This window comes from Pseudomonas azerbaijanoccidentalis (genome assembly GCF_019145495.1).
Lineage (GTDB): Bacteria > Pseudomonadota > Gammaproteobacteria > Pseudomonadales > Pseudomonadaceae > Aquipseudomonas > Aquipseudomonas azerbaijanoccidentalis.
This window is the reverse complement of the sequence record NZ_JAHSTU010000009.1, coordinates 114,099-169,667: the sequence shown is the minus strand read 5'-3', so window position 1 is coordinate 169,667 and position 55,569 is coordinate 114,099. Positions and strand designations below refer to the sequence as shown.

Annotated in this window: 60 protein-coding genes (2 of these 60 running past the window's edge); 38 read left to right on the top strand and 22 right to left on the bottom strand. The window is 60.0% G+C overall.

Features of this window, described 5'->3' with window-relative positions; all coding sequences use genetic code 11:
- From KVG88_RS25285 to KVG88_RS25260, 6 genes are all read left to right on the top strand, one after another.
- Positions 1-111, top strand: partial view of a hypothetical protein gene (locus KVG88_RS25285; RefSeq protein ID WP_217873076.1) — the end only. 420 nt of this gene lie to the left of the window's left edge; 111 of the gene's 531 nt are visible here — the last part of the coding sequence; its start codon lies beyond the left edge, outside the window; its stop codon occupies positions 109-111.
- Positions 112-243: 132 nt separating this feature from the next.
- The gene (locus tag KVG88_RS25280) at positions 244-618 is read left to right on the top strand and encodes a response regulator transcription factor (RefSeq protein WP_150701359.1); all 375 of its coding nucleotides are present in this window, start codon (positions 244-246) and stop codon (positions 616-618) included.
- Positions 619-808: 190 nt separating this feature from the next.
- Positions 809-2,251 carry a catalase gene (locus KVG88_RS25275; protein WP_150701358.1) on the top strand — a complete coding sequence of 481 codons (1,443 nt, stop codon included), beginning with the start codon at positions 809-811 and terminating at the stop codon, positions 2,249-2,251.
- Positions 2,252-2,600: 349 nt separating this feature from the next.
- A complete protein-coding gene (locus KVG88_RS25270) occupies positions 2,601-3,584 on the top strand; it encodes a FecCD family ABC transporter permease (protein ID WP_217873156.1) in 984 nt (327 codons plus the stop codon).
- Entirely contained in the window at positions 3,584-4,351 is a 768-nt protein-coding gene (locus tag KVG88_RS25265) for a heme ABC transporter ATP-binding protein (RefSeq protein ID WP_217873075.1), read from the top strand. Before KVG88_RS25270 ends, KVG88_RS25265 begins: the two co-directional genes overlap by 1 nt.
- 57 nt (positions 4,352-4,408) lie before the next feature.
- Entirely contained in the window at positions 4,409-5,293 is an 885-nt protein-coding gene (locus tag KVG88_RS25260; RefSeq protein WP_217873074.1) for a ChaN family lipoprotein, read from the top strand.
- A gap of 78 nt (positions 5,294-5,371) precedes the next feature.
- Here KVG88_RS25260 and KVG88_RS25255 read toward each other — a convergent pair whose 3' ends face one another.
- Positions 5,372-5,761 carry a c-type cytochrome gene (locus tag KVG88_RS25255; protein WP_150701353.1) on the bottom strand — a complete coding sequence of 130 codons (390 nt, stop codon included), beginning with the start codon at positions 5,759-5,761 and terminating at the stop codon, positions 5,372-5,374.
- Between the two features lie 225 nt (positions 5,762-5,986).
- On the opposite strand from KVG88_RS25255, the gene KVG88_RS25250 reads away from it, so the two are divergent.
- Entirely contained in the window at positions 5,987-6,439 is a 453-nt protein-coding gene (locus KVG88_RS25250; protein ID WP_225934149.1) for a hypothetical protein, read from the top strand.
- A 210-nt stretch (positions 6,440-6,649) separates the two neighbouring features.
- On the opposite strand, the gene KVG88_RS25245 is transcribed toward KVG88_RS25250, so the two are convergent.
- The gene (locus KVG88_RS25245) at positions 6,650-7,480 is read right to left on the bottom strand and encodes an oxidoreductase (protein WP_150701352.1); all 831 of its coding nucleotides are present in this window, start codon (positions 7,478-7,480) and stop codon (positions 6,650-6,652) included.
- 130 nt (positions 7,481-7,610) lie between these two features.
- Between KVG88_RS25245 and KVG88_RS25240 the strand changes: the two genes are divergently transcribed.
- Positions 7,611-8,504, top strand: a complete 894-nt coding sequence (locus KVG88_RS25240) for a LysR family transcriptional regulator (RefSeq protein WP_217873073.1) — start codon at positions 7,611-7,613, stop codon at positions 8,502-8,504.
- A 139-nt stretch (positions 8,505-8,643) separates the two neighbouring features.
- Here the strand turns inward: KVG88_RS25240 and KVG88_RS25235 are convergent, their stop codons facing one another.
- Positions 8,644-9,363, bottom strand: a complete 720-nt coding sequence (locus tag KVG88_RS25235) for a cysteine hydrolase family protein (protein ID WP_150701350.1) — start codon at positions 9,361-9,363, stop codon at positions 8,644-8,646.
- 153 nt (positions 9,364-9,516) lie between these two features.
- Here KVG88_RS25235 and KVG88_RS25230 point away from each other — a divergent pair, with 153 nt between their 5' ends.
- The 3 genes from KVG88_RS25230 to KVG88_RS25220 all read left to right on the top strand — a co-directional run bounded on the left by KVG88_RS25230 (position 9,517) and on the right by KVG88_RS25220 (position 11,724).
- Positions 9,517-10,401, top strand: a complete 885-nt coding sequence (locus KVG88_RS25230; RefSeq protein ID WP_150701349.1) for an AraC family transcriptional regulator — start codon at positions 9,517-9,519, stop codon at positions 10,399-10,401.
- A 15-nt stretch (positions 10,402-10,416) separates the two neighbouring features.
- Positions 10,417-10,731, top strand: coding sequence for an NIPSNAP family protein (locus tag KVG88_RS25225; RefSeq protein WP_217873072.1), 315 nt, complete (start codon positions 10,417-10,419; stop codon positions 10,729-10,731).
- A gap of 132 nt (positions 10,732-10,863) precedes the next feature.
- On the top strand, positions 10,864-11,724 hold the full coding sequence (locus KVG88_RS25220; protein WP_217873071.1) for a phosphotransferase family protein: 861 nt from the start codon (positions 10,864-10,866) through the stop codon (positions 11,722-11,724).
- Positions 11,725-11,732: 8 nt separating this feature from the next.
- Here the strand turns inward: KVG88_RS25220 and KVG88_RS25215 are convergent, their stop codons facing one another.
- The 5 genes from KVG88_RS25215 to speB all read right to left on the bottom strand — a co-directional run bounded on the left by KVG88_RS25215 (position 11,733) and on the right by speB (position 18,353).
- Positions 11,733-12,191: a GNAT family N-acetyltransferase gene (locus KVG88_RS25215; RefSeq protein ID WP_217873070.1), complete on the bottom strand. Its 459-nt coding sequence runs from the start codon at positions 12,189-12,191 to the stop codon at positions 11,733-11,735.
- A gap of 125 nt (positions 12,192-12,316) precedes the next feature.
- Complete coding sequence (gene betA, locus KVG88_RS25210) at positions 12,317-14,005, bottom strand: choline dehydrogenase (protein WP_217873069.1); 1,689 nt, start codon at positions 14,003-14,005, stop codon at positions 12,317-12,319.
- The gene (locus KVG88_RS25205) at positions 14,002-15,582 is read right to left on the bottom strand and encodes a purine-cytosine permease family protein (RefSeq protein WP_217873068.1); all 1,581 of its coding nucleotides are present in this window, start codon (positions 15,580-15,582) and stop codon (positions 14,002-14,004) included. Before KVG88_RS25205 ends, betA begins: the two co-directional genes overlap by 4 nt.
- A 204-nt stretch (positions 15,583-15,786) precedes the next feature.
- Entirely contained in the window at positions 15,787-17,298 is a 1,512-nt protein-coding gene (locus tag KVG88_RS25200; protein ID WP_217873067.1) for an aldehyde dehydrogenase family protein, read from the bottom strand.
- A 53-nt stretch (positions 17,299-17,351) separates the two neighbouring features.
- Positions 17,352-18,353, bottom strand: a complete 1,002-nt coding sequence (speB, locus tag KVG88_RS25195) for an agmatinase (protein ID WP_150701342.1) — start codon at positions 18,351-18,353, stop codon at positions 17,352-17,354.
- 152 nt (positions 18,354-18,505) lie between these two features.
- On the opposite strand from speB, the gene KVG88_RS25190 reads away from it, so the two are divergent.
- The 7 genes from KVG88_RS25190 to KVG88_RS25160 all read left to right on the top strand — a co-directional run bounded on the left by KVG88_RS25190 (position 18,506) and on the right by KVG88_RS25160 (position 25,626).
- Positions 18,506-19,420 (top strand): LysR family transcriptional regulator, encoded by a 915-nt coding sequence (locus KVG88_RS25190; RefSeq protein ID WP_150701341.1) that lies wholly within the window; start codon positions 18,506-18,508, stop codon positions 19,418-19,420.
- Positions 19,421-19,489: 69 nt separating this feature from the next.
- Positions 19,490-20,998: a transcriptional regulator GcsR gene (gene gcsR / locus KVG88_RS25185; protein WP_150701340.1), complete on the top strand. Its 1,509-nt coding sequence runs from the start codon at positions 19,490-19,492 to the stop codon at positions 20,996-20,998.
- Between the two features lie 386 nt (positions 20,999-21,384).
- Positions 21,385-21,768: a glycine cleavage system protein GcvH gene (gene gcvH, locus KVG88_RS25180; RefSeq protein ID WP_150701339.1), complete on the top strand. Its 384-nt coding sequence runs from the start codon at positions 21,385-21,387 to the stop codon at positions 21,766-21,768.
- Positions 21,769-21,799: 31 nt separating this feature from the next.
- Positions 21,800-23,056, top strand: coding sequence for a serine hydroxymethyltransferase (gene glyA, locus KVG88_RS25175; protein WP_217873066.1), 1,257 nt, complete (start codon positions 21,800-21,802; stop codon positions 23,054-23,056).
- 75 nt (positions 23,057-23,131) lie between these two features.
- Complete coding sequence (gene lipA / locus KVG88_RS25170) at positions 23,132-24,121, top strand: lipoyl synthase (protein WP_217873065.1); 990 nt, start codon at positions 23,132-23,134, stop codon at positions 24,119-24,121.
- 33 nt (positions 24,122-24,154) lie between these two features.
- On the top strand, positions 24,155-24,913 hold the full coding sequence (locus KVG88_RS25165) for a M15 family metallopeptidase (protein ID WP_217873064.1): 759 nt from the start codon (positions 24,155-24,157) through the stop codon (positions 24,911-24,913).
- Entirely contained in the window at positions 24,910-25,626 is a 717-nt protein-coding gene (locus KVG88_RS25160) for a L,D-transpeptidase family protein (protein WP_217873063.1), read from the top strand. The genes KVG88_RS25165 and KVG88_RS25160 overlap by 4 nt, the downstream gene beginning before the upstream one ends.
- On the opposite strand, the gene KVG88_RS25155 is transcribed toward KVG88_RS25160, so the two are convergent.
- From KVG88_RS25155 to ggt, 3 genes are all read right to left on the bottom strand, one after another.
- Positions 25,529-26,632 (bottom strand): sterol desaturase family protein, encoded by a 1,104-nt coding sequence (locus KVG88_RS25155; RefSeq protein WP_217873062.1) that lies wholly within the window; start codon positions 26,630-26,632, stop codon positions 25,529-25,531. The genes KVG88_RS25160 and KVG88_RS25155 overlap by 98 nt on opposite strands.
- A gap of 253 nt (positions 26,633-26,885) precedes the next feature.
- Positions 26,886-27,419 (bottom strand): cysteine hydrolase family protein, encoded by a 534-nt coding sequence (locus KVG88_RS25150; protein WP_217873061.1) that lies wholly within the window; start codon positions 27,417-27,419, stop codon positions 26,886-26,888.
- Positions 27,420-27,487: 68 nt separating this feature from the next.
- The gene (ggt, locus tag KVG88_RS25145) at positions 27,488-29,215 is read right to left on the bottom strand and encodes a gamma-glutamyltransferase (RefSeq protein ID WP_217873060.1); all 1,728 of its coding nucleotides are present in this window, start codon (positions 29,213-29,215) and stop codon (positions 27,488-27,490) included.
- Between the two features lie 136 nt (positions 29,216-29,351).
- On the opposite strand from ggt, the gene KVG88_RS25140 reads away from it, so the two are divergent.
- The gene (locus KVG88_RS25140; protein ID WP_217873059.1) at positions 29,352-29,864 is read left to right on the top strand and encodes a methylated-DNA--[protein]-cysteine S-methyltransferase; all 513 of its coding nucleotides are present in this window, start codon (positions 29,352-29,354) and stop codon (positions 29,862-29,864) included.
- Between the two features lie 91 nt (positions 29,865-29,955).
- On the opposite strand, the gene KVG88_RS25135 is transcribed toward KVG88_RS25140, so the two are convergent.
- A complete protein-coding gene (locus KVG88_RS25135; protein WP_217873058.1) occupies positions 29,956-30,393 on the bottom strand; it encodes a hemerythrin domain-containing protein in 438 nt (145 codons plus the stop codon).
- Between the two features lie 144 nt (positions 30,394-30,537).
- On the opposite strand from KVG88_RS25135, the gene KVG88_RS25130 reads away from it, so the two are divergent.
- A complete protein-coding gene (locus tag KVG88_RS25130) occupies positions 30,538-30,960 on the top strand; it encodes a GNAT family N-acetyltransferase (protein ID WP_217873057.1) in 423 nt (140 codons plus the stop codon).
- A gap of 84 nt (positions 30,961-31,044) precedes the next feature.
- Here the strand turns inward: KVG88_RS25130 and KVG88_RS25125 are convergent, their stop codons facing one another.
- Positions 31,045-31,395, bottom strand: coding sequence for a hypothetical protein (locus tag KVG88_RS25125; RefSeq protein WP_217873056.1), 351 nt, complete (start codon positions 31,393-31,395; stop codon positions 31,045-31,047).
- 147 nt (positions 31,396-31,542) lie between these two features.
- Between KVG88_RS25125 and KVG88_RS25120 the strand changes: the two genes are divergently transcribed.
- The 9 genes from KVG88_RS25120 (at position 31,543) to KVG88_RS25080 (ending at position 36,506) form a co-directional block, all read left to right on the top strand.
- Positions 31,543-31,791, top strand: a complete 249-nt coding sequence (locus tag KVG88_RS25120; RefSeq protein ID WP_150701326.1) for a hypothetical protein — start codon at positions 31,543-31,545, stop codon at positions 31,789-31,791.
- Between the two features lie 20 nt (positions 31,792-31,811).
- Positions 31,812-32,141, top strand: coding sequence for a DUF6388 family protein (locus KVG88_RS25115; RefSeq protein ID WP_217873055.1), 330 nt, complete (start codon positions 31,812-31,814; stop codon positions 32,139-32,141).
- A 21-nt stretch (positions 32,142-32,162) separates the two neighbouring features.
- Positions 32,163-32,867 carry a YoaK family protein gene (locus KVG88_RS25110; protein WP_217873054.1) on the top strand — a complete coding sequence of 235 codons (705 nt, stop codon included), beginning with the start codon at positions 32,163-32,165 and terminating at the stop codon, positions 32,865-32,867.
- Positions 32,868-33,033: 166 nt separating this feature from the next.
- Positions 33,034-33,426 (top strand): sulfurtransferase complex subunit TusD, encoded by a 393-nt coding sequence (tusD, locus tag KVG88_RS25105; RefSeq protein ID WP_150701461.1) that lies wholly within the window; start codon positions 33,034-33,036, stop codon positions 33,424-33,426.
- 1 nt (position 33,427) lies between these two features.
- Positions 33,428-33,790 (top strand): sulfurtransferase complex subunit TusC, encoded by a 363-nt coding sequence (tusC, locus tag KVG88_RS25100; RefSeq protein ID WP_150701323.1) that lies wholly within the window; start codon positions 33,428-33,430, stop codon positions 33,788-33,790.
- Positions 33,790-34,083, top strand: a complete 294-nt coding sequence (tusB, locus tag KVG88_RS25095; protein ID WP_217873053.1) for a sulfurtransferase complex subunit TusB — start codon at positions 33,790-33,792, stop codon at positions 34,081-34,083. The genes tusC and tusB overlap by 1 nt, the downstream gene beginning before the upstream one ends.
- Positions 34,080-34,415 (top strand): TusE/DsrC/DsvC family sulfur relay protein, encoded by a 336-nt coding sequence (locus KVG88_RS25090; protein ID WP_217873052.1) that lies wholly within the window; start codon positions 34,080-34,082, stop codon positions 34,413-34,415. The genes tusB and KVG88_RS25090 overlap by 4 nt, the downstream gene beginning before the upstream one ends.
- Complete coding sequence (locus KVG88_RS25085) at positions 34,412-35,413, top strand: glycosyl transferase family protein (RefSeq protein WP_217873051.1); 1,002 nt, start codon at positions 34,412-34,414, stop codon at positions 35,411-35,413. Before KVG88_RS25090 ends, KVG88_RS25085 begins: the two co-directional genes overlap by 4 nt.
- A 91-nt stretch (positions 35,414-35,504) precedes the next feature.
- Positions 35,505-36,506: a glutathione S-transferase family protein gene (locus KVG88_RS25080; protein ID WP_217873050.1), complete on the top strand. Its 1,002-nt coding sequence runs from the start codon at positions 35,505-35,507 to the stop codon at positions 36,504-36,506.
- Between the two features lie 100 nt (positions 36,507-36,606).
- Here KVG88_RS25080 and cysG read toward each other — a convergent pair whose 3' ends face one another.
- The 6 genes from cysG to KVG88_RS25050 form a co-directional block, all read right to left on the bottom strand.
- Entirely contained in the window at positions 36,607-38,001 is a 1,395-nt protein-coding gene (gene cysG, locus KVG88_RS25075) for a siroheme synthase CysG (protein WP_217873049.1), read from the bottom strand.
- Positions 38,002-39,282, bottom strand: a complete 1,281-nt coding sequence (gene serS, locus KVG88_RS25070; protein ID WP_150701317.1) for a serine--tRNA ligase — start codon at positions 39,280-39,282, stop codon at positions 38,002-38,004.
- Positions 39,283-39,297: 15 nt separating this feature from the next.
- Complete coding sequence (gene crcB, locus KVG88_RS25065; RefSeq protein ID WP_077047840.1) at positions 39,298-39,672, bottom strand: fluoride efflux transporter CrcB; 375 nt, start codon at positions 39,670-39,672, stop codon at positions 39,298-39,300.
- Complete coding sequence (locus tag KVG88_RS25060; protein ID WP_217873048.1) at positions 39,672-40,994, bottom strand: replication-associated recombination protein A; 1,323 nt, start codon at positions 40,992-40,994, stop codon at positions 39,672-39,674. Before KVG88_RS25060 ends, crcB begins: the two co-directional genes overlap by 1 nt.
- A gap of 150 nt (positions 40,995-41,144) precedes the next feature.
- Positions 41,145-41,768, bottom strand: coding sequence for an outer membrane lipoprotein periplasmic chaperone LolA (gene lolA, locus KVG88_RS25055; protein ID WP_053161433.1), 624 nt, complete (start codon positions 41,766-41,768; stop codon positions 41,145-41,147).
- Positions 41,769-41,835: 67 nt separating this feature from the next.
- Positions 41,836-44,244, bottom strand: coding sequence for a DNA translocase FtsK (locus KVG88_RS25050; RefSeq protein ID WP_150701315.1), 2,409 nt, complete (start codon positions 44,242-44,244; stop codon positions 41,836-41,838).
- 308 nt (positions 44,245-44,552) lie between these two features.
- On the opposite strand from KVG88_RS25050, the gene trxB reads away from it, so the two are divergent.
- The 4 genes from trxB to infA all read left to right on the top strand — a co-directional run bounded on the left by trxB (position 44,553) and on the right by infA (position 47,351).
- On the top strand, positions 44,553-45,512 hold the full coding sequence (gene trxB / locus KVG88_RS25045) for a thioredoxin-disulfide reductase (RefSeq protein ID WP_150701314.1): 960 nt from the start codon (positions 44,553-44,555) through the stop codon (positions 45,510-45,512).
- Positions 45,513-45,575: 63 nt separating this feature from the next.
- Complete coding sequence (gene aat / locus KVG88_RS25040; protein WP_150701313.1) at positions 45,576-46,256, top strand: leucyl/phenylalanyl-tRNA--protein transferase; 681 nt, start codon at positions 45,576-45,578, stop codon at positions 46,254-46,256.
- Positions 46,257-46,313: 57 nt separating this feature from the next.
- Positions 46,314-47,021: an arginyltransferase gene (locus KVG88_RS25035; protein ID WP_217873047.1), complete on the top strand. Its 708-nt coding sequence runs from the start codon at positions 46,314-46,316 to the stop codon at positions 47,019-47,021.
- Positions 47,022-47,132: 111 nt separating this feature from the next.
- A complete protein-coding gene (gene infA, locus KVG88_RS25030) occupies positions 47,133-47,351 on the top strand; it encodes a translation initiation factor IF-1 (protein WP_002553999.1) in 219 nt (72 codons plus the stop codon).
- Positions 47,352-47,569: 218 nt separating this feature from the next.
- Here the strand turns inward: infA and clpA are convergent, their stop codons facing one another.
- Complete coding sequence (gene clpA / locus KVG88_RS25025) at positions 47,570-49,840, bottom strand: ATP-dependent Clp protease ATP-binding subunit ClpA (protein ID WP_150701311.1); 2,271 nt, start codon at positions 49,838-49,840, stop codon at positions 47,570-47,572.
- A 30-nt stretch (positions 49,841-49,870) separates the two neighbouring features.
- Positions 49,871-50,233: an ATP-dependent Clp protease adapter ClpS gene (gene clpS, locus KVG88_RS25020; protein ID WP_015094394.1), complete on the bottom strand. Its 363-nt coding sequence runs from the start codon at positions 50,231-50,233 to the stop codon at positions 49,871-49,873.
- Between the two features lie 224 nt (positions 50,234-50,457).
- On the opposite strand from clpS, the gene cspD reads away from it, so the two are divergent.
- Positions 50,458-50,724 (top strand): cold shock domain-containing protein CspD, encoded by a 267-nt coding sequence (gene cspD / locus KVG88_RS25015; protein WP_217873046.1) that lies wholly within the window; start codon positions 50,458-50,460, stop codon positions 50,722-50,724.
- Between the two features lie 82 nt (positions 50,725-50,806).
- On the opposite strand, the gene icd is transcribed toward cspD, so the two are convergent.
- Positions 50,807-52,063, bottom strand: coding sequence for an NADP-dependent isocitrate dehydrogenase (icd, locus tag KVG88_RS25010; protein ID WP_075947937.1), 1,257 nt, complete (start codon positions 52,061-52,063; stop codon positions 50,807-50,809).
- Here icd and KVG88_RS25005 point away from each other — a divergent pair.
- The 4 genes from KVG88_RS25005 to mnmA all read left to right on the top strand — a co-directional run.
- Positions 52,062-52,229: a hypothetical protein gene (locus tag KVG88_RS25005; protein ID WP_191630447.1), complete on the top strand. Its 168-nt coding sequence runs from the start codon at positions 52,062-52,064 to the stop codon at positions 52,227-52,229. The two genes, icd and KVG88_RS25005, sit on opposite strands and share 2 nt — an antisense overlap.
- A 327-nt stretch (positions 52,230-52,556) precedes the next feature.
- Complete coding sequence (locus tag KVG88_RS25000) at positions 52,557-54,782, top strand: NADP-dependent isocitrate dehydrogenase (protein ID WP_217873045.1); 2,226 nt, start codon at positions 52,557-52,559, stop codon at positions 54,780-54,782.
- Between the two features lie 197 nt (positions 54,783-54,979).
- Positions 54,980-55,426, top strand: a complete 447-nt coding sequence (locus tag KVG88_RS24995) for an NUDIX hydrolase (RefSeq protein ID WP_217873044.1) — start codon at positions 54,980-54,982, stop codon at positions 55,424-55,426.
- Positions 55,427-55,485: 59 nt separating this feature from the next.
- A protein-coding gene (gene mnmA, locus KVG88_RS24990; RefSeq protein ID WP_217873043.1) for a tRNA 2-thiouridine(34) synthase MnmA crosses the window boundary here: on the top strand, positions 55,486-55,569 show its 5' end (the start). The gene runs 1,062 nt beyond the window's last position; only the first 84 of its 1,146 coding nucleotides appear in the window; the start codon lies at positions 55,486-55,488; its stop codon lies beyond the right edge, outside the window.

The following is a 55,569-nucleotide window of genomic DNA, read 5'->3' as shown; positions in this document are numbered from 1 at the left end:
ATCGCCAACAAGGACAACGCCAGCAAACGGTTTTTTGAAGAATGCACGCGGCACAACGCGCGTTTCCTGTCGCTGATCGAAGCCAACCTGGCCGATGGGCAGCCTTGGTGACAGCGCTTCTTTAATTATCGAAAATCAACCAGCAAACATACCCAAGTATACTATTCCGCTTTCTTGGAGCGCGTATCTTGCAAGTATGGCGGGCGCCACTTAGCGCCACTCGCAATGACGCAAGGTTTCTAAATGTTCAACTCAGCTATTATTTCAGTTGTTGACGATGACGAATTAATTCTTATCTCGCTGGACAGTTTATTGCGTTCTTATGGTTACACGGTAAACACTTACAACAGTGCCTATGCCTTTCTTGAATCCAGTGGCCCGGAGCAGACCGACTGCCTGATCTCGGATATTCAGATGCCCGGCATGTGCGGGGTGCAAATGTACGAAGCGCTGGCGGCCCGAAACGCCCATATCCCCACGCTGTTCATCACCGGCATGCCAGGCCTGCCGCCACAGTTCAGCCCGCGCGTGCGAAAACCCGAAGGTTATTTTTCCAAGCCGTTCAATACCGATGCGCTGCTGGCCTGCATAGAACGCGCCCTTAAGCGCCGGGCTTGATGTTGACTATTTGGCCAGTAAATTTTTAATACCTTGGTATGACCGTTTCAAACTCAGGTAGGCACTTACTGACCGTTTGCAGCACTGTGCTGTGGCGCCAAAACAAATAACATTTTCTTTATCAGTTTTCGATTAGTTAAGACTTCCACTCCACCACTCAACTAAAACCTCAACTTAAAGAAACCGTGCCATGTCAAAAAACAAACTGACTTCGATCAACGGCGCACCCGTCGTCGACAACTTCAATATCCAGACCGCTGGCCCTCGCGGCCCCGCGCTGCTGCAGGATGTCTGGCTGCTGGAAAAACTCGCCCACTTCGACCGCGAAGTCATCCCCGAGCGGCGCATGCACGCCAAAGGTTCCGGCGCCTACGGCACCTTCACCGTGACCCACGATGTGACGCGCTACACCAAGGCCCGACTGTTTTCGGAAGTGGGCAAGCAGACGCCGATTTTCACCCGATTCTCCACCGTTGCCGGTGAGCGCGGTGCCGCCGATGCCGAGCGCGACATTCGTGGCTTTGCCTTGAAGTTCTACACTGAGCAAGGCAACTGGGATTTGGTCGGCAACAACACGCCGGTGTTTTTTTTCCGCGATCCGCTGCGTTTCCCGGACCTCAACCACGCGGTCAAGCGCGACCCGCGTACCGGTATGCGCAACGCGCAAAGCAACTGGGATTTCTGGACGTCACTGCCCGAAGCCTTGCATCAGGTGACCATCGTCATGAGCCAGCGCGGCATCCCGCGCAGCTACCGGCACATGCACGGTTTCGGCAGCCACACCTTCAGCCTGATCAATTCGAACAACGAGCGCCACTGGGTCAAGTTCACCTTCAAGTGCCAGCAAGGCGTTCAGAACCTCAGTGATGACGAGGCGCAAAACCTGATCGGCCGTGATCGGGAAAGCCACCATCGGGACTTGTATGACAGCATCGAAGCGGGCGACTTTCCGCGCTGGACGTTCTACATCCAGGTCATGACCGAAGACCAGGCCCAGGACCACCCGGTCAACCCGTTCGACCTGACCAAGGTCTGGCCACACAAAGACTACCCGTTGATCGAAGTGGGCTACTTCGAGCTCAACCGCAACCCGGAAAACGTCTTCGCCGAAGTCGAACAAGCCGCGTTCTCGCCGTCGAACGTCGTGCCGGGCATTGGCTTTTCGCCGGACCGGATGCTGCAGGCGCGCTTGTTTGCCTACGGTGACGCGGCGCGTTATCGCCTGGGGGTCAACCATCACCAGATCCCGGTCAACGCCGCCCGCTGCCCGGTACACAGCTTTCATCGCGACGGCGCCATGCGCGTGGATGGCAACTACGGCGGTCAGTTGGCGTATGTGCCCAACAGCGATGACCAATGGGCCGACCAGCCGGACTGGCGCGAACCGCCGCTGAAAATCTCCGGCGCTGCCGGGCATTGGGATCATCGCGTGGACGAGGATCACTTCGAACAACCGGGTAACCTGTTCCGCCTGATGTCGGAACTGGAGAAGCAAGCCTTGTTCGAAAACACCGCGCGTTCGCTCAGCGGCGTGTCGCAACAAGTGCAGCAGCGGCACATCGCGCACTGCACCCAGGCTGATCCGTTCTATGGGGCGGGGGTTGCGAGAGCGCTGGCCGAGATCAGTCAGTAACGCGCAAAACCCTGTAGGAGCGAGCCTGCTCGCGATAGCGGAGTGTCAGTTGCCGGTTTTCTTGGCTGATACACCGCTATCGCGAGCAGGCGCGCTCCTACAGTCGATCGATTTTGTACGCAGGATGAGTGCTCGTTACCACTGTAGCGTGTGCGCAAGCCGAGCGTCGGTGGCATCATCACCCGCTCGAAGGTTTGATCGTCCAAGGAAAAATCCTGATGCGTACCGAAACATGGCTGGTGTTCTATCCAGGCGCTCAGATGCAGACGGCTGCCAAAACAACAGAGAGCAACCGATGACAGCCATCGTTCGGCCACGGCCGATGCTGATTACCCTCGGTCTGTTGTTGATGCTGGTGTTCTGGCTGTCGTTGGCCCTCGGGCCGGTCAGCTTGCCGCTGGGCGATACCTTGCTCGCGGGGCTGCGCTTGCTCGGCTTGCCGGTTGACGGTGGCGACACGCAGCAGGCGGAACTGATCCTCGGACAGATCCGTCTGCCGCGCAGCTTGCTCGGTATCGCGGTCGGTTCGGTACTGGCGCTGTCGGGCGTGGCGATGCAGGGATTGTTTCGCAACCCGTTAGCGGACCCGGGCCTGGTCGGCGTGTCCGGCGGTGCAGCGCTCGGCGCGGCGTTCGCCATCGTCGGTGGCAGCATGCTCGGCGATCTGTCGCCGGCCATCGAGCCGTATCTGCTATCGGTGTGCGCCTTCATCGGCGGCCTGGTCGTTACGGCGGTGGTGTATCGCTTCGGCCGCAGCAATGGCCAGACCAACGTCGCGACCATGTTGTTGGCCGGTGTGGCGATGACAGCGATGGCCGGGGCGGGTGTCGGGCTGTTCACTTATCTGGCGGACGATGCCACTTTGCGCACCCTGACGTTCTGGAACCTGGGCAGCCTCAACGGCGCCAGTTACCCGCGTCTGTGGCCGCTGCTGATCGTGGCGGTGGGCGTGGCGTGGTGGTTGCCGCGTCGCGCCGCAGCATTGAATGCACTGCTGTTGGGCGAGTCCGAAGCCCGGCATCTGGGTTTCAATGTCGAGCGGATCAAGCTTGAATTGGTGTTGTGTACGGCACTGGGCGTCGGTGCTGCGGTGGCGGCGGCAGGCCTGATCGGTTTCATCGGTCTGGTGGTGCCGCACCTGATGCGCCTGCTGGTCGGTCCCGATCACCGGGTGTTGTTGCCGGCGTCGTTGCTGGCCGGTGCCAGCCTGTTGTTGCTGGCCGATCTGGTCGCCCGCCTGTTGCTGGCACCCGCCGAATTGCCGATCGGTATTGTCACCGCACTCATCGGCGCACCGTTCTTCCTTTATTTGCTGGTGCGGGGGCGTTCCTGATGTTGCGCGCAAACAACTTGCTGGTTCGGCGTGGCAGTCGCACCGTGTTGGAAGACATCGATATCGAGCTGCGTCCGGGTGAAGTCCTCGGCGTGCTGGGGCCTAACGGCGCGGGCAAAAGCACCCTGCTCGCCGCCCTGTGCGATGAGCTTCCCATCAGTGAAGGAACGGTCAGCCTCGACGAGCGCAAACTCGCCGACTGGCCCGGTCAGGAACGGGCCAAACGCCTGGCGGTTTTGCCGCAGAGCTCGAGCCTGAACTTCGCTTTCTCGGTCAATGAAGTGGTGGGCATGGGTCGTCTGCCCCACGCCAGCGGTCGCGTGCGCGATGCCGAAATCGTCGCCGAAGCGCTGAGTGCCGCCGACGCTTTGCACCTGGCCGGGCGCAGTTATCTGGCCTTGTCGGGTGGCGAGCGTCAGCGCGTGCATCTGGCGCGGGTACTTGCGCAGTTATGGCCGGGTGCCGAGGGGCAAATCCTGCTGCTCGACGAGCCGACCTCGATGCTCGACCCGCTGCACCAGCACACCATTCTGCAAGCGGTGCGCGACTTCGCCGGGCGCGGTGCGGCGGTGCTCGTGATCCTGCACGACCTCAACCTGGCCGCGCGTTATTGCGATCAATTGTTGCTGTTGCAGGACGGCCGCCCGCACGCCTACGGCCCGCCGGACGACGTGCTGACCGCCGAAGCACTGCAAGCGGTGTATGGACTGCAAGTGCTGATTCACCAGCACCCGGAGCGCGGCCATCCGTTGATTATTGCGCGGTGATATCTGCCCCCTTCTGCCGCCGAATGCGCGGGGGGCAATCTCTGACAAGGAAAACCGATGCGCCTTCTACTGTTCTGCCTGGTCAGCCTGCTGGCTGCCTGCCAATCCCATTTCATCGCACCGCCACCGGCGCCGATCGCCCCGCAAGGTCGCGATCATGCTGACCTCGGGGTGATCCGCGAGCTCGCTACCGGGCGCTCCCTCACGCCTCAAGAGCTGGTGCAACGCCTGGCGGTTGCACCACGGGTACTGGTCGGTGAACAACACGACAATCCCGATCACCACGCCGTGCAACTGTGGCTGCTGCGCCAACTGGCGGCGCAACGTCCGCAAGGCAGCTTGCTGATGGAAATGCTCAACCCCGACCAACAGGCGAAAGTCGACGCGGCGCAGGCCTCCACCCGCGCTGGTCAGCCACCGGCCGACGCTTATCAGGCGCTGTCCTGGCAAGCCAATTGGGATTGGGGTGTTTACGGCGCACTGGTCACTTATGCCCTGCACCAGCCTTATCCGCTGCTATCGGCCAACCTCGACCGGGCGCAGATCATGCAGATCTACAAACAACGGCCGACGCTCAGTGGCGAAGCGTCCACCACGCCACAGGTGCAAGCGACATTGCTGGAGGACATTCGCGAATCCCATTGTGGCTTGCTGCCCGACACGCAGATGCCGGCGATGCTCGCCGTGCAACAGCAGCGTGATCGACGCATGGCCGAACGCCTGATGGCGGCTCCGACCCCAGCCGTGTTGTTGGCCGGGGCGTTCCATGTGCGCAAGGACCTGGGCGTGCCGCTGCACTTGAAAGACCTCGGCGCTGGCGAGGGCAACGCGGTGCTGGTGCTGGCCGAAGTGGGCAAGACCGTCACCGCCCAAAACGCGGATTACGTGTGGTACACCGCCGCGCAACCGGAGCAGGATCACTGCGAGCAATTGCGTCATTAAAAAGCAAAAGATCGCAGCCTGCGGCAGCTCCTACATGAGACCTGTGCAGGAGCTGCCGCAGGCTGCGATCTTTGGATTTTACGGTGCCTGAAAGGTCTGCAAATACGCCAGCAGATCATCGATTTTTTCCTGATCGCTGATCCCCCAGAAAATCATTCGCGTCCCCGACACCACAGACTTCGGATCTTCGATATACGCCGCGAGTTTTTCCCGGGTCCAGACGACGCCCGAGGATTTCATGGCATCCGAATACTGGTAGTCAGAGGTGCTGCCAGCGACCCGTCCGATCACATTGTTCAGTTGCGGGCCAAAAAAAGGCCGTGCCCCTTCTCCGACCTGATGGCAGCCACCACAGACCCGCTTGAACAATTTTCCGCCCGCCTCGGCGTCACCGGCAGCATTCGCGGGTGCGCCCAACAGACTTGCCCCGAGGCTCAAGACGAGCGTCATCACGGCCGCTTTGTTCATTTCTACCGCTCCAGATCAGCCATCGCCTACCGCAAAAAATGGCGACCATTTGATCATGTCTGACCCGCAAACCGAAGACTTTGAATTGTGCAATGCCGGCCATACCGAGGTATGAATGCCTGACACCTAGATGTTCTCCGGGACAACCTACGCATAAGTGACGGGCTTTTTCAGCCCATTAAGATGGTTGACTGAACACGCCCATCATTCACCAGGTGACCCATGATGAACACCTCCAAGCTTGCTTTAGGCATTGCCCTGTTTTCGGCCCTCGGTTTTATCGCAGCAAATTCTCACGCTGCCGAAGCGGATTCCAACACCGACGCCCACAACGTGGCCGAAGGTGCGGCCGACCGTATCAAGGAAAGACAACTGGCCGAAGGCGGCGCTGACCGCCTGCAAGAACGACGAGTCGCCGAAGGTGGTGCCGATCGCCTGCAAGAACGACAACTCGCTGAAGGCGGTGCCGATCGTCTAAAAGAACGGCAACTGGCATCGGACGGTTCCGAGCGACTGAAGCAAAACAGCGTGGCAGCCAACGGGTACAACGCGACGCGCGGCACCCGCGTAGCAGAAGGCGGCTCCGACCGACTGCGCGAGAACCACTACGCCGACGGCAGCAACGGCTACGATGCCAGCTCCGATGTGATGCCCTACTTCTGCCTGGAATGTCGCTGAACCCAGCCGCCACCCCCCTGTAGCAGCTGGCGAAGCCTGCGTTCGGCTGCGAAGCAGTCGCAAAATCGGCCAACGCGGTACATCAGATGATCCGCGAATGCAGGGTTTACGACAGCTGCGCCGCCGAACGCAGGCTTCGCCAGCTGCTACACATTTCCAGCGCATAAAAATCCGGAATCAAAGATTCCGGATTTTTGCTTTCGCCGGACGTCAATCCTTGAAGTCAGTGGACAATGCCAGTTCATTCCACTCAGCCAGCTCCTGCGCAACGAAGCGGTTTTTCGCTTCGATGCGGGCGACGGTATCGCTGCCCAGCGCCAGGCGTTGTGGTGGTTTCGGTGCGTTGACCAGGGCGAACATCGCCTCGGCAAACTTCACCGGATCGCCCGGTTGAGCGTGGTTGGCCGCCTCGGCATGCTTGCGCATCACACCGACCGTTTCGTCATAGTCCGGCAGCTCCAACGCGGTCTTTACCAGCGACTGCTCGTCGAGGAAATCGGTGCGGAAGAAGCCCGGTTCCACCACCGTGGCATGGATGCCCAGCGGCGCCAGTTCCTGATGCAGCGCTTCGGTAATGCCTTCCACCGCAAACTTGGTGGACCCATAGACGCCCCAACCCATGTAGGCCTGATAGCCGCCAATCGAAGAAATGTTGATCACATGCCCCGAACGCTGACGGCGCATGTGGGGCAGTACCGCGCGGGTCACGTTGAGCAAGCCGAACACGTTAGTGGCGAACAGGCGCTCAGTCTCGTTGGCGCTGGTTTCTTCGACCGCCCCCAACACGCCAAAACCGGCATTGTTGATCAGCACATCGATGCGGCCAAAACGCTTGATGCCCTCGGCGACCGCCTGATGCGCTTCTGCTTCGCGGGTCACGTCCAGGCGCACGGCCAGCAGGTTGGGATGGTCGCCCAGTTTGGCGATGATTTCTTCAGGTTTACGGGCGGTGGCAATCACCGCGTCGCCGGCACGCAGAGCACGTTCTGCGATGAGGGTACCAAAACCACGGGAAGCTCCAGTAATCAACCAAGTACGCATTTCAACTCCTCCTGTCAGCGACCCGAGCGTTATTGCCGGGCCTTCTTGATGAGTTGACGCAACTTTAAAACTCCACTACTGATGTGATAATCCCAGCAATTTTGCATGGCTTTGTGAAAGGCACTCACAAATGAAAGCACCATCGGCAGCAGACCTTTCGACCTTCCTCGGCGTGGCAGCCCACTTGAATTTCAGTCGTGCGGCGGTGGAGCTTGGGCTGACCCCTTCGGCGCTGAGCCACTCCGTGCGCACCCTGGAAAACCGCCTTGGCGTACGGTTGTTCAACCGCACCACCCGCAGCGTCGGCCTGACCGAGGCCGGGGAACGTCTTTTCGCCCGATTGAAGCCGGCGTTTCGCGACATCGACGATGCGCTCGAAGACCTCAACAGCTTCCGCGACAAACCCTCCGGCAACCTCAGAATCACCGCTGGGCGCCAGGCCGCAGAACTGGTGGTGCTGCCGCTTGCAGCGAAATTCCTGGAGGCGTATCCGGATGTCAGGCTGGAAATCGTCGCCGATGACGGCCTGGTCGACGTGGTATCCGAGGGTTTTCATGCCGGGGTACGTTTCGGGGAACGCCTGGAAGCCGACATGGTGTCGCTGCCCATCGGCGCCTACATGCGCTCGGTGGTGGTGGCCTCGCCGGCGTTCTTCGAACAGCACGCCGTACCGCAAAAACCCGAGGATTTGCATGGCCTGCCGTGCATTCGCCACCGTTTCCCCAGCGGTTCGCTGTATCGCTGGGAGTTCGAACGGGGCGGCATCGCTCAGGAAATCGAAATCGACGGCCCGCTGACCCTGGGTGACGTGAGCCTGATGGTCGGCCCGGCGATACAGGGCGTCGGTCTCGCCTACATTTTCGAAGACATGGTCAAGGAGCACATTGCTGACGGCAGGCTGATCCAGGTGCTAGGGGACTGGTGCCCCTACTACCCCGGCCTGCATCTGTACTACCCGAGCCGACGGCATGTCCCGGCGACGCTCAAAGCCTTCATCGAGTTTGCCCGCGCCGCCCGAGGCTAGGGTCTGGCGACTGCTGCGCAGCCGAACGCAGCCTCGCTCTGCTCGACAGCTGCTACAGGGGCACATTACGTAGCAGCTGCCGAGCCTGCGAGGCTGCGTTCGAGGACGCAGTCCTCGCCGGCCCCGCCGAGGCGGTTGATCAGGCCTTGAGATACGCCAGGGTTTGCGCCGTGGTCCACAAGGCGTTGGCGATATAGCGGTAGTTGATCAGCGCCGCCAGATAGCCATCGCCCTCCGGGGTGGTCGGGCCGGCGGTGGCGTCGCGGACTACGGCCACTTCAAAACCCTGCTCCAGCAGTTCACGCAAGTGCGACTCCACACACAAGTTCGCCGCCATGCCCGCCAGAATGATCTGCGACACGCCATGCTTGCGCAGTTGCAGTGCCAGGTCGTTGGTTTCCGGGCCGTAGACTTTGTGCGGCGAAGCGATGATGGTTTTGCCGTCGAGGATGTACGGCTTGTACTCCGGCATGAAATCGGCGCCGGAGTTTTCGAAGCCGTCGAGCGTCAACGGCCCCTTGCGATCAAACATGCAGATGCTGTGCATGACCTTTTCCAGCGGCCCGCCGAACTGCCATTTGTGGTCGCACGGATAGTAATAGTGCGGCGACACCGCGACGGTGATGCCCGCGTCCTTGGCACCAGCAAACAACTGGCCCAGGTGCTTGACCACATCGTGTTCGACGACGCTTTTACCGAAGACGCCCCAGCTCACGCCTTCAGGGCTGAGAAAGTCGATTTGCGGGTCGATGACCACCAGCGCCGCGCGGGACAGGTCAAGCTGCATGCCCGGGTTCGGCAGCGCGGGCTCTGACGGGTCGGCGTACGGTGGGGCGGTGCGAATCGGGTCGTTGCTCATGACGGGGCACTCCGGTGAGGGTCGAGAAATATCGCTCTGCGCCATGGCACCCGGGAGGGGTGTTGTTTACCATCGGCGAGAACTTCATCCTACGGCCGCGCCCTGCCCTGCTTTTGCCAGGACGTACCACGTCTTTACCCGGGCGTCTCTAACATGGACATTCTTTCCGAGTTCTTTGAACGCACGCACCTGCAGGGCCGGCTGTTCTTCACCGGTACCGTCGACGGCACACTGGTGCTCGACAAGCCGCCGGGCATGGCGTTTATCCATGTGATCAGCCGTGGCGGCATGGACATGGTGCAACCGGGCCTGCCGAAAATCTCCATCAGCGAACCGAGCGTGCTGTTCTGCCCCAGCAGTTGCCGTTACCAGTTGCGCTCAAGTTCGCCCGACGGCGCCGAGCTGATCTGTGCCTCGTTCCAGTTCGGCCGCAACTCGCTGCAACCCTTCCCGCTGGGGCTCAAGGAAACCCTGGTGTTCCCGTTCAGCGCCCTGGAAAACCTCGCGCCGATGATCGACAGCCTGATCGGCGAATTCAACGACCAGGCCCCCGGCCGAACCAAGGCGCTGAGCCTGCTGCTCGAATACCTGTTCGTCTTGCTGGTACGCCGCTCGGTTGTGGAAGGAAAGATCTCCAGCGGCCTGCTGTATGCCCTGCAGGACGGGCGCCTTGGAGCGGTGTTCAACCACATTCACCAGCAGCCCGAAGCGCTGTGGACGGTGGAGAAACTGGCCAGCCTGGCGAACATGTCGCGCTCGAAATTCTCGGCGTGCTTCACCCGGATCATGGACATTTCACCGATGGGCTACGTCACGGCGTGGCGCATGAAACGCGCCCAGGACCTGCTGCGCGAAGGCGTGCAAATCAAAGTCATCGCTTCAACCGTCGGCTACAGTTCGCAAGCCTCGTTCTCCCGAACCTTCCTCAACGTGGTGGGCGTGCCTCCGGCCGAATGGCTCAAGCGCGACACTTGCGGCGCCGATCAACCGCCGATCACCGCGCGGGTGATCCGCGCGACTGAAAACCTTCAACCCTGACAGAGAGAAAAACCGATGGTCACCTGCTACCTCAAATATGTGCTGGACCCTTACCAGCTCGAAGCATTCGAGCACTACGGCAAGTTGTGGATACCGCTGGTGGAGAAATTCGGCGGCCAGCATCACGGCTACTTCCTGCCGTCCGAGGGCGCCAGCAACATCGCCATGGCCATGTTCACCTTCCCGAGCCTGGCGGCCTATGAAAGCTATCGGCAACGCTCGATGAGCGACCCGGAGTGCATCGCCGCGTTCAAGTACGCCGAAGAAACCCGCTGCATCCTCAGCTATGAGCGCAGCTTCTTCCGGCCGGTGTTCGGTACGCAGGCCTGACGCTGGCGAGACGTGCCCCTCGACGATAAATCGCCATTCGCATTAACGGTATGACGGGCCCTGCCGATAACGTCGGGCGTCGTGCCGTTTGCCGACGCTTCATGGACCGGTTTGTCTTGTCAGGGGCTGCACATGCGTCATCTCAAATACCTCACCTCGCGCCTCAGCCAGCAGAAAATCGCTGGCGTCACGTTCCACCTCGACCCGGGTCATCAACGCGAACTGACGGTATTGCTTGAGCGCTTTTTCGCCCAACCCGCCCAGTACGCGCTACTGGACACTCCCGAAGCGACCCGCAGCGTGTTCCTGCTCGAAGGCGAGCGCAAATGGGTGTTGAAACACAATCGCCTGACACACTGGAAAAAGCAGCTGCAAAACTTCCTCGGCCTCAAGCGCGTGTTCGGCCTGCATGACCTGACCAATGAATTCATCAACCTGTCGGCGGTATCGAGCAAGTCGCAATCATCGCCAAGAGTGGCGGCGTTCGGTCACGTCGGGCGCTTTCCGTTTTTGAAGGAAGAGTATTTGCTGGTCAATTTTTTCGACGACCATTGCAGCGTCGATGACCGCGTGATTGCCCAGCCCGAGCAGGCTGCCGCGTTGTTGATGGATATTCTGCAGTTGTTCGGGCAGACGCTCGTCGAAGGGTTTGTGCACATGGACCCTCACCCCAAGAACATCCTGATCGGCCCCGGGGGCGAACTGCGGCTGATCGATTTCGAATGCTGCGCACACTCGGTACTGGATCACGATTTCAGCCTGGGTTTTCTGCTGGGCTATTTCTACCGTTACTGGTTCCGCAAATTCATTTCGGTAGAAGACTACGACGCCTGCTGTGAACGCTACCTGGTGCAGCAACACCCGGCGTTGAACCGCCAGGTATTCCAAGGGGTGTACGAACGGTTTCGCGACCGCGATGTGTCGCGCAGTACGCGTTACCGCATCCTCACCAGTGCCGACGCCCAGGCCGAGTTTCTACGCGGGCTTCAGTAAACCCGGGCTCAACCTTGCTTGAGGTCGAGGCAATAGGTGTAGTAACCGGGATCGCGCACATAGCCCAGCGACTCATACAAACGCTGGGCACTGACGTTATCGGTGGCGGTTTCCAGGGTCATGCCTTTGGCGCCATTCAATCGCGCAAAATCGCGGGCGGTGTTCATCAGCAGCGTACCGACGCCTTTACCGCGGGCGGCGGGCGTAGTGAACAGGTCACCGAGCAGCCAGGTGCGGTGTGCGTCGATGGAGGAAAACGTCGGGAACATCTGCACGAAACCCAATGCTTCGCCGCTGGCGTCCTCGGCAAAGAAGATCGCCGACTCGTCGCGGGCGATGCGCTCGGCGATGAACGCGCGGGACTGCAGCAAGTTGGAGGGCTGCTGGTAAAAGCCCCGGTAGGCGTCGAACAACGGGGCAATGATATCGATGTGGGATGCGTCTGCGCGCAGGGCTTGAATAGCCATGAGGGTGCTCCATTGCGGTCTCAAGGCTTTACAGCCTAGAACAAAAGATCGCAGCCTGCGGCAGCGCCTACATTGGAATGCATGTTCCCTGTAGGAGCTGCCGCAGGCTGCGATCTTTTTTGCTGTCAGACCCGCACGTTACGCCCCGGCAATCCATTGCGCTGGCTGTTCTCCCAGTTCTCCACCAGGCCGACCGGCACGTCCGATGCCGGCAGCATTTTCACCCCGCGCACCAGGTCCGAGGCCCGTTCGGCGAGCATGATGGTCGGTGCATTGAGGTTGCCGTTGGGTTCGGTCGGGAACACCGAGGAATCGATCACCCGCAACCCGGCGATGCCATGCACCCGCAACTCGGAATCCACCACGGCCATGTCGTCCTCGCCCATGCGGCATGAACCGCAAGGGTGGTAAGTGCTTTCCAGGTTGTCACGCACGAACGCATCGAGGTCTTCATCACTGGTCACCAACGCGCCCGGAGCGATTTCGCCGTCGCGGAAGCGGTCCATGGCTTTCTGGCCGATGATTTCGCGGGTCAGGCGAATGCAGCGACGGAAACCTTCGCGGTCCTCTTCGCGCTCCAGGTAGTTGAAGCGGATTTCCGGATGCTCGTACGGGTCGGCCGAACGCACGCGCACATAACCGCGGCTTTTCGGTTTATTGGGACCGGTGAGCACCATGAAACCGTGGCCCTTGATCGGCTTGTTGCCGTCGTAGCGCATCGCTGCCGGCAAGAAGTGGAACTGAATGTCCGGCCAGCGCAGGCCCTTGTCGGAACGGATGAAACCGCCCGCCTCGAAGTGATTGGTGGCGCCCAGACCGTCCTTGAACAACAGCCAGCGCAGACCAATCATCAGTTTGCTCAGCGGGTCCATTTTGTTGTTCAGGGTCACCGGTTCCTTGCAGCCGAACTGGATGTACACCTCGGCGTGGTCCTGCAGGTTCTCCCCTACTCCCGGCAGGTCATGGCGCACGCCAATTCCTGCCTTGCGCAGCACCGCAGCCGGGCCGATACCGGAGCGTTGCAGCAGGTGCGGCGAACCGATCGGCCCGGACGAAATCAGCACTTCGCGGTTGCAATACACCTGGTGAGTCTGGCCATCGTGGTCATACATGACCCCTACTGCGCGCTTGCCTTCGAGGATGATTTGCCGGGTCATGGCGTGGGTAACCACCGTCAGGTTCGGGCGACCCATCGCCGGGCGCAGATAGGCATTGGCGGTGGAGCAACGCACGCCGTTTTTCACGGTCATGTGCATCGCGCCGAAACCTTCCTGCATGTAGCCGTTGCAGTCGTCAGTCTTGATGTAGCCCGCCTCGGCACCGGCCTCGACCCACGCGCCGTAGAGCGGGTTTTTCATGTGGTTGCCGTTGGTGGTGTGCAGCGGCCCGGTTTGCCCGCGATAGCTGTCGCCACCCGACTCATAGCTTTCGGCACGTTTGAAATACGGCAGGCAATTTTTGTAGCCCCAGCCCTGGGCGCCGAGGGATTCCCACTCGTCGAAGTCATAGGCGTGGCCACGGATGTAGACCAGGCCATTGATCGACGACGAACCGCCCAGCACCTTGCCCCGTGGGCAGTGAATGCGGCGACCGTTGAGGTAAGTCTCGGGCTCGGTTTCGTAGCGCCAGTTGTACTTCTTGGTGTTCATCGGGATCGAGAAAGCGCTCGGCATCTGGATCACCACACTCTTGTCGCTGCCGCCGAATTCCAGGACCAGCACCGAGGTGGTCGGGTCTTCGCTCAGGCGGTTGGCCAACACACACCCTGCCGAGCCTGCGCCAATGATGATGTAGTCGTATTTTTGCGTGGTCATGATGATCTCCCGACCGTCGATTCAGTGAATACCGGCTGCGGTTGCTGTTTGTGGGTCAGCGTGTCGCCGGTGGTGTATTGCGGGGAGTTTTTCTCGATCTGCTGGATCACCGTTTCTTCGCGCTTCAGATCAATCGAACGGCTAAGCCAGTAGTACGCCAGGCCCGAGACGATCAGCCCGACCAGCCAGGCGATGTCGATGCTGCCCAGTGCCTTGGCGAGCGGGCCGACATACACCTCGCGCTGCTCGACGCCGTCGTAGATGTAGAAGAACGGGATCATCGAAATGAAGCCGATGGCATACGCGGCGATGCCACGCAGGCCCCAGCTGCCGTAGAGGTTGCCGTGGGGCATGAAGAAGTGCGGAATGGCGTAACGACCCTTGCGCACGAAGAAGTAGTCGGTGAGGTTGACCGAGGTCCACGGCACCAGGAAGTACAGCATCACCACCAGGTAGATCCCCAGCACCGACAAACCTTTGCCCGTACTCTGAATGCTCAGGGCCACGCCCAGTTGCAGCAGGATCACAAAGACGATGGCAAGGATCCGCGCCTTGCGGGTGGGTTCGATGTGCTTGATCGAGTCGACGCAGGTCAGCGTGGTCAGTTTGGCGCTGTAGATGTTCATCGCGATCACCGGCAGGAACGCCAGAATCGTGATGACCACCACCGCCGTGCCCATCAGCGGCGAGACGGTGTTGCCGACTTGTCCGAGGGCCACCAGCACGTCAGTCGAATGCAAGTGATCGGCCAGCCAGCCGCCGACGGAAATCATCCACGCGCCGGACAGCGAAGCGCCGAGGAACACCACCGCAATCAGCTTGCCGCTGGAGGTATTTTTCGGCAGGTAGCGCGAGTAGTCCGACACATACGGCGCGTAAGCGATGTTGTAGCTGGCCGCCGCCGCGAACTGCGCAATGAACCCGGTCCAGTTGAAACCCAGCGGTTCCCGGGCCACTTCACCTTCGGCGAGCGCCGGCAACACGGCATCCGGCACCCAGCCCATCACCACTGCCAGGGTCACCAGCCCGTAAAGCGGCAGCGACAAGTACAACGCCCATTTGAAACTGCGGTGCATCCAGTCGTGACCGAGAATCGCCAGCACCGCCGCCGGAATAGTCACCGCCACCGCGATCACCGCGGGGTTGAAGCCGAACAGCGTGTGCAGCCCCTGCATCATCAACACCAGGTTGACGATGTTGAAGCCGGCAAACACGAACAGCGTTGCCAGCAGCACCAGAATAACGCCGCGATAACCGAACTGCGCCCGGGACTGGATCATCTGTGGCAGGCCAAGGTGCGGGCCTTGGGAGCCGTGGAATGCCATGAACAGCGTGCCGAACATGATGCCCAGCGTGCCGGCGAGCGTGGTCCACAACGCGGTGAGGCCGACGCTTGGGCCGACGAAGCCGATGGTCATGGTGAAGAAGGTGAAATTGCCGAGGAACCAGAACGGGCCTTGGCTCGACAGTTTGTCGGTGCGCTCGTTCTCGGGGATGAAGTCAATGGAATGCCCCTCGACGACGGACTTGTCATCGAGGGCGGACACGCTCGTGGCTGACTTGGCGTTAGTGTTCATGATGGACTCTTATTGTTGGAAGATCATGACGAGAAAACCGCGTTCTTTCGGGTGAACGAGTCCCTTGGCGCGTCCCTGCCGTTCTCAATTGGCGAATATTCCTCGATCCCCGTAGGAGCTGCCGCAGGCTGCGATCTTTTGATCTTGATCTTGAAACAAATCAAAAGATCGCAGCCTGCGGCAGCTCCTACGGGAGCGGTGGAGTCAGGCTGGCAGCGTGATCCACACCGCCTTGGTTTCGAGCAGGTAGTCGAGCTGCTCGGCACCCAGGTCCTTGCCGAAACCGGACTGTTTGTAGCCACCGAACGGCATCGACGGGTCGAGGGTGCCGTGGGCGTTGACGTAGACTGAACCGGCCTTGAGGCGTGGAATCAGGCTGTGCACCTTGCCCAGGTCGTTGGAGTACAGGGCCGCCGCCAGGCCATAAGGCGAGTCATTGGCCAAGGCCAGCGCCTCTTCCTCATCGTCGAACGGTGCGGTGACCAGCACCGGGCCGAAGATCTCTTCCTGGACGATGCGCATGTCGTTGCGGCAATGGGCGAAGATGGTCGGTTCGACGAAGAAGCCAGGGCCATCAACCGGTTGGCCGCCGTAGACCAGTTCGGCGCCTTCGGCCTTGCCGGTTTCGATGTACTCGGTCACGCGCTGCTTTTGCAGGGCCGAAACCAGTGGGCCGATGAAGCAATCCGGGTCCAGGCCCGGGGCCATTTTCAGGGTGCGCGTGTAGGCGATCAGTTCACGCAGGAATTCGTCGTAGACGCTGCTATGAATATAGGCCCGCGTACCGGCGTCGCATACCTGCCCGGAGTTGAAAAACACGCCGTTGGCGACTGCTTGGGCGGCGGCCGGAATATCGGCATCGGCGCAGACGATGACCGGTGATTTACCACCGAGTTCGAGGGTCAGGCGCTTCATGTCATCCAGCGCGGCACGGCCGACAGTCTGGCCGACCGGGGTCGAGCCGGTGAAGGTCAGTTTGTCGATGCCGGGGTGGGTGGCCATGGCCGCACCGACCACGCTGCCGCGCCCGGTGACGATGTTGATCACGCCGTCGGGGATGCCCGCTTCCTGCACCAGTTCAGCAAAACGCAGGGCCGACAACGACGTCAGCTCAGCCGGTTTGACCACCACGGTGCAACCGGTCGCCAGCGCCGCGCCGAGCTTCCAGGCCATGGTTTGCAGGGGGAAGTTCCACGGCACGATGGCGCCGACCACACCCACCGCTTCCTTGCGGGTGTAGGCCAGGTAATTGCCCGGCAGCGAAGGCTCGACGGTGCGGCCGTGAATTTTGGTGGCCCAACCGGCGAAGTAACGCAGGGTATCGACGGTGCCCTGGATATCGACGTCCTTGGCGAAAGCGACGGATTTGCCCATGTCGATGGATTCGATTTCCGCGAGCTCCGCGGCGTTCTGTTCGATCAGGTCGGCCAGGCGCTGCATCATGCGCTCGCGTTCGGCCGGTTTGGCCTGACGCCAGGCGCCGCCGTCGAACTGGGCGCGGGCGGCTTGCACGGCGCGGTCCAGGTCATCGGTAGTGCCCATGGGTATGCGGGTGATCAGGCCTTCAGTCGACGGCTCGATCACATCGGAGGTCTGGCCGTCGCTGGCTTCGACCCAGGCGCCACCAATGAACATTTTCTGGACCTTGCTGAGGAAGGTCTGGGTGGCTTCGCTGACGCCGAATTTTTGCAGGTAACTTTTGACGATCGTGTCCATTTTTATTCTCTCTGCCCGGCAGTCTGGCACTGCCGGGTCACTGGTTTCGATGATCAGGCTAATGCGGCTTCGCTCTCGGCGGCTGCCCGCACCTTGCCACGCTCGTGGAAGATGAAACCGATGCTGTTGAGCAACAGTTGCGCGGCGAGGATCGAGGTCATGCCGGTCGGGTCGTAGACCGGCGCCACTTCCACCAGGTCCATGCCGACGATGTTGCCTTTGCTGCGCTTGGCCAAGGCCTGGATGATTTCCAACACTTCGTAGTAGAGGAAGCCGCCGTGGCTCGGGGTGCCGGTGCCGGGGGCGATGGACGGGTCGAAACCGTCGATGTCGATGGTGATGTAGTAGTTGATGTTCTCCGGGATCAGCGCCAGCACGCCCTCGACGCCGAGGCGCCGCACGTCACGCACCGAGAGGATTTTCGAGCCGGCCTCGTGGGCTGCTTCGTAGTCGTCGCGGTTGGACGATGAGACGTTGCGGATGCCCATCTGGGTCATGCCGACAATGTGGTTCATTTCCGAAGCGCGGCGCAGCGGGTTGCCGTGGCCGTAGCGTACGCCGTGGCGTTCATCGACGAAGTCCAGGTGCGCATCGAAGTGGATGATGTGGATCGGGCCGCGGCCTTCGAAGGCCTTGATCACTGGCGCGTGCACCGAGTGGTCACCGCCGAGAACCACCGGCATCACACCGGCGTCGAGGATCTTGCGCACAGCGTATTCGGTGTTCTTGTTGCTGGTCGCCATGTCGGTGTGGACGATATCAGCATCACCGACGTCGACCATGCGCACGTCCGATGCGGTGAGGTACATCACATCATCTTCGTGATCGTAGGCACCAGCGTGGCCGAAGGAAAACAGCGTCGATGCTTCACGAATCCCGCGTGGTCCGAATCGTGCGCCGGAGCGCCACTGGGTGCCCATGTCGTTGGGCACGCCAAGCACCGCGACATCGGCATCCAGTGCATCCCAATCGGTACACACCGGGGATTTGCCAAAGGTGCAATGACCCACGAATGGCAGGTTCAGGCGACCGGATTCATAACCGTTGTTCGACATTTCTAGCCTCTCCACTTCTTGTTATCGGCTTGGCGGAACTGCAAGGCGACCGCCGTTGGAAAGACTATGGGCGTAGCTTTCCGTGGAAAAAATGCTAAACATCAGATACTCATATCGGCATTACCGATGCATCCACCGGCGGGAGGTTCCAGGTGATTCAACTGCACGATGTCGATCTGAAGTTGCTCAGGGTGTTTGCGACGATTGTTCGCTGCGGCGGGTTTTCCGCAGCGCAGGCGGCGTTGAACGCCGGGCAGTCCACCATCAGCGAACAGATGACCCATCTGGAAACCCGGCTCGGGGTCAAGCTTTGCCAGCGCGGGCGCAGCGGTTTTCGCCTGACCGAGCAAGGCGTGGCGATTCACGAGGCCACCCAGCGCCTACTGTCGGCGGTGGAAAATTTCTGCATGGACGCCGACGTGCTCAAGCAGCACATCAGCGGCAAGCTCAATCTGGGGATCATCGACACCACCATCACCGACCCCGATTCGCCGATTCCGCGCACCACCCAGCGCTTTGTTTCGCGCGGGCATGACGTGCACCTCAACGTCTACGTCGGCACCCCGGCGGAACTCGAAGAACGCGTGCTCGACGGTCGCTTGCACCTGGCCATCGGGCACTTCCCGATCCATGTGCCGGGCCTGCTGCAATCACCGCTGTATCAGGAAGCCCTGGGCTTGTATTGCGGGCGGCGTCACCCGTTGCATGGCAGCCAGGCCGAAGGCCAGGAACTGCTCGAAGAAGTCGCCGCCAGCCGCATCGTCGTGCGCGGCTACATGCAGCAATACGACCTCGAACATTTGGGCGTGAGCAAAGCGGCGGCCACCGTGGACAACATCGAAGCCACTGCGATCCTGATCATCTCCGGCGCGTACCTGGGCTTTCTGCCGGAGCACTTCGCCGCGCAATGGGTCAAGAGCGGCGAGATGCATCAACTCGCGCCGAACAGCCTGCGCCTGAAATCGCCGTTCGACGTGATCACCCGGCGCGGTGTTGCGCCGCCGCCGATCCTCCAGGCGTTCCTCGAAGACCTGGCCGCCAGCGCCGCTAAATCCGCCAAGCCGTGACGTGACGCTCGCCAAATCCAAAATTCGCCCGGCATACTGATTTGAGTTCGCCCACCTTGCAGGCCCGCCATGCGCATCCACGTCACCTTCATCGACCGCGTCGGAATTACCCAGGAAGTGCTGGCCCTGCTGGGTGGGCGCAGTTTCAATCTGGATGCCGTGGAGATGGTGCCGCCCAACGTCTACATCGATGCGCCAACCCTGGGTGTCGAGGTGCTGGAGGAACTGCGCGAGGCTCTGCTCGGCGTACAAGGCGTGCAGGCGGTGACAGTGGTCGACATCCTGCCCGGCCAGCGTCGGCACTTGCAGCTCGATGCGTTGCTGGCAGCCAGTTCCGACCCGGTGCTGGCGGTGGATGATCGCGGCCACGTGCTGTTGGCCAATCCGGCGTTGATCGCCTTGTGCGGCCGGGAACCGGCGGGCGAGTCGCTGGCGACATTGTTCGATGATCCCGACCTGCTGCGCACCCTGATCGAACACGATTTTCGCTTGCCGATGCGCGAGGTTAGCCTGGGTGGCCAGACGTTGCTGCTGGACGCGATGCCGATCACCGAGGCCGGCGCTCTGCTCACGCTGTATCAACCGAGCCGCATCGGCGAACGCCTTTCGGCACTGCATCATGACCACGCTGAAGGTTTCGATGCGCTGCTTGGCGAATCGCCGCCAATCCGCTCGCTCAAGGCCCGCGCCCAACGGGTGGCTGCCCTCGATGCACCGCTGCTGATCCAGGGCGAAACCGGTACCGGCAAAGAACTGGTGGCCCGCGCCTGTCACGCCATCAGCGGCCGCCGGGATGCGCCGTTCCTGGCCCTGAACTGCGCGGCGCTCCCCGAAAGCCTGGCCGAGAGCGAGCTGTTCGGCTACGCCCCCGGCGCCTTCACCGGCGCACAACGCGGCGGCAAACTGGGGCTGCTGGAACTGGCCGATCAGGGCACGGTGTTTCTCGATGAAGTGGGAGAAATGTCGCCGTATTTGCAGGCCAAGTTGCTGCGGTTTTTGAGCGATGGTTGCTTCCGTCGCGTGGGCGGTGATCGTGAGGTCAAGGTCAACGTGCGCATTCTCAGTGCCACCCACCGCGACCTGGAAAAAATGGTCAGCGAAGGGCATTTTCGCGAAGACCTGTTCTACCGCCTCAACGTGCTCAACCTGCAAGTGCCGCCGTTGCGCGAACGCGGCCACGACATCCTGTTGATGGCCAATCACTTCATGCAGCAGGCCTGCGCGCAGATCCAGCGCCCGGTCTGCCGCCTGGCGCCAAGCACCTTCCCCGCCCTGCTCGGCAACCGCTGGCCGGGCAACGTGCGGCAACTGCAAAACGTGATTTTCCGTGCAGCGGCGATTTGCGAAAACCCGCTGGTGGACATCGACGACCTCGACATCGCGCGCACGGCGGTGGAGCGCAAGAACGACGGCGAAGTCGGCAGCCTGGAAGAGGCGGTTGGCGACTTTGAAAAGAACCTGCTGGAACAGCTGTATCGCAGCTATCCGTCCAGCCGGTTGCTGGCAGCTCGGTTGCAGACTTCGCACAGCGCCATTGCGATTCGGTTGCGCAAGTACGGGATTCCGGCCAAGCCCTGAAGCGGTTAACGGCTTTTTGCTCTGTGTAGGAGCTGCCGAAGGCTGCGATCTTTTGATCTTGATTTTCAGCGATATTCATCGGTTCAAGATCAAAAGATCGCAGCCTTCGGCAGCTCCTACATCCAGGCGCGACGTTACTGTCTGAAAATCGATACAGCGTAACGAATTCAAGACAAAACCCTGCACGCACTGCAATGACGGCGTCCACGCCTACATCCCTGCCCGACCGTATTGATTTCAATACAACCGCAATCGCCCGCGCCTCAAAAAATGTCTTCAACTTATTGATTTAAAACAAATAACTAACCTTGGCACCGCCCTTGCTATCACTCCTCCAACCCCACTCGTTGCCCCCCCGGCGAGCCTAAAAATAATAAGGAGTTGATATGAGCGAATTGCGTTTCACCGTCGATCACGAATGGTTGCGCCTTGAAAGCAATGGCCTGGTCACCGTCGGCATCACCGAGTTTGCCCAGCAGGCGCTGGGGGATGTGGTGTTTGTGCAGGTACCTGAATTGGGCGCCTTCAATGCCGGTGCCGAAGTCTCGGTGCTGGAATCGGTGAAAGCCGCCAGCAGTATCGGCATGCCGCTGGACGGTGAAGTGGTCGAGATCAACGCGACGCTGGAGAACACCCCGGAATTGGTCAACGAAGACCCCTTGGGCGAAGGCTGGTTCTTTCGTTTCAAACCGGTCGATGCCCGGGCGTTGGACGATCTACTGGATCAACACGCCTACGAACGCCTGACCGCCGAACACGCCGACGCCTGAAGTCCCACAAAACTCTAAAAAGGACCACACCATGTTCAGCAAGCACGACCAGATCAAAGGCTATGACGACGAACTGCTGGCGGCGATGAACGCCGAGGATGCGCGGCAGGAACACCACATCGAACTGATCGCCTCGGAGAACTACACCAGCCAACGGGTGATGCAAGCCCAGGGCAGCGGCCTGACCAACAAGTACGCCGAAGGCTATCCGGGCAAGCGTTACTACGGCGGTTGCGAGCACGTCGATGTGGTCGAGCAACTGGCCATCGACCGCGCCAAGCGGCTGTTCGGCGCCGACTACGCCAACGTCCAGCCGCATTCCGGCAGCCAGGCCAACGCGGCGGTTTATCTGGCGTTGCTGCAAGCGGGCGACACCGTACTGGGCATGAGCCTGGCCCACGGCGGCCACCTGACCCACGGCGCCAAAGTGAGTTTTTCCGGCAAGCTGTACAACGCCGTGCAATACGGCATCGACACCAGCACCGGCCTGATCGACTACGACGAAGTCGAGCGCCTGGCGGTCGAGCACCAGCCGAAGATGATCATCGCCGGGTTCTCGGCCTATTCGAAGACCCTGGACTTCCCGCGCTTCCGGCAGATCGCCGACAAGGTGGGTGCGTACTTCTTCGTCGACATGGCCCACGTCGCCGGGCTGGTGGCGACCGGTCTGTACCCCAATCCCCTGCCCTACGCCGACGTGGTGACCACCACGACTCACAAGACCCTGCGCGGTCCACGCGGCGGTTTGATCCTGGCCAAGGCCAATCCTGAACTGGAGAAAAAGCTCAACGCCGCGGTGTTCCCCGGTGGTCAGGGCGGGCCGTTGATGCATGTGATTGCGGCCAAGGCCGTGTGCTTCAAGGAAGCGCTGGAACCCGGCTTCAAGACCTATCAGGCACAAGTGATCCGCAACGCCCAGGCCATGGCGCAAGTGTTTATCGAGCGTGGTTACGACGTGGTGTCCGGCGGTACCGACAACCATTTGTTCCTGGTCAGCCTGATCCGCCAGGGCCTGACCGGCAAGGACGCTGACGCCGCCCTGGGGCGCGCCGGCATCACCGTGAACAAGAACGCGGTGCCTAATGATCCGCAGTCGCCGTTCGTGACTTCGGGCCTGCGCATTGGTACGCCGGCGATCACCAGCCGTGGCTTCAAGGAAGCGCAAAGCATCGCCTTGGCCGGGTGGATTTGCGACATCCTCGATCACCTCGGCGATGCCGACATCGAAGCCAACGTCGCCCGCCAGGCCGCCGCCCTGTGCGCCGACTTCCCGGTCTACCGCGACTGAACCATCGCACGATCTGTAGCAGCTGGCGCAGCCGAACGCAGGCTGCGCCAGCTGCTACATGAAAGGACCCAGCACATGAGCACTCTTACGCAACCGACTGTTACAGGCCCAGCCAAAGTAGAAGTCGGCACCAAACTGCGCGGCGCCGAAAAGGTCGCGCGGATTCCGGTGAAGATCATTCCCACCGACGAATTCCCGCGCAAACCGGACTGGATTCGCGTGCGCATGCCGGTTTCCCCGGAGGTCGACCGCATCAAGCAATTGCTACGCAAACACAAGCTGCACAGTGTCTGCGAAGAAGCGTCCTGCCCGAACCTCGGCGAGTGTTTTTCCGGTGGCACCGCAACGTTCATGATCATGGGCGACATCTGCACCCGCCGCTGCCCGTTCTGCGATGTCGGCCATGGACGTCCAAAGCCGCTGGATGTCGACGAGCCGACCAACCTGGCCGTGGCCATTGCCGAGTTGCGCTTGAAGTACGTGGTGATCACCTCGGTAGACCGCGACGATTTACGCGATGGCGGCGCCCAACACTTTGTCGATTGCCTGCGCGAGATCCGCAAGCTGTCGCCGGGCATTCAACTGGAAACCCTGGTGCCGGATTATCGTGGGCGCATGGACGTGGCCCTGGCGATCACCGCATCGGAGCCGCCCGTTGTGTTCAACCACAACCTGGAAACCGTGCCGCGCCTGTACAAGGCCGCGCGGCCGGGTTCGGATTTCGAGTGGTCGCTGGACCTGTTGCAGAACTTCAAGCAGCAGGTGCCGCATGTCCCGACCAAGTCCGGGCTGATGCTGGGCCTGGGTGAAACCGACGAGGAAGTCATCGAGGTCATGCAGCGCATGCGCGAGCACGATATCGACATGCTCACCCTCGGCCAGTACCTGCAACCGTCGCGCAGCCACTTGCCGGTCCAGCGCTTCGTGCACCCGGACACCTTTGACTGGTTTGCCGAAGAAGGCGCGCGCATGGGCTTCAAGAACGTCGCGTCCGGTCCGTTGGTGCGTTCGTCCTATCATGCCGATCAACAACTTCATGGAGGTGCGACGGGTTTCAAGCCATGATGAGGAGACTGGTCATGCATGGAGCCGTTTGCGATGTTGCGTTCACCCTGTCTGTTGTTGCTGAGCCTGAGCCTTGCCGCGCCGTGCATGGCCGACGAATCGAAACCCGAACACATGGTGTACTTGCGCACGATCGATCCGGGCATCGAGCAGGACATTCGCTACGCCAGCGCCCATAACTTCACCGGGCATTCGCTCGACGGTTACCAGGCTGCCGAATGCCTGCTGTCGGCGGACGCGGCCAAGGCTCTGGCGCGGGTACAGACAGCCCTGAAAGCCGAAGGCTACGGTTTGAAGGTATTCGACTGCTATCGGCCCAGCCGTGCGGTTGCGGACATGGGCCGGTTCGCCACGCAGCCGGGTGACCCGCTCAAGACCGAGTTCTACCCACGGGTAAACAAGCAGGACTTCTGGCGTCTGGGCTACGTGGCGCGGGTGTCCAACCATTCCCGTGGCAATACGGTCGACCTGACCATGACCGGCCCGGGCGCCCTGCCCGCCGACACCTGGACGCCGGCCGTCACAGCGGTCGATTGCACTGCCGATTATGGCCAGCGCTGGCACGATGGCGCGGTCGACATGGGTACCGGGTTCGATTGCTTCGATGAGCGTGCACACACCGATTCGACATTGATCAGCGCCGCAGCCAAGAACAATCGGCAACGACTCAGCCGCGCCATGGAGAAGGAAGGATTTACCGGTTACGCCAACGAGTGGTGGCACTTCACGTACAGCCCAAATGCGCAGAAGCCGGATGTCATGGATTTCCCCATCAGTCCGCTCGCACCATGAACAATGTGCTCAAAATCCTATTGCTGCTGCTGTTCCCATGGGCGGCGCTGGCTCAAGGACTCGACCACAGCGACCAACTGATCGTTGTCATCAGCAAAAACTGGGACGATGCTCAGGGCATCGCCCAGCGCTATGAACGCCACGGTGACCGGTTTGAAAAGTTCGAAGCGGCATTTCCCGTGGTGCTGGGCAAGAACGGCATGGGTTGGGGTAAGGGACAGCTCGACGTTGGACAAATCGAGGGACCGGTCAAGCAGGAAGGCGACGGAAAAGCCCCGGCCGGGATGTTCAAACTGGGTACCGCGTTCGGCTATGACACCTCCGCTGAAACACGCCTGCCCTACCTCACGCTGACCCCGACCATCGAATGCGTGGATGATCCACAGTCCACCCGTTACAACGAGCTGGTCGACGGCGCGACAATGGCGAATGACTGGAACAGCTCGGAACGCATGCGTCGCCGCGATGACTTGTATCGCCAGGGCATTGTCATCGAGCACAACACCCCGGCGTCTCCCGCTGCAGGGTCCTGCATTTTCTTCCACATTTGGCGCGGCCCTACGGTGCCAACCCGTGGCTGCACCGCCATGGCTCCGCAAGACATCGCGCGTTTGTTCAACTGGCTGGACCCGCATCAGTCCCCGCTGCTGGTGCAACTGCCCGAGGCGCAATACGAGCAGTGGCGGAAACGCTGGAAACTTCCACCACGCTGACGCCAGACAGGGGTTTGAGCTGACGCAGCTTGCCGACCGCCTCCACAAACGGCGTCACGATCAGGCTGTAGAGCGTCAGGTAACGCTGATAATCCGCTTCCCCGGTGCCGAATCGGATAGCCTCAGGCTTAGACTGAGTGACATAGAGCGTGCCGAACATCCAGTCCCAAACCGACAGGTTAATACCGAAGTTCTTGTTGAAATGTCGCGGCGCATCGCTGTGATGGATTTGGTGCTGCGCCGGGCTGTTCAGTACATGCTCGACCCTGGCCCCGAATGACAACCAGACATGGCTGTGCCGCAGGTTCGCCGCCAATGCGTTGAGGATGAACACCATGTAGGTCACGCCGAACAACGTGTAGCGACTGATCTCCCCGCCACAGGCGTACCAGAACACGCCGGCGTAGGCACCTAGGAAGATGATGTCGATCAGCCGCTCAATCACCTTCTCGACAAAATGCACCCGGCTCGCCGTCACCGGTACCAGCACCGACGCTGAATGATGGACCTTGTGGAAAGCCCACAGGTAACGGGAATGGTAGGCACGGTGAGCCCAGTAATGAATGAAATCCTGCATCAGGAACACACCCAGCCCGTAGAGCAAAGACAGCGCCACGTGCTCCTCGACCTGGACCCGCGCGCCCCAGAGCCGGGTGAAGAAACTGATGTAGTCCCCGGAGCGCAGCACGTAGGGATCAACCAACCCCACGACCGGAATTACCAGCACGACTTTGAGGATGGCCCGCACGAAGTAGTAGCGATAATCGAGCAACGCCGAAGGGTGAAAATGCACCCGGCTACCGCCAATGAATTGCCAGAACGTGTACGCATCGGTCTGGCCACGGGACCGACGCACGCGAAACAGGCCATAGGCGATGGCATAGGAGGTGAAAAGGAAGGCGATGCAGAGCCGGCCATTGAGGTCGAACAACCCCAGGAACTGGTCACTGACCGGCGCAATCACCCACCTGAAGAGATACTGGTAAACAAGCGCGAGAACATCCATGCACGGCTGCCCCCTTGTACGAGCGCGTACTGCTTCATCCTTACCGATGGGAAAGTGTAGCCGTTACTGCGGATGTTTCGTATTCAAACGCGCACACCGGGTTACGCGTAACCGGTTCTTTGATTCGCCAATCAGACCGAAAACCTGTGGGAGCGAGCCTGCTCGCGATGAGGCCGGCACATTCAGCATCTTCATCGACCGACACACCGCCATCGCGAGCAGGCTCGCTCCTACAGGGGGATGTGCTGCTTTTTCAGAAGCGGATTTCGGCAGCCAGGATCACGTCGATTCGCGCCACCGAACCGGTGAGGTGCGCCCAATCTTTATTGTGCTCGGCAATGATGTCTTCGGCGGTGAAGTTACCGTTGTCGACCGTGGAGTGAGCATCCGCCGCCAGCACCACGTCATACCCGAGCTTCAGCGCCTGACGCACCGTGGCATTGACGCAGTAATCGGTTTGCAGACCGCAGATCACCAGGCGCTCGAAGTCCTGCTCCGGCAGCAGCTTTTGCAGGTTGGTCTGGTAGAAAGAATCCCCAGTGGTTTTACGTACGCACAGGTCCTTTGGTTCCGTTTCCAGCCCTTCTGCCAGTTGCCAGCCAGCCGCACTGTACGTGAAAGGACCATTCGCCTCTTCATGCTGAATCAAGACCACCGGAACGCCGGCATTGCGCGCCCGCGTCGAAAGGTCGTTGATGGTATTGATCACGCGTGCAATTTCGAAGCACTCGTACTCACCGGAGCAAAGCGCCTGCTGGACGTCGATAATTAACAGAGCGGTGGTCATGATTCCTTCCTTGAACAGTCAGAGGAGCAAGGGACGAACATAAGTCCGCCCCCACTCAAACACAACCCTCAGTAACCCAGCGACAACCCGGTGTTACGCCGTGGATCGTTGGCGCCGTAGAAACGGTTCTTGCCCACTGGTTTACCGTCCAGCGACGGCGCACCTACGAGGATCGCCGCCAGGTGGTTGGCATCCTGTGGCCCCGCAAACTTGTGGCCCCAGCTTTCGAGGATTTTCACCGTGTCGGGGCTGGTGGTGAAGGCTTCCAGATTGGTTTCCTCCGGCAGCCACTGCTGGTGGAAACGCGGCGCATCGACCGCTTCCTGAATGTTCATGCCGTAGTCGATGACGTTGAGCATGGTCAGCAGGGTTGCGGTGATGATGCGACTGCCGCCCGGCGTACCGACCACCATCACCACTTTGCCGTCCTTGGTGACAATGGTCGGGCTCATGGACGACAGCGGCGCCTTGCCGGGCGCGATCGCGTTGGCTTCGCCCTGCACCAGACCGTACATGTTCGGTACGCCGATTTTCGAGGTGAAGTCGTCCATTTCATCGTTGAGGATGACCCCGGTCTTGCTCGCCATGACCCCGGCGCCGAACCAGTCGTTGAGGGTGTACGTCACCGACACCGCATTGCCCCATTTGTCGACGATGGAGTAATGGGTGGTGTTGCTGCCTTCATGGGGCGCGACGCCAGGCTTGAGGTCCTTGGAGACAGCGGCCTTCTGCGGATTGATCGCTTCGCGCAGTTTGGTTGCGTAGTTTTTGTCCAGCAGATGGGCAATCGGGTTTTTCACGAAATCCGGATCGCCCAGGTAGCTGTTGCGGTCGACGTAAGCGTGACGCATCGCTTCGATCTGGTAGTGCATGCCCTGGGCCGAGTGATAACCCAGGTCCTTCATCGGATAGCCTTCGAGGATGTTCATGATCTGGCAGATCACCACGCCGCCAGAACTGGGTGGCGGCGCCGAGACCACGTGGTAGCCACGGTAGTCGCACTCGATTGGCGCCAGTTCGCGGGTCTTGTATTTGTCGAGGTCGGCCTGGGTGATGATGCCTTTATTGGCCTGGCTGGACGTGACGAGCGCGTCGGCCACCCAGCCTTTATAGAAACCGTCGGCGCCCTTTTCGGAGATTTCCCGCAGGGTTTTGCCGAGGTCTTTTTGCACCAATTTTTGCCCGACCTGCATCGGTTCGCCGTTGCTCAGGAAAATCGCGCCGGAATCCTTGATGTCCTTCTTGAACACGTCAGTGGCGTATTCCAGCAACTCGACGTCACCCTGCTCCAGCACGAAACCGTCTTCAGCGAGTTTGATTGCCGGGGCGATCACTTCTTTTCGCGGTTTGGTGCCGTATTTGCTCAAGGCCAGTTCCATACCGGAAACGGTACCCGGCACGCCGACCGCCAGGTGGCCACGGGTACTCAGGTCCGGAATGACATTGCCGGCCTTGTCGAGGTACATGTCGGCGGTAGCCGCCAACGGGGCTTTTTCGCGGAAGTCGAGGAAGGTCTTGCGCCCGTCCGCCAGTTGAATGGTCATGAAACCACCACCGCCCAGGTTCCCCGCTGCCGGGTAAACCACCGCCAGCGCGTAACCGACCGCAACAGCAGCATCGACTGCGTTGCCACCGTTCTTCAGCACATCCACGCCCACGTGGCTGGCCAGGTGCTGGGCGGTGACCACCATGCCGTTTTCGGCGGCGACCGGGGCCACGGAAGCTGCATGGGCAGTCAGGCAGCTGAGCGCCAACGAGGTCGCTATCAGCGATTTGGCAAAAGGTTCGTACTTCATGAGTCGGTCTCTTCTTGTTTTTAAGTAGGAAAACTCGTCAAAAGCAGTAGCCAAGTATGGTCGGGATTACGTATTGCGCCTCCCCCGCGAAGCAGTATCCTTAACGCCTGTTCAACAATCAGGCGAGGCCTGCGGCATGCCTTATACCTACACCACCCTGGCCTCGCCGGTCGGCGAGTTGAAGCTGGTGGCGAACGGTTCGAGACTGGTGGCCATCCTCTGGGAAAACGACAAACCCGGACGGGTGCGCCTGGGGCCGATGAACGAAGCGCCGGACAGTCCGATCCTGATGCGTGCCGCTGAGCAGTTGCGCGAATATTTCGCCGGCGCACGCCAGCGCTTCGATCTGGAGCTGGATTTTGCCGGGACGGAGTTTCAGAAGAAGGTCTGGGCCGCGCTGCTGACCATTCCCTTCGGCGAGACCCGCAGCTACAGCCAGATCGCCGAACAAATCGGCAAGCCCAGTGCGGTGCGGGCGGTGGGTGCGGCGAACGGCAAGAACCCAATATCGATCATTGCGCCTTGTCACCGGGTGATTGGCGCATCGGGGAAATTAACCGGATTTGCAGGGGGGCTGGAGGCGAAGGAGTTGTTGCTGACGCTGGAAGGCGGGCGTTGGCCTGGTACAGCGCGCTTGCCAGGATTCTAACTTTGTAGGAGCTGCCGCAGGCTGCGATCTTTAAAGCAAAATCAAAAGATCGCAGCCTGCGGCAGCTCCTACGAGGTTTTGTTTGCCCGATTCAGGAAAGCTGCGCTTGGTACTCCTTCTCATACTGCCCGGCCAATGCCTCTTTCTGTTTGTCATCGAGCAACTTGCCCGCCATCTGGAAGAACTTCTGCTCTTCTTCCTGGAGGTGGTGATGAACCTTTTCCGACAACTTCTTAGCGGTCGCCAGCCAGGCCGGGCTGGACATCTCGGTCTCGTCCAGTTCCTCCATCATTTCGTCCATTTCGTGATGCTCAGCAATCGCATGGCGGCTGAGGTCGACACCGTTGTCGAACTCCATCAAAGGAATATAGAAATGCCGCTCCTCCGCGGTTTCATGGGCCTGGAGTTCAGCCTTGAGCTGTTTGTACGCTTCGACCCGCTCGGGGGTGTCGCCGCTGGTTTTGATCAATGCCTTGGCATAGGTCCGTTGGCGTTCGTGGCTTTCGCGCAAGGCTTCAAAAATATTCACGGCGTGTCCTCATCGGTCGCGTTCGGGATGACGCGTCTTAATCAATGACAGCTGCGCGCAAGCGACGGTTCCACCCGGTTGCGGTGATGGAACATTGGCGGCGACCACGGTACGCTGGGCGTTCACAGCCATAAGGATATAGCCATGAACCTGCGTATCGAACGCAAGCAAAACCCCAGCAACGAAGAGCGCGAGGCGATCCTGGTGCCGCTGCGCGCCTACAACGCCTCGAAGTCTGCCAGCCCGCCACCGGAACACATCGCGTTGCTGATACGCGATGACAACAACGAAATCGTCGGCGGCGTTTACGCCCGGCTGTTTTATCAATGGTTGTTCATCGACTTACTGGCCGTGCCGGAACAGGCCCGTGGACAGGGCATGGGCATGCAGCTGATGCAGATGGCCGAAGACCTGGCGCGGGAAAAGGAATGCGTCGGCCTGTGGCTGGAAACCTTTGAGTTCCAGGCGCCGGAGTTTTACAAAAAGTGCGGTTACACCGAGGTCGGGCACATTGCCGATTACCCGCCGGGGCACAAGCACTTCTTCTTCCAGAAGCGTTTGATCTAAAAGATCGCAGCCTGCGGCAGCTCCTACGGATTTCGAATCCCTGTAGGAGCTGCCGCAGGCTGCGATCTGTTGATCTTGACCGGTTTACAGGCAGGTGGCCAACGCCGCCAACCGGCGCTTGGCGACGAAGTCGTCCTGTTGCGCGTAGTAGCTCAACACGGTGCCCGAGGCATCGGTGATCACGTCGACAAAAGACTCTGCCGAACGGGTGTAGACCGTAGTGCCGCCCTTCTCGGCAGGCTCCAGGTACGCCGCCGCGTCAACACCGAATACCGCTTCGTCCTGCCAGGAAAACTGCACGCACTGGGCGACGTCTTTGGCCGGTTTGTCCGAGTTCAGGGTTTTGTACGGGGCCTTGGTGCGAGCATCGTTCATTGCCGAGCCCGCGCATCCCGCCAGCAAGGCCGCGGCCAGCGCCACCATCAGAATTCGCATTGCATTCACTCATCAGGAAAAAGCGGACTGTATCACCGTGGCAGCGCGTATCGTTCTGCTTTACTTCATTTATACCGCGACACCGCGCGACGATTCGCGCACCCTATCGCGCCTTAACGCTGCATCGCACCTTTGACTGGAAGCCCCATGACCCCCAACGCCGAGTTTTACAAACCGACCACTGAATACGCTGACAAACTGATCAGCCAGATCGGTCAGACGCCCTCCTGGATCGCCAAGCGCATCGGCGTCACCGACAAACGCATTCGTTACATCCTCGACGGTGAGCGCACCGTCAAAGGCGAAACCACCCCGATCCAGATGACCTACACCGAGCAGTTTGCCCTCGAGTGTCTGGCAGCAGCGGCCAAGGCTGCCAAGAAACAGTCTTCATAACCGGTTCTCAAGGAGTGACCATGGCGGCATCCGAGCTGCAACACGAACAGGCACTTAAGAAGTTTCTCGCTGAACGTCCCGAGTTGCTCCATCAACTCGACAATCTCAACCCGCTGCTGGCGCAGGCCAAAGGCGAGACCCAGGCGCAGTTTCGCGAAGAGCGCTTGCACGAAGCCTTTGAGGAAGAAGCCGAGCGCCTGGGATTATTCGCCTGGGAGCTGACGTTGCAACTCACGGCCACCACGCCGCAGGATTACGAAACCCAGCGCCTTGCCGTGCACCGGGAAGTGGCAGAGATGGCCGGCATGGACTGGCTGGAATATTGCGATTTATACGGGATAAAACCCTGACCACCGCCCAAGGATCACCCCATGCTGCCTTCCGCCACCCGACCGCATGCCAGTCCTGGCCACCTGCACACACAGAAATGGCGCGGGCGTATCGGCCTTAGCCTGGTGGCCATGCTGTCGGTGCTGGCCGGCATGACCGACGCAATCGGCTTCATGGCCAGCGGCGATTTTGTTTCGTTCATGAGCGGCAACACCACGCGCATGGCCGTGGCCATCAGCGCCGGCGATCTGGGCTTGACCTTACGTCTGGTGATCCTCATCGCCACGTTCATCCTTGGCAATGCCCTGGGCATTATTGTCAGCCGCCTGGGCCGTCGCCGGGCACTGCCTTTGATGCTGTGCATCGCCACCCTGCTCTGCACTGCTGCGGCCTGGCCATTCGAGAAGCAACTGCCCGCGTTGCTGGCGGCAATCATTGCCATGGGTATGCTCAATGCGGCGGTGGAAGAAGTGAATGGTTTACCGGTCGGCCTTACCTACGTCACCGGCGCTCTGTCGCGCTTCGGCCGTGGTCTGGGTCGCTGGTTGCTCGGCGAGCGGCGCAACGGCTGGCGGGTTCAGTTGATCCCATGGACCGGGATGTTTGCCGGGGCGGTCATCGGGGCGGTGCTGGAACATCATTTCGGGCTCAAGGCCTTGTTTGCCAGTGGTTTGCTGGCGGCTGTATTGGGTCTGTTATCGCTGAAGATCCCCCGCCGCTGGCAGCTAGGCTACATGCCGCGCTAACCCTTCAATCCTGTAGGAGCTGCCGAAGGCTGCGATCTTTTGATCTTGTTCTTAAAATCAAAAGATCGCAGCCTTCGGCAGCTCCTACATAGAGGCGTGGCAAACCCCTTCGCCCCCCCGCCGATAAAGCTTTATCATGGCCGCAGTTTCGCTGATCGAGTCCGTCATGAAGTTCGCCATTGCCGTGTTTTCCGCCGCCCATGCGCCCTCCTCGCGCCGCGCCCTGCTGTTCGCCCAAGCGGCGCTGGCCGGTGGGCACGAGATTGTCCGGCTGTTTTTCTATCAGGATGGCGTCTACAACGCCTCCGGCAGCGTGGTCACGCCCCAGGACGAGTTCGACTTGCCCAAGCAATGGCGCACCTTCGTCAGCGAGCAAAAACTCGATGGCGTGGTGTGCATTGCCGCCGCCCTGCGCCGGGGCGTGTTGAACGAGGAAGAAGCCAAACGCTATCAACGCGATGCGGTCGCCGTCGGCGCACCGTGGGAATTGTCCGGGCTCGGCCAGTTGCATGATGCGGTGCAGGATGCCGACCGCCTGATCTGTTTCGGAGGCGCATGACATGGCCAAATCCTTATTGATCATCAGCCGTCAGGCTCCGTGGTCCGGTCCGGGCGCGCGGGAAGCGCTGGACATCGTGCTGGCCGGCGGCGCTTTCGACCTGCCGATCGGCTTGCTGTTTCTTGATGACGGCGTATTTCAGCTCGCGCCGAAACAGGACGCCAAGACCCTGCAACAAAAAGACCTGAGCGCCAACCTTCAGGCCCTGCCGATGTTCGGTGTCGAAGAATTGTTTGTCTGTGCCGACAGCACGGCGCAGCGTGGCCTGAACCCTGGCGCATTGTCCCTGACAGAAGCCCAGGTTTTGGCCGCCCATGAAATCACCGCCCTCATTGACCGTTACGACCAGGTGATCACCCTCTGATGTCGACTTTGCATGTGTTGTCTCATTCCCCCTTCGGCGACGAACGCTTGAACAGTTGCCTGCGATTGATCGGCGCTGACGATGCGTTGCTGCTGTCCGGCGACGCGGCCTACGCCTTGCAGCCTGGCACCGCACCTTTCAATGCATTGAGCGCGCGCGGCCTCACGCTTTATGTGCTGGCCGAAGACGCCCAGGCCCGCGCCATCGACGTTCCGGACTGGGCCAATGCCATCGATTACCCGGCCTTCGTCGAACTGTCGATCCGCCACAACAAGGTCAACAGCTGGCTATGAATGCACTGACGGTCGGCGCCCGCGCCATCGAGCTGGACAAGGACGGTTTCCTGGTCGAACTGAGTGACTGGTCGACCGAGGTCGCCAGCGCCCTGGCGGCTGCTGAAGACATCGAGTTGAGCCCCGAACACTGGGAAATCCTCGAACTGCTGCGCAGTTTCTATGCCGAGTTCCAGTTGTCGCCGGCCACCCGTCCGCTGATCAAATACACCGCATTGAAGCTCGGCCCGGAAAAAGGCAACAGCCTGCACCTGAACCGACTGTTCAAAGGCACCCCCGCCAAACTCGCCGCGAAATTGGCGGGCCTGCCCAAACCGACGAATTGCTTATGACCGACTATCCAGCGCTGACCCTTGAAACGCCTGCCGAACATCCATTCGCCCAGTTCGTGCGAATCCTCGGCAAAGGCAAACGCGGCGCCCGCGACCTGACCCGTGAGGAAGCCCGCGCCGCCATGGGCATGGTGCTCGATGAAAAGGTTGAGGAGACCCAGCTCGGCGCATTCCTGATGCTGTTGCGGCACAAGGAAGAAAGCGCCGAGGAAATGGCCGGTTTCACCGAAGCCTTGCGTGAGCGCCTGAATCCACCGGCATTGGCGGTGGATCTGGACTGGCCGACCTACGCCGGCAAGAAACGCCACTTGCCTTGGTATCTGTTGGCCGCCAAGTGCCTGGCGCAGAACGGCGTGCGGATTTTCATGCACGGTGGCGGCGCGCACACGGCCGGCCGGCTGTACAGCGAGCAATTGCTGGATGAATTGAACATCCCGCTGTGCCGTAACTGGCAGCAGGTGGGAACTGCGCTGGATAACGGCGGGCTGGCGTTCATGCCGCTGGTGGACTGGGCGCCGCAGCTGCAGCGGATGATCGACCTGCGCAACACCCTGGGTCTGCGTTCGCCCATTCATTCGCTGGCGCGGATTCTTAATCCGCTGGGCGCCCGCTGCGGCTTGCAAAGCATCTTCCACCCCGGTTATCAGGCAGTGCACCGCGATGCCAGTGGCCTGCTCGGCGACACGGCCATTGTGGTCAAGGGTGATGGCGGTGAGATTGAAATCAACCCCGACGCCGACAGCCACTTGTACGGCACCACCGGTGGCGAGAGCTGGGATGAGGAATGGCCGCAACTGTCGAGCCAGCGCCACGTCAAACCGGCCAGCCTGGAACCTGAGCACCTGAAAGCGGTGTGGCGCGGCGATGTGGTCGACAGCTATCCGCAAATGGCGCTGATCTCGACCATGGCCCTGGCCTTGCGCGGCTTGGGGCAGAGCCGCGAACAAGCCTTCGAAACCGCTGAAAAATACTGGGCTGCACGCGACAAATCGATTTAACCGATCATTTGCGCCCGATCTTTGCGCTTTTTGTTCGAACTCATCGGAATAGACTCGACTCCAACGAATATTGGTCTCAGGAGTCTTGAACATGGGTTTGTTAGTCGATGGCCGCTGGCAGGACAAATGGTACGAAAGCAGCAAGGACGGCGCGTTTCAGCGTGAACAGGCGCAGCGCCGCAACTGGGTGACCGCTGACGGCCAGCCCGGCCCGAGCGGCGTTGGTGGCTTTGCTGCCGAGGCTGGTCGCTATCACCTCTACGTGTCCCTCGCCTGTCCGTGGGCTCATCGCACGCTGATCCTGCGCAAACTCAAAGGACTGGAAAGCCTAATCGATGTATCGGTAGTCAGTTGGCTGATGCTGGAAAACGGCTGGACCTTCGACAAGGCCCTCGGCTCCACTGGCGACAAACTCGACGGTTTCCAGTTCATGCACCAGCGCTACACAGCAGACACCGCCGATTACACCGGCCGCGTCACCGTGCCGGTGCTGTGGGACAAACAGCAACAGCGCATCGTCAGCAACGAATCGGCGGAAATCATCCGTATGTTCAACAGTGCTTTCGATGACTTGACCGGCAATGGCCTGGATTTCTATCCCGCGCCGTTGCGCTCTGAGATCGATGCGCTGAACGAGCGGATCTATCCGGCGGTGAACAATGGTGTCTACCGCGCCGGTTTTGCCACATCACAGCAGGCTTATGAAGAAGCGTTCGATGATGTGTTCGCCGAGCTGGATCACTTGGAGCAGGTGCTGGGCGCCAACCGTTACCTGACTGGCGAATACCTGACCGAAGCGGACATTCGTCTGTTCACCACGTTGATTCGTTTCGATGCGGTGTATTACGGGCACTTCAAATGCAACCTGCGGCGGATCGCCGATTATCCGAATCTGTCGAACTGGCTGCGGGAGATTTATCAGTGGCCGGGGATTGCCGAGACGGTGGATTTCACCCACATCAAGCATCACTACTACGGCAGCCACAAGACCATCAACCCGACTGGCATCGTGCCAAAAGGTCCCGAGCAGGATTTCACCGTCGCCCATGATCGGGAGCGGTTGAGTGGGAAAGGGGTTTGGCGCAGGATCTAAAAGCAAAACATCGCAGCCTTCGGCAGCTCCTACAGAATTATGCGATTCCCCTGTAGGAGCTGCCGAAGGCTGCGATCTTTTTTCAACAGGTAACTCAAATTCAGAGTTGCCCCTGAGCCCCTTCAAACCACGCCAGTTTCTCGCGCAATTGCACCACCTCACCAACGATCACCAATGTCGGCGCATGCACTTCATGCTCCGCCACCAATCGCGGCAGGTCGGCCAGCGTGCCGGTAAACACTCGCTGATTGACCGTGGTGCCCTGTTGGATCAGTGCGGCCGGGGTATCGGCGGCGCGACCATGCTTGATTAACTGCTCACAGATGATCGGCAAGCCCACCAACCCCATGTAGAACACCAGGGTCTGCGCCGGCGCGACCAGGTCGGCCCACGGTAAATCGGTGGAACCGTCCTTCAAGTGCCCGGTGACAAAGCGTACCGACTGCGCATAGTCACGGTGGGTCAGCGGAATGCCGGCGTACGCCGCACAACCGCTGGCGGCGGTGATGCCCGGCACGACCTGAAACGGAATGCCATGGGCCGCCAGTTCTTCGATCTCTTCACCGCCACGGCCGAAGATAAACGGATCACCGCCCTTCAACCGCACCACACGCTTGCCTTGCTTGGCCAAATCCACCAATTGCTGGTTGATCTGATCCTGCGGCACGGCGTGATCGGCGCGGCGCTTGCCGACGTAAACCCGCTCGGCATCGCGACGGCACAACTCCAGAATCGCCGGTGCCACCAATCGGTCGTACAGCACCACATCGGCTTGCTGCATCAGACGCAATGCCTTGAACGTCAGCAGATCGGGATCACCCGGCCCGGCACCCACCAGATACACCTCACCGGTGGCGACGGGCGCTTCACCATCGATTTTCGCCTGCAACAGACGCTCCGCTTCACCGCCCTGCCCGGCCAGTTGCCGGTCGGCAATCGGGCCCTGGAAAACATCTTCCCAGAACGCCCGACGCTGCTGCACATCCGGAAACAGGCCTTTGACCTGATGGCGAAAACGCGCCGCCAGCCCCGCCAGTTGACCGTAGGTGGAAGGAATCCAGGTTTCGATCTTGGCGCGGATCAAGCGAGCCAGCACCGGAGCATCGCCGCCGCTGGACACCGCAATGATCAACGGAGAACGGTCGACGATGGCCGGGAAGATCACGCTGCACAGCGCAGGCGCGTCCACCACGTTGACCGGCACACAGCGCCGATGGGCATCGGCGGAGACTTGTGCGTTCAACGCTTCATCGTCAGTCGCGGCAATGATCAGCCCGCAACCGTCCAGATCGGCTTCGGCGTAGCCACGCACCAGGCACTCGCCACCGCTGGCGGTAACCAGTTCGCGCAGCTGCGCTTCGATTTCAGGTGCAACCACCCGCAGCAGCGCACCGGCATCGGCCAGCAGGCGGGATTTGCGCAAGGCAATTTCCCCCCCACCGACGACCAACACACGACTGCCGCGAAGGTTGTGAAACAGCGGCAGATATTTCATTTAGCCGATGACCTCAAGGCCACCCATGTACGGCTTGAGCACCTCAGGCACACGGATCGAACCGTCGGCCTGCTGATAGTTCTCGAGCACCGCGACCAGGGTACGACCGACCGCCAGGCCAGAACCGTTCAGGGTGTGCACCAGTTCAGGCTTGCCGGTTTCCGGGTTGCGGAAACGCGCCTGCATGCGGCGGGCCTGGAAGTCGCCGCAGTTGGAGCACGACGAAATTTCGCGGTACTTGTCCTGGCTCGGGATCCACACTTCCAGGTCGTAAGTCTTGACCGCGCTGAAGCCCATGTCGCCGGTGCACAGGGCCAGGGTGCGGTAAGGCAGTTCCAGCAATTGCAGGACTTTCTCGGCGTTGGCAGTCAGGCCTTCCAGCGCTTCCATCGACTGCGACGGCTCGACGATCTGCACCATCTCGACCTTGTCGAACTGGTGCTGACGGATCATGCCGCGGGTGTCACGACCCGATGCGCCGGCTTCACTGCGGAAGCACGGCGTGTGGGCAACGAACTTGATCGGCAGTTGCTTGGCATCGACGATTTCGCCGGCAACGATGTTGGTCAGCGACACTTCAGCGGTCGGGATCAGGTACAGATCGGCTTCGCCTTCGCGGGCGATCTTGAACAGGTCTTCTTCGAACTTCGGCAGCTGGCCGGTGCCTTGCAACGCCGGGGCCTGGACCAGATAAGGCGTGTAGGCCTCTTCGTAGCCATGCTCCGTGACGTGCAGGTTGATCATGAACTGCGCGAGGGCGCGGTGCAGACGGGCAATCGGGCCGCGCAGCAGGGCAAAACGTGCGCCGGACAACTTGGCAGCGGTTTCAAAGTCGAGCCAGCCGAACTTCTCGCCCAGGGCCACGTGGTCCTGAACCGGGAAATCGAAAGCGGTCGGGGTGCCCCAGCGGCGCACTTCGACGTTGTCGTCTTCATCTTTACCGACCGGCACCGATTCGTGCGGCAAGTTGGGGATGCCCAACAGGATCGAGTCCAGATCGGTCTGGATCGCGTCCAGTTCGACTTTGCCGGCACTCAATTCGCCCGCCATGCGCTCGACGTCCGCCATCAGCGGCGCGATGTCTTCGCCGCGCTGCTTGGCCTGACCGATGGATTTGGAGCGCGCGTTACGTTCAGCCTGCAGTGCTTCGGTGCGGGTCTGGACGGTCTTGCGCTGTTCTTCCAGCGCTTCGATGCGCGCGACATCCAGGGCATAGCCACGGGAAGCCAGGCGGTCCGCTACGTCCTGAAGGTTGCTACGTAACAGTTTGGAATCGAGCATGTCGGTCTCTCGTTATCAAAGTTTGGTCAAGGACAGGCCGGCCCAGGTGGCGAGCAGCCCGCCGAATACGCTGATGGCCGCATAGCCCAGGGCCAGCGGCACTTGCCCGCTTTCCAGCAAGCGCACCGTATCCAGTGAAAAGGATGAAAAAGTCGTCAGCCCTCCGAGGAAGCCGACGATCAACCCGGCGCGCACCTCGATGGGCACCTCCGGGCGAATCAAAAACAGACCGTATAGAACGCCGATCAGCAAACAGCCCACGATATTAACGGCCAGCGTCGCGGTATAGAAGTGCCGCGGCCAATTAGCGTTGATCCAGTTACCCGTGGCGAAGCGCAACAACGTGCCGGCGATCCCGCCGACGGAAACCGCAACGATCAATGGAAGCACTATTTTCTCCGCTGCCGGGGGCTTAAACGGTCGAGTTTCGCCAGGTGATTGAGCTTCTCGCCAATCTTCAACTCCAGGCCACGGGGCACCGGTTGATAGAACGGGATCGGGTCGAGTTCTTCCGGAAAATAGTCTTCCCCGGCGGCGTAGGCTTCGGGCTCATCGTGGGCGTAACGGTATTCGTCGCCGTAGCCCAATTGTTTCATCAGTTTGGTCGGCGCATTGCGCAAGTGCAGCGGCACTTCGAGCGAACCGTGTTCGGCGGCGGCGCGCAATGCGGTCTTGAAGCCCATGTACACCGCGTTGCTTTTCGGCGCGCAGGCCAGATACGTAATGGCCTGTGCCACCGCCAACTCGCCCTCGGGGCTGCCGAGGCGCTCCTGTACTTCCCACGCCGCCAGGCACAGGCTCAGCGCCCGCGGGTCGGCGTTACCGATGTCTTCGCTGGCCATGCGCACCACGCGCCGGGCCAAGTACAGCGGATCGCAACCGCCGTCGATCATGCGCGCGAACCAGTACAACGCGCCGTCGGGGTTGGAACCGCGCACCGACTTATGCAGCGCGGAAATCTGGTCGTAAAAGGCTTCGCCACCCTTGTCGAAGCGCCGACGGGTATCGCCGAGCAGGCTTTGCAGCAGGTCGGTGCCGATTTCGCTGTTGTCTTCCGCCAGGTCTGAAGCGTTTTCCAGCAGATTGAGCAGACGCCGGCCGTCGCCATCCGCCGCCGACAGCAGCATCTGGAAGCCTTCATCGCTGAGGGTCAGGTGGCGTTTGCCCAAACCGCGCTCTTCGGTCAGCGCACGATGCACCAGTTTGCGCAGCGCGGCTTCGTCGAGGCTTTTCAGGACATAGACCCGCGCACGGGACAGCAACGCGTTGTTGAGTTCGAACGAGGGGTTTTCGGTGGTCGCGCCGATGAAAATCAGCGTGCCGTCTTCGACATACGGCAGAAAGGCATCCTGCTGGGACTTGTTGAAGCGGTGCACTTCATCGACAAACAGAATCGTGCGGCGGCCGTACTGCGCAGCCTGCTGCTTGGCGATTTCCACCGACTGACGGATCTCCTTGACCCCGGCCAGCACGGCCGAGACGGTCTCAAAGTGCGCCTCCGAGACTTCCGCCAGCAACCGCGCCAGGGTGGTTTTGCCCACGCCGGGCGGCCCCCAGAAAATCATCGAGTGCAGGGCACCCTGCTCCAGGGCTTCGCGCAAAGGCTTGCCGCGAGCGAGCACGTGTTCCTGACCGACGTACTCGTCCAGATTGGTCGCGCGTAAACGTGCGGCCAGCGGCTGGGCGATCGGGGTGCTGCGAAACAGGTCCATGGCGTACGTTTAAAACCTCACTTTGCTGAAAACACCATAATCCCCTGTGGGAGCGGGCTTGCCCGCGATAGCGGTGTGTCAGTCACATCAGTGCTGGATGTGCCGACGCCATCGCGGGCAAGCCCGCTCCCACAGGATTTTCGTCGTGCTTTATTCCTGGATCACGTCCGCCCCTTTCGGGATGTCGAACTTGAACTTGGACGCCGGGATCGGCTCGTTGGCCTTGACGCCGGTGAACAGGATGTTGGTCCGCTGGCCAACGCTGTCGATCAGCTGCATGTCATTGACCAGCCCATTGCGGAACGACAGGCGCAGGCTGTCGAACAGCGTGTCCTTGGTTTTCGGCTTGAGGGTGAAGTCAATCACACCGCCCGCTTCCTTGGCACTGATGTCAAAGCTCTGACTGATCTTGGACACGTCACCGGACAACAGCAGTGCCGGCGTCTGGGTCAGGCGCTGGTCGAGGTTCTTGATGGTGGCCTGCTCCAGGTCCGGGTCCCACAGGGTGACCTTTTTGCCGTCGGAAACCATGGTCTGCTCCGCTGGCGCATTGGTGTGCCAGTAGAACAAACCCGGACGCTGCAACGACATCTCACCGGCAGTTTCCTGCAACTGAGTGCCCGTGCCATCGAGGGTCAACTGGGAGAAACGTGCGGTCAGGGTCTGGGATTTTTCCAGCAATTGAGTCAGGCGCGCCACGTCCTTGTCATCGGCGTGGGCCGAAAGCGTGGTCAAAGCCAGTACCGGCAGCAACAGCATGCGGATCAGACGCATGGGAGTCCTCATAACATTCGTGGGAGTGCGGGCGGCGCCTCAGGGCGCCACCCCTTTTCATATCAGGTCAGTCGCGCGCCGGGGTTGGGGCCAGGACTTCACGCGAACCGTTGGTATTCATGGACGTCACGACGCCGGCCATTTCCATGGCTTCGATCATGCGCGCGGCGCGGTTGTAGCCGATTTTCAACTTGCGCTGAACCGCGGAAATGGAAGCACGGCGACTTTCCAGAACGAACTGAACCGCCTCGTCGTACAGCGCATCGGCTTCGGGATCATCACCGTCGCCGCCACCGCTGCTGCCTTCAAAGCCGCTGCCCGCCTCTTCGACACCGTTGAGAATGTCGTCGTTGTACTCCGGCGCGCCCCGCAGTTTCCAGGCTTCCACCACGCGGTGAACTTCATCGTCGGACACGAAAGCACCGTGAACCCGAATCGGCAGGCTGGTGCCCGGCGGCATGTAGAGCATGTCACCGTGGCCAAGCAGTTGTTCGGCGCCGCCCTGGTCGATGATGGTCCGGGAGTCGATCTTGCTCGATACCTGGAACGCCATACGGGTCGGAATGTTGGCCTTGATCAGACCGGTGATCACGTCGACCGACGGACGCTGGGTCGCGAGGATCAAGTGGATACCGGCCGCACGCGCCTTCTGGGCGATACGAGCGATCAGTTCTTCAACCTTCTTGCCGACGATCATCATCATGTCGGCGAACTCGTCGACCACTACGACGATGGTCGGCAGTTTCTGCAGCAGCGGCGCTTCGTCGTGGATGCTTTCACGCTTGTACAGCGGATCGCTCAACGGTTCGCCGGCGTCCTGGGCTTCCTTGACCTTGGCGTTGAAGCCCGACAGGTTTCGCACGCCCATTTTCGCCATCAGCTTGTAGCGCCGCTCCATCTCGGCAACGCTCCAGCGCAGTGCGTTGGCGGCGTCCTTCATGTCGGTGACCACCGGGCACAACAGATGCGGAATGCCTTCGTAGATCGACAGCTCAAGCATTTTCGGGTCGATCATGATCAGCTTGGCGTCTTCGGGGCCGGACTTGAACAGGATCGACAGGATCATCGCGTTCACACCCACCGACTTACCAGAACCGGTGGTACCGGCCACCAGCAGGTGCGGCATCTTCGCCAGGTCGGTGATCACCGGCTTGCCGCCGATGTCATGGCCCAGCGCCAAGGTGACCGGCGATTTGAAGTTGTCGTACTCAGGCGTCGACAGCACTTCGGAGAAGCGCACGATCTGCCGGTCTTCGTTGGGAATCTCGATACCGACCGTGGTCTTGCCCGGAATCACTTCCACCACCCGCACGCTGGTCACGGCCAGCGAACGCGCCAGGTCCTTGGCCAGGTTGGCGATGCGGCTGACTTTCACGCCCGCGGCAGGCTGGATTTCGTAACGGGTAATCACCGGGCCCGGGTGGATCGAATCCACGGTGACTTCGACGCCGAATTCCTTGAGCTTGATTTCCAGCAGGTGGCCAACCGCCGCCAGGGATTCTGGCGAATAATTGAGTTGTTTCTTTTCTGCCGGGTCGAGAATCGAGATCGGCGGCAAAGTGCCTTCCACGGCGCTGTCGACGAACAGCGGTGCCTGCTTCTCTTTTTCGACGCGTTTGCTCGGTGCGGCAGGCTTGGCCGGCGCGGGTGCAATAACCGGCGGCACCTGTTTCTCGCGGTCGGACATGTGCTTGCTCAGGGCCTGCTCACGTTCGATCAGGCGTTCCTTGACTTTGGCCTGTTCACGCTTGTCGGTGACGGTTGGCGCTACTACGTCGTGCACGCGGTCGTCGACTTCACGCAATTGCGCGACCAGTTGCTTGCGCTCGCTACGCGCCGCCCACCAGCGATTGGCGGCGCCCTGGAACAGTTCGAAGAGGTCGAGGGTGATCTTGCCGGTGACGTCCATCACCTTGAACCACGACAAGTCGGTGAACACGGTCAGGCCGAACAGGAACAGGGCGATGAACAGCAGCGTGCTGCCCTGGATGTTCAATGCGTTTTTCGCCAGGTCTCCGAGACTTTCGCCCAGCGCACCACCCGCGCCGGCCGGCAGACCGGTCGCGGCATGGAAATGGATATGCGCCAGCGCAGCGCCGGACAACACCAGGAACACCAACCCGATCAGACGCCAGGAGAACAGCCAACCGCTCCACTGCCACGGCTCGTGACGCTGACGGAAGATCTGATAAGCCTTGATCGCCAGCAACATCGGGAAGATATAGGCGAAGTAACCGAGCACCATGAACAGGATATCGGCGCTGTAGGAGCCCGCGGGGCCGCCGAAGTTCTGCACATCGTCGATCTTGCTGTTATGGCTCCAGCCCGGATCGTCCTTGCCGTAGGTCAGCAAGGCCATCATCAGAAACAGGCACAACGCGCCAATGGCGATCAATGCACCTTCCTTGAGGCGGTAGTGCAATTGCTGACGCCAGAGCGGCACGACTGTTTTGGGTGCTTCGGTGGATTTCTTCAAAACGCTACTTTTCCTGCGCCATGGGCGCGTCCATCTGTTGAATGACTATAAAAAACTGCCCAATCCAGGCAGGTAAAAAAGTTGACAGCCATAACTGAGACTACTTTTAACACTGCGCCCCGGTTTTTATAAACACGAAGCGCAATGCTTATTTTGTTACAAACGCTGTTACAGCAAGGCATTGTACGGGTTTGTACGCCCGATGCCATGCTTGTGATTCTTGGGTGTAGCATAGTCAACGGCACATTACATGCGACTCAATTTGAGCATGCATTCTCTTTTGTGACAAAGGCTTATGAGGTGTTTTTATGAGCGAAGCGAAGCATCACCGCCTGATCATTCTGGGTTCCGGTCCCGCCGGTTACAGCGCAGCCGTCTATGCCGCCCGCGCCAACCTCAAACCCGTTGTCATTACCGGCATACAGGCAGGTGGCCAGCTCACCACCACCGTCGAAGTCGATAACTGGCCCGGCGATGTCGAAGGCCTCACCGGCCCGGTGTTGATGGAACGCATGCAAAAACACGCCGAGCGCTTTGCCACAGAGATCGTTTACGACCACATCCATACAGCCAAGTTGCAACAGCGCCCGTTCGAGCTGACTGGCGACAGTGGCACTTACACTTGCGACGCACTCATTATTGCCACTGGCGCGTCCGCGCAATACCTGGGGCTGCCGTCGGAAGAAACGTTTGCCGGCAAAGGCGTTTCCGCTTGTGCGACGTGCGATGGGTTTTTTTATCGCAAGCAAGTGGTCGCCGTCATTGGCGGCGGCAATACAGCGGTTGAAGAGGCGCTGTATTTGTCGAACATCGCCAAGGAAGTTCATTTGATTCATCGGCGCGACAAGTTGCGATCCGAGAAAATCCTCCAGGACAAACTCTTCGAAAAAGCCGCCAACGGCAATATTCGCCTGCACTGGAACCAGAATCTGGATGAAGTGTTGGGCGATGCGAGTGGCGTGACCGGCGCCCGCCTGCGTGACAGCCATACCGGCGAGCTCACGGAACTGCCGGTGGCCGGGGTGTTCATCGCCATTGGCCACAAACCCAATACCGACCTGTTCGCCGGCCAACTGGAAATGCGCGACGGGTATCTGCTGGTCAAGGGCGGCAGCGAGGGCGATGCCACCGCTACCGGCATTGCGGGCGTGTTTGCCGCCGGCGACGTTGCCGATCACGTCTATCGCCAAGCCGTGACTTCGGCGGGTGCCGGCTGCATGGCGGCGCTCGATGCAGAAAAATACCTCGACGACATTCCCGTTGTTTAACGGCACACTTCACGGCGGGCCCATGGCCCGCCACCGCCCTCCCCTTCTGCAAGCCCGAACGCCATGCTGACTTGGTTACAACGCAACACCCTGACTTTCCCGCCGCTGGAAAAAGCCATGCGCGACCCCAACGGCTTGCTGGCGGCAGGTGGCGATTTGTCCGCCGATCGGCTGATCCAGGCGTATCGCCACGGCTGCTTTCCATGGTTTTCAGAGGGCCAGCCGATCCTCTGGTGGTCGCCCGATCCACGCACGGTGTTGTTTCCCGACGAACTGCACGTCTCCCGCAGCCTCAACAAACTGCTGCGCCAGCAGCGCTATCAGGTAACGTTCGACCAGGATTTCGCCGCCGTGATCAGCGCCTGCGCCGCCCCTCGCGACTATGCCGATGGCACCTGGATCACTGAGGCGATGCAGAACGCTTACATTGAATTGCATCGCCGCGGTTTCGCCCATTCGGTGGAAGTCTGGGACCAGGGTCAACTGGTGGGAGGTCTGTATGGCCTGGCGATGGGGCAGATGTTTTTCGGTGAATCAATGTTCAGCCGCGCCGACAACGCCTCCAAATATGGTTTTGCCACGTTGGTGCGACACCTGAAAGACTCGGGTTTTGTCCTGATCGACTGTCAGATGCCTACCGACCATCTGCACAGCCTCGGTGCGCGAGCGATTCCGCGCAGCGCGTTTGCCGGTTATCTGTCGCAATATCTGGATCAACCCAGCCGCGCAACCTGGGTTTGCTGAGCGACTTTTGCGCGCGTGGCTTACACTTAATCGAAAGCATTATCCCGAGGGTTGATCATGACCGAGTTGGCGCGTTTGAAGTTCTATGCCACTCAGCCCCACTCTTGCAGCTATCTGCCAGAGGAGCAGGCCACCACCCTGTTCCTCGACCCTAGCCAGCCCATGGATGTGCATGTCTATGCAGACCTGTCTGAAATGGGCTTTCGTCGCAGCGGCGATCACCTCTATCGGCCCCATTGCCAGAACTGCAATGCGTGCGTTCCCGCGCGCATCCCTGTAGGGCAATTCGCACCCAACCGTCAGCAGAAGCGCATTTTCAAACGCAATGCCGATTTGCAGGTACGTCCGGCCAAACCGGGTTTCAGTGAGGAGTATTTCGACCTCTATCAGCGCTACATCGAAGAACGGCATGCCGATGGCGATATGTACCCGCCCAGCCGCGATCAGTTTTCGACTTTCCTGGTGCGTGATCTGCCGTTTTCACGCTTCTACGAATTTCGTCTCGACGGACGGTTGCTGGCAATCGCCGTCACCGACTTGCTGCCCAACGGCCTGTCGGCGGTCTATACCTTCTACGAACCTGCCGAAGAACGCCGCAGCCTGGGGCGTTACGCGATTCTCTGGCAAATCGCCGAAGCCCAGCGGCTGGGGCTGGACGCGGTCTACCTGGGCTACTGGATCAAAAACTGCAAAAAAATGAGCTACAAGACTCAATATCGCCCCATTGAGCTGCTGGTTAACCAGCGCTGGGTCGTTCTGAACTAGAGCACTCCCTAAACCCCTTGGCTTGAACCCCACTTTTCGGGCACAATGCACGCCGCTTTTGCCTGGCGCAGTTGCACCGGGCCATTCACTGGACACCGAGGGCTTTACTGCATGTCGAAAGAAGACAGCTTCGAAATGGAAGGCACTGTCGTCGACACCCTGCCCAACACCATGTTTCGTGTGGAGTTGGAAAATGGGCACGTCGTAACCGCGCATATTTCCGGCAAGATGCGCAAGAACTACATCCGTATTCTTACCGGTGACAAAGTGCGCGTCGAGCTGACGCCCTATGACTTGAGCAAAGGGCGCATCACTTACCGCGCTCGCTAATCAAGTCAATACAAGACGCCCGGCTGATGCCGGGCGTTTTTGTTTGCCTGCGATTTTAAGAACATCCCTGCAGGAGCTGCCGCAGGCTGCGATCTTTTGATCTTAAAAAACAAAATCAAAAGATCACAGCCTTCGGCATCTCCTACAGGGCACCGATGAATATGACAGACAGCAAAAAGGCGCCAATCGGCGCCCTTTTGTTTTGTTGCGGTTTAACGTCAGGCCATTTCAGCCGTGGTCTCGAACTCGAAGGTCAGCTCGCCGTCCTTGATGTCGATGTGCACCACACCGCCATGTTCGGCCAGTTCGCCAAAGAGAATCTCCTCCGCCAGTGGACGCTTGATCTTGTCCTGGATCAGGCGAGCCATTGGTCGAGCGCCCATTGCCGAGTCGTAACCACCGGCTGCCAGCCAACTGCGGGCAGCATCGGTGACTTCCAGCAATACACGCTTGTCTTCCAGCTGCGCCTGAAGTTCGGTAAGGAACTTGTCCACCACGCTTTTGATGACCTCATGGCTGAGGCGACCAAACTGGATAATGGTGTCCAGACGGTTGCGGAACTCCGGCGTGAAGCTCTTCTTGATCACTTCCATCGCATCGGACGAGTGGTCCTGATGGGTGAAACCGATCGACGCACGCGCTGCGGTTTCGGCACCGGCGTTGGTCGTCATGATGACGATCACGTTACGGAAGTCCGCTTTGCGCCCGTTGTTATCGGTCAGCGTACCGTGGTCCATCACCTGCAACAGCAGGTTGAAGACTTCCGGATGCGCCTTCTCGATTTCATCGAGCAACAGCACGCAGTGTGGCTGTTTGGTGATGGCTTCAGTCAGCAGACCGCCCTGATCGAACCCGACATAGCCCGGAGGCGCACCGATCAGACGCGATACGGTGTGGCGTTCCATGTACTCGGACATGTCGAATCGAATCAGCTCGACCCCCAAAGCCTTGGCCAATTGACGCGCCGCTTCGGTTTTACCGACACCGGTCGGCCCGGCGAACAGGAACGAACCAACGGGTTTGTCAGGCGACTTGAGGCCGGCGCGAGACAACTTGATCGCAGTCGCCAGCGAGTCGATCGCCGCGTCCTGACCAAACACTGTCAGCTTCAGGTCACGCTCAAGGTTACGCAGCAGCTCTTTGTCGGAACTGGTGACGTGCTTTGGCGGAATCCGCGCGATTTTCGCGACGATGTCTTCCACTTGCGGCACTTCGATGCGCTTCACACGCTTCTCGACCGGTTGCAGACGCTGGTAGGCACCCGCCTCGTCGATGACGTCGATGGCCTTGTCCGGCATATGACGGTCATTGATGTAGCGCGAGGCCAGTTCGGCAGCCGCACGCAGGGCTTCATCGCTGTATTCGATGTTGTGATGGGACTCGAAACGCCCCTTCAGACCGCGCAGAATGCCGATGGTGTCTTCCACCGATGGTTCCGACACATCGACCTTCTGGAAACGCCGGGCCAAGGCACGGTCCTTCTCGAAGATCCCGCGGAATTCCTGGAAGGTGGTCGAGCCGATGCAACGGATATCACCGGACGACAGCAGCGGCTTGAGCAGGTTCGAGGCATCCATGACGCCACCGGACGCGGCACCCGCACCGATGATGGTGTGGATCTCGTCGATGAACAGGATCGCCTGCGGACGTTTTTTCAGCTCATTGAGCAACGCCTTGAAGCGCTTCTCGAAATCACCGCGGTATTTGGTCCCGGCCAGCAACGCACCAAGATCAAGGGAGTAAACCACGCTGTTGGCCAGCAGGTCGGGCACCTGGTTGTCGACAATGCGCTTGGCCAGGCCTTCGGCAATCGCGGTTTTACCCACGCCCGCTTCACCCACCAGCAGCGGATTGTTTTTGCGACGGCGCGCCAGGATCTGCGCAACGCGCTCGACTTCCATCTCACGACCTACCAACGGATCGATACGACCCTGGCGCGCGAGTTCGTTGAGGTTGCTGGCATAAGCATCCAGGGGATTGCCTGAAGATGAAGACTCACCGCCCTCCTCGTCCTGCATATCTTGCTCACCTTCAGAGTGATCGCCATGCCCCGGCACCTTGGAAATACCGTGGGCGATGTAATTGACGACATCAATGCGGGCAACGCTCTGCTGTTTCAGCAGGAACACTGCCTGACTCTCTTGCTCACTGAAGATCGCGACCAGCACGTTGGCGCCAGTCACTTCGCGTTTGCCCGAGCTCTGTACGTGAAACACAGCACGTTGCAGTACACGCTGGAAACCCAGGGTTGGCTGGGTTTCACGATCCTCGTCATGCACGGGGATCAATGGCGTGGTGGAGTCGATGAACTCCTGCAGGTCGTGCTTGAGTTTGTCGAGGTTTGCGCCGCACGCACGTAAAACAGTGGCGGCAGCCTCATTGTCCAATAGGGCCAGCAGAAGGTGTTCGACGGTCATGAATTCATGACGCTTCGAACGAGCCTCCTTGAAGGCAAGATTGAGGGTGACTTCGAGCTCGCGGTTTAACATAGCTTCACCTCATACCCAAGTGGTCGGCGATTAACCGTCCTTCTCGATTTCACAGAGTAGCGGATGCTGGCTTTCCCTGGCGTACTGGTTGACCTGCATGGCCTTCGTCTCGGCGATGTCGCGGGTAAACACTCCACATACTGCCCGTCCTTCTGTATGGACGGCCAGCATGACCTTGGTCGCCAGCTCGCGATTCAGGTTAAAAAACACCTCGAGCACTTCGACGACGAAATCCATCGGTGTGTAGTCATCGTTGAACAAAACCACCTTGTACATCGGCGGCGCCTGTAAAGCAGGCTTAGCCTCCTGAACAGCAATGCCTGCGGAATCGTCGTCGTGTAAATCAGGGCGATCCTGATTGAATGTTAGTCGAATCTGGCTGATTGCATGCATGGAAAGAAAGGTTCGTCAGTTGTTCAAATACAGTGGTGGGGGCGGCTATCAGCGTTTTCAACTCCGACTGCCGGGTCAGCTTGACTATCGGCAAAACGGTGTTACAACCAATAGAGCCCACAGTGGGTAAAAAAGGTCCGCGGAGTCAACTTTTTTCGAAGAAGTGACTGCGGATGAACTGGATGATACTCCAGTGATGGAGTCTGTTGCAGAGGGATATGGGTATGTCAGGCGTCAAGGTCAGCGGCAAGGTCAAATGGTTCAACAATGCCAAGGGTTACGGCTTCATCAATGAGGATGGCAAGACAGAAGATCTGTTTGCCCATTACTCGGCCATCCAGATGGAGGGTTATAAAACCCTGAAGGCCGGACAAGCTGTCGCGTTCGAAATTATCCAGGGACCTAAAGGCCTGCATGCAGTCAACATCGGCAACCCTGTTGAAGTTTCGAAAACCGTGGCACCCGCCACAACATCGACCGTTACGGCCTAAGACCGCCACCGCCATCCAGTCATAAAAAAAACGCCCGCCTCAATCACTTGAGCCGGGCGTTTTTCGCATGCCTGTCGTTCGCTTACATGTGCGAGATCAGTGCATCGCCGAAGCCGGAGGAGGAAACCAGCTTGGCGCCATCCATCAGACGTTCGAAGTCATAGGTCACGGTCTTGGCGGAAATCGCGCCATTGGTGCCCTTGATGATCAGGTCGGCCGCTTCGGTCCAACCCATGTGGCGCAACATCATTTCCGCAGACAGGATCAGCGAACCCGGGTTGACCTGATCCTTGCCGGCGTACTTCGGTGCGGTGCCGTGGGTGGCTTCGAACATGGCCACGGTGTCGGACAGGTTGGCACCTGGCGCAATACCGATACCGCCCACTTCGGCCGCCAGGGCGTCGGAAAGGTAGTCGCCGTTCAGGTTCAGGGTCGCGATCACATCGTATTCGGCCGGGCGCAGCAGGATCTGCTGCAGCATGGCGTCGGCGATGGCATCCTTGACGATGACGTTCTTGCCGGTTTTCGGGTTCTTGAACTGCATCCACGGACCGCCGTCGAGCAGGGTCGCGCCGAACTCTTCAGCCGCCACTTCGTAGGCCCATTCCTTGAAGGCACCTTCGGTGAACTTCATGATGTTGCCTTTGTGCACGATGGTCAGCGAATCGCGATCGTTGTCGACCACATATTGCAGGGCCTTGCGCGCCAGGCGCTTGGTGCCTTGCAGCGAAACCGGCTTGACGCCGATGCCGCAGTTTTCGTCGAAACGGATCTTGGTAACGCCCATTTCTTCTTTAAGGAATTTGATGACCTTGGTGGCTTCCGGCGTACCGGCCTTCCACTCAATGCCGGCATAGATGTCTTCGGAGTTCTCGCGGAAGATGGTCATGTCGACGTCGCCTGGCTTCTTGACCGGGCTAGGCACGCCTTCGAACCAGCGCACTGGGCGCAGGCAGACGTACAGGTCGAGTTGCTGACGCAGCGCCACATTGAGCGAGCGGATGCCGCCACCGACCGGCGTGGTCAGCGGGCCTTTGATGGAAACCACGTAATCCTTGACCGCGTCCAGGGTTTCCTGAGGCAGCCAGGTGTCCTGATCGTAAACCTGAGTCGCTTTTTCCCCGGCGTACACTTCCATCCAGGAAATCTTGCGCTCGCCGCCGTAAGCCTTTTTCACAGCAGCATCGACAACCTTGATCATGACCGGACTGATGTCGACACCAATGCCGTCGCCTTCGATGAAGGGAATGATCGGGTTATTAGGAACATTGAGAGAATGGTCTGCGTTGACGGTGATTTTGTCGCCGACGGCTGGAACCTGAATCTTCTTGTAACCCATGCTGAACTCCATTGATTGGATTGAACATCTGGCTTGGTTCGAGCGTAACCCAGTTGAATCGGCGCGCAAACCCTATGTTCCATCCATCTGCCGCAAAGCCGCGCAACTCGCGCGCTACAAGCCTGAAAGCAAAGGGAAAAGCGCCAAATTCAAGCACGACGAATGACTCTACGCCCGGCCTGCCCCTGCGACCTTTAGACCAATGGACGAGAATCATTGCGTATGAACCATCGGCAGATTGCCAGCTACCTATGTATAATGCCGCCGCTGACTAAAGGGTCACGACGGCTGAACCGCTCTATGACGAGGGTTTCGCCCGACAAGCCGGCCTGTTATCGCAGCCCGGCTATTTGACGCCCCTACTGATGCACCCAACATCACAGCAACGAAATCTCGATATTCGGCTCATGGATGACTTTGAACGAACGCGCTTACCCGGCGCACCTCGAGTTTCTGCGCACGCTTTAGCAAAGAAGAGAGAGTTAATCCGAATATGCCCACCCGCTCGAAGATCATCTATACCTTCACCGACGAAGCCCCAGCCCTCGCCACCTATTCACTGTTGCCTATCGTAGAGGCGTTCACCGCCTCGGCTGATATCGCCGTGGAAACCCGCGATATCTCTCTTGCAGGGCGCATCCTGGCCAGCTTCCCCGAGCAACTGGGTGACAAAGCCGTAGCCGACCACCTCGCCGAACTGGGCGACCTGGCCGTTACGCCTGAAGCCAACATCATCAAGCTGCCGAACATCAGCGCCTCGGTACCGCAGCTGCAAGCCGCGATCAAAGAACTGCAAGCCCAGGGCTACGCCCTGCCGGACTACCCGGAAACCGTGACCAGCGACGCCGACAAAGAAGTCAAATCGCGCTACGACAAGGTCAAGGGCAGCGCGGTAAACCCGGTTCTGCGTGAAGGCAACTCCGACCGTCGCGCGCCACTGTCGGTGAAGAACTACGCTCGCAAGCACCCACACAAAATGGGCGCCTGGGCTGCGGACTCCAAGTCCCACGTCGCTCACATGAGCACCGGCGATTTCTACGGCAGCGAAAAAGCCGCCCTGATCGACGCCGCTGGCGCCGTGAAAATCGAGCTGATCGCTCAAGACGGCACCACCACCGTCCTGAAAGAAAAGACCACCGTTCAGGCTGGCGAGATCCTCGACTGCGCCGTCATGAGCAAAAACGCTCTGCGCGCTTTCATCGCTGCTGAAATCGAAAGCGCCAAGGCCCAAGGCGTGCTGCTGTCGGTTCACCTGAAAGCCACCATGATGAAGGTTTCCGACCCGATCATGTTCGGCCAGATCGTTGCCGAGTTCTATAAAGACGCACTGGCCAAGCACGCTGACGTGCTGGCGCAGATCGGCTTCAACCTGAACAACGGCATCGGCGACCTGTACGCTCGCATCAAGGCCCTGCCGGCCGAGCAGCAAGCTGCCATCGAAGCTGACATTCAAGCGGTCTACGCCGTTCGTCCATCGCTGGCGATGGTCAACTCCGACAAAGGCATCACCAACCTGCACGTGCCGAGCGACGTCATCGTCGACGCCTCGATGCCGGCCATGATCCGTGACTCCGGCAAAATGTGGGGCACCGACGGCCAGCTGCACGACACCAAGGCCGTGATCCCGGATCGTTGCTACGCGACCATCTACCAGGCCGTGATCGAAGACTGCAAGGCCAATGGCGCCTTCGACCCAACCACCATGGGCAGCGTGCCGAACGTTGGCCTGATGGCGAAGAAAGCCGAAGAGTACGGTTCCCACGACAAGACTTTCCAGATCAAGACCAACGGTGTTGTCCGCGTGACCGACACCAACGGCACCTTGCTGCTGGAGCAGTCGGTTGAAGCCGGCGACATCTTCCGCATGTGCCAGACCAAAGACGCGCCGATCCAGGACTGGGTCAAACTGGCCGTCAACCGTGCTCGCGCCAGCAGCACTCCAGCGATTTTCTGGCTGGACCCAATGCGCGCCCACGACGGCGTAGTGATCGAGAAAGTTCAGGCCTACCTGAAGGATCACGACACTGCCGGTCTGGACATCCAGATCATGGCACCGGTCGACGCCATGAAGTACACCCTGCAGCGCACCCGCTCTGGCCTCGACACCATCTCGGTGACCGGCAACGTATTGCGCGACTACCTGACTGACCTGTTCCCGATCATGGAACTGGGCACCAGCGCCAAGATGCTGTCGATCGTCCCGCTGATGAACGGCGGTGGCCTGTTCGAAACCGGCGCCGGCGGTTCGGCTCCGAAGCACGTTCAACAGCTGCTGGAAGAAAACTTCCTGCGCTGGGACTCGCTGGGTGAGTTCCTGGCCCTCGCTGCTTCCCTTGAGCACCTGGGTGTGACTTACAACAACCCTAAGGCGCTGGTTCTGGCCAAGACCCTGGATCAGGCCACTGGCCAGTTCCTGGACAACAACAAGTCGCCATCGCGCAAAGTCGGCAACATCGACAACCGCGGCAGCCACTTCTACCTGGCGCTGTACTGGGCTCAAGCCCTGGCTGCCCAGACCGAAGACGCTGCACTGCAAGCGCAGTTCGCGACCCTGGCCAAGACCCTGACCGAGAACGAGGCGACCATCGTTGCCGAGCTTAACGCCGTTCAGGGCAAGCCAGTCGACATCGGCGGTTACTACCACGCCAGTGCCGAGCTGATCAGCAGAGCCATGCGCCCAAGCGCCACACTCAACGCGGCGATTGCTGCGCTGGTGTAAGGTTGTAAGGGAACATCACAAACCCCGGCCCTGTGCCGGGGTTTGTGTTTCTGCGATTTGTGGTCAACTCAAAACCCTGTGGGAGCTGGCCTGCCAGCGATGGCGGTTTATCATTCAACATTGATGCTGACTGACCCACCGCAATCGCTGGCAGGCCAGCTCCCACAGGGATAGTGTTTCAACATCGAGGACATCTCATGGACTGGAAACCCCACATCACCGTCGCCACCATCGTCGAAGACAATGGCCGCTTCCTGATGGTCGAAGAACACAAGGCCGGTCGCAACGTACTCAACCAGCCCGCCGGCCACCTCGACCCGAACGAAACCCTCACCGAAGCCGCCGTGCGCGAAACCCTCGAGGAAACCGGCTGGGACGTCGAACCTACCGGCGTGCTGGGCATTTACCTGTACACCGCCCCGAGCAACGGCGTGACCTACCAACGGGTCTGCTTTATTGCCAAACCGCTGAAACACCACCCGGATTACCAACTGGACGACGGTATCGTCGGCGCCAAGTGGTTGACCCGCGACGAATTAATCGAGCAGCGCGACTACTGGCGCAGCGAACTGATCATCCGTTGCATCGACGACTATCTGGCAGGCATTCGCTTCGACCTCGAATTGATCCGTCCTTCTCTTTAGCCTTGTGCGCTTCGGCCTGATAGAATCGCGTCCTTTTTCAAGACACTCATTGAATCCCTATGCGTGATCCAGCCCCTTCTGACACACAAAAGAAGCGCGTCATTGTCGGCATGTCCGGCGGCGTGGACTCTTCCGTTTCCGCC

Bases quoted from the DNA above. Each gene is read 5' to 3' on its own strand.
- KVG88_RS25280 (WP_150701359.1), top strand. From the start codon at position 244: ATGTTCAACTCAGCTATTATTTCAGTTGTTGACGATGACGAATTAATT.
- KVG88_RS25275 (WP_150701358.1), top strand. From the start codon at position 809: ATGTCAAAAAACAAACTGACTTCGATCAACGGCGCACCCGTCGTCGAC.
- KVG88_RS25270 (WP_217873156.1), top strand. From the start codon at position 2,601: ATGCTGGTGTTCTGGCTGTCGTTGGCCCTCGGGCCGGTCAGCTTGCCG.
- KVG88_RS25265 (WP_217873075.1), top strand. From the start codon at position 3,584: ATGTTGCGCGCAAACAACTTGCTGGTTCGGCGTGGCAGTCGCACCGTG.
- KVG88_RS25260 (WP_217873074.1), top strand. From the start codon at position 4,409: ATGCGCCTTCTACTGTTCTGCCTGGTCAGCCTGCTGGCTGCCTGCCAA.
- KVG88_RS25255 (WP_150701353.1), bottom strand. From the start codon at position 5,761: ATGAACAAAGCGGCCGTGATGACGCTCGTCTTGAGCCTCGGGGCAAGT.
- KVG88_RS25250 (WP_225934149.1), top strand. From the start codon at position 5,987: ATGAACACCTCCAAGCTTGCTTTAGGCATTGCCCTGTTTTCGGCCCTC.
- KVG88_RS25245 (WP_150701352.1), bottom strand. From the start codon at position 7,480: ATGCGTACTTGGTTGATTACTGGAGCTTCCCGTGGTTTTGGTACCCTC.
- KVG88_RS25240 (WP_217873073.1), top strand. From the start codon at position 7,611: ATGAAAGCACCATCGGCAGCAGACCTTTCGACCTTCCTCGGCGTGGCA.
- KVG88_RS25235 (WP_150701350.1), bottom strand. From the start codon at position 9,363: ATGAGCAACGACCCGATTCGCACCGCCCCACCGTACGCCGACCCGTCA.
- KVG88_RS25230 (WP_150701349.1), top strand. From the start codon at position 9,517: ATGGACATTCTTTCCGAGTTCTTTGAACGCACGCACCTGCAGGGCCGG.
- KVG88_RS25225 (WP_217873072.1), top strand. From the start codon at position 10,417: ATGGTCACCTGCTACCTCAAATATGTGCTGGACCCTTACCAGCTCGAA.
- KVG88_RS25220 (WP_217873071.1), top strand. From the start codon at position 10,864: ATGCGTCATCTCAAATACCTCACCTCGCGCCTCAGCCAGCAGAAAATC.
- KVG88_RS25215 (WP_217873070.1), bottom strand. From the start codon at position 12,191: ATGGCTATTCAAGCCCTGCGCGCAGACGCATCCCACATCGATATCATT.
- betA (WP_217873069.1), bottom strand. From the start codon at position 14,005: ATGACCACGCAAAAATACGACTACATCATCATTGGCGCAGGCTCGGCA.
- KVG88_RS25205 (WP_217873068.1), bottom strand. From the start codon at position 15,582: ATGAACACTAACGCCAAGTCAGCCACGAGCGTGTCCGCCCTCGATGAC.
- KVG88_RS25200 (WP_217873067.1), bottom strand. From the start codon at position 17,298: ATGGACACGATCGTCAAAAGTTACCTGCAAAAATTCGGCGTCAGCGAA.
- speB (WP_150701342.1), bottom strand. From the start codon at position 18,353: ATGTCGAACAACGGTTATGAATCCGGTCGCCTGAACCTGCCATTCGTG.
- gcsR (WP_150701340.1), top strand. From the start codon at position 19,490: ATGCGCATCCACGTCACCTTCATCGACCGCGTCGGAATTACCCAGGAA.
- gcvH (WP_150701339.1), top strand. From the start codon at position 21,385: ATGAGCGAATTGCGTTTCACCGTCGATCACGAATGGTTGCGCCTTGAA.
- glyA (WP_217873066.1), top strand. From the start codon at position 21,800: ATGTTCAGCAAGCACGACCAGATCAAAGGCTATGACGACGAACTGCTG.
- lipA (WP_217873065.1), top strand. From the start codon at position 23,132: ATGAGCACTCTTACGCAACCGACTGTTACAGGCCCAGCCAAAGTAGAA.
- KVG88_RS25165 (WP_217873064.1), top strand. From the start codon at position 24,155: ATGTTGCGTTCACCCTGTCTGTTGTTGCTGAGCCTGAGCCTTGCCGCG.
- KVG88_RS25160 (WP_217873063.1), top strand. From the start codon at position 24,910: ATGAACAATGTGCTCAAAATCCTATTGCTGCTGCTGTTCCCATGGGCG.
- KVG88_RS25155 (WP_217873062.1), bottom strand. From the start codon at position 26,632: ATGGATGTTCTCGCGCTTGTTTACCAGTATCTCTTCAGGTGGGTGATT.
- KVG88_RS25150 (WP_217873061.1), bottom strand. From the start codon at position 27,419: ATGACCACCGCTCTGTTAATTATCGACGTCCAGCAGGCGCTTTGCTCC.
- ggt (WP_217873060.1), bottom strand. From the start codon at position 29,215: ATGAAGTACGAACCTTTTGCCAAATCGCTGATAGCGACCTCGTTGGCG.
- KVG88_RS25140 (WP_217873059.1), top strand. From the start codon at position 29,352: ATGCCTTATACCTACACCACCCTGGCCTCGCCGGTCGGCGAGTTGAAG.
- KVG88_RS25130 (WP_217873057.1), top strand. From the start codon at position 30,538: ATGAACCTGCGTATCGAACGCAAGCAAAACCCCAGCAACGAAGAGCGC.
- KVG88_RS25125 (WP_217873056.1), bottom strand. From the start codon at position 31,395: ATGCGAATTCTGATGGTGGCGCTGGCCGCGGCCTTGCTGGCGGGATGC.
- KVG88_RS25120 (WP_150701326.1), top strand. From the start codon at position 31,543: ATGACCCCCAACGCCGAGTTTTACAAACCGACCACTGAATACGCTGAC.
- KVG88_RS25115 (WP_217873055.1), top strand. From the start codon at position 31,812: ATGGCGGCATCCGAGCTGCAACACGAACAGGCACTTAAGAAGTTTCTC.
- KVG88_RS25110 (WP_217873054.1), top strand. From the start codon at position 32,163: ATGCTGCCTTCCGCCACCCGACCGCATGCCAGTCCTGGCCACCTGCAC.
- tusD (WP_150701461.1), top strand. From the start codon at position 33,034: ATGAAGTTCGCCATTGCCGTGTTTTCCGCCGCCCATGCGCCCTCCTCG.
- tusC (WP_150701323.1), top strand. From the start codon at position 33,428: ATGGCCAAATCCTTATTGATCATCAGCCGTCAGGCTCCGTGGTCCGGT.
- tusB (WP_217873053.1), top strand. From the start codon at position 33,790: ATGTCGACTTTGCATGTGTTGTCTCATTCCCCCTTCGGCGACGAACGC.
- KVG88_RS25090 (WP_217873052.1), top strand. From the start codon at position 34,080: ATGAATGCACTGACGGTCGGCGCCCGCGCCATCGAGCTGGACAAGGAC.
- KVG88_RS25085 (WP_217873051.1), top strand. From the start codon at position 34,412: ATGACCGACTATCCAGCGCTGACCCTTGAAACGCCTGCCGAACATCCA.
- KVG88_RS25080 (WP_217873050.1), top strand. From the start codon at position 35,505: ATGGGTTTGTTAGTCGATGGCCGCTGGCAGGACAAATGGTACGAAAGC.
- cysG (WP_217873049.1), bottom strand. From the start codon at position 38,001: ATGAAATATCTGCCGCTGTTTCACAACCTTCGCGGCAGTCGTGTGTTG.
- serS (WP_150701317.1), bottom strand. From the start codon at position 39,282: ATGCTCGATTCCAAACTGTTACGTAGCAACCTTCAGGACGTAGCGGAC.
- KVG88_RS25060 (WP_217873048.1), bottom strand. From the start codon at position 40,994: ATGGACCTGTTTCGCAGCACCCCGATCGCCCAGCCGCTGGCCGCACGT.
- lolA (WP_053161433.1), bottom strand. From the start codon at position 41,768: ATGCGTCTGATCCGCATGCTGTTGCTGCCGGTACTGGCTTTGACCACG.
- trxB (WP_150701314.1), top strand. From the start codon at position 44,553: ATGAGCGAAGCGAAGCATCACCGCCTGATCATTCTGGGTTCCGGTCCC.
- aat (WP_150701313.1), top strand. From the start codon at position 45,576: ATGCTGACTTGGTTACAACGCAACACCCTGACTTTCCCGCCGCTGGAA.
- KVG88_RS25035 (WP_217873047.1), top strand. From the start codon at position 46,314: ATGACCGAGTTGGCGCGTTTGAAGTTCTATGCCACTCAGCCCCACTCT.
- infA (WP_002553999.1), top strand. From the start codon at position 47,133: ATGTCGAAAGAAGACAGCTTCGAAATGGAAGGCACTGTCGTCGACACC.
- clpA (WP_150701311.1), bottom strand. From the start codon at position 49,840: ATGTTAAACCGCGAGCTCGAAGTCACCCTCAATCTTGCCTTCAAGGAG.
- clpS (WP_015094394.1), bottom strand. From the start codon at position 50,233: ATGCATGCAATCAGCCAGATTCGACTAACATTCAATCAGGATCGCCCT.
- cspD (WP_217873046.1), top strand. From the start codon at position 50,458: ATGTCAGGCGTCAAGGTCAGCGGCAAGGTCAAATGGTTCAACAATGCC.
- KVG88_RS25005 (WP_191630447.1), top strand. From the start codon at position 52,062: ATGCTGAACTCCATTGATTGGATTGAACATCTGGCTTGGTTCGAGCGT.
- icd (WP_075947937.1), bottom strand. From the start codon at position 52,063: ATGGGTTACAAGAAGATTCAGGTTCCAGCCGTCGGCGACAAAATCACC.
- KVG88_RS25000 (WP_217873045.1), top strand. From the start codon at position 52,557: ATGCCCACCCGCTCGAAGATCATCTATACCTTCACCGACGAAGCCCCA.
- KVG88_RS24995 (WP_217873044.1), top strand. From the start codon at position 54,980: ATGGACTGGAAACCCCACATCACCGTCGCCACCATCGTCGAAGACAAT.